Origin of the sequence: Roseobacter sp. HKCCD6576-2, from assembly GCF_013179285.1 — a bacterium.
GTDB classification, from domain to species: domain Bacteria; phylum Pseudomonadota; class Alphaproteobacteria; order Rhodobacterales; family Rhodobacteraceae; genus Rhodophyticola; species Rhodophyticola oceani.
The window spans coordinates 1-56,658 of record NZ_WVNW01000006.1; the positions used below are offsets into that span (position 1 = coordinate 1).

Annotated in this window: 58 protein-coding genes, 1 pseudogene and 1 riboswitch (1 of these 60 only partly in view); of the genes and pseudogenes, 11 read left to right on the plus strand and 48 right to left on the minus strand. The window is 62.0% G+C overall.

Annotation, left to right across the window (positions count from 1 at the left end):
- The coding region (locus tag GTF44_RS17950) for an autotransporter outer membrane beta-barrel domain-containing protein (protein WP_171562628.1) at positions 1-500 on the plus strand (500 nt) is incomplete at its 5' end.
- Positions 501-858: 358 nt separating this feature from the next.
- Positions 859-2,739 carry a DNA mismatch repair endonuclease MutL gene (gene mutL / locus GTF44_RS17955; protein ID WP_171562201.1) on the plus strand — a complete coding sequence of 627 codons (1,881 nt, stop codon included), beginning with the start codon at positions 859-861 and terminating at the stop codon, positions 2,737-2,739.
- A 141-nt stretch (positions 2,740-2,880) separates the two neighbouring features.
- On the opposite strand, the gene GTF44_RS17960 is transcribed toward mutL, so the two are convergent.
- Entirely contained in the window at positions 2,881-3,552 is a 672-nt protein-coding gene (locus GTF44_RS17960) for a GntR family transcriptional regulator (RefSeq protein ID WP_171562202.1), read from the minus strand.
- A 138-nt stretch (positions 3,553-3,690) separates the two neighbouring features.
- On the opposite strand from GTF44_RS17960, the gene dctP reads away from it, so the two are divergent.
- From dctP to GTF44_RS17985, 5 genes are all read left to right on the plus strand, one after another.
- A complete protein-coding gene (dctP, locus tag GTF44_RS17965; protein WP_171562203.1) occupies positions 3,691-4,671 on the plus strand; it encodes a TRAP transporter substrate-binding protein DctP in 981 nt (326 codons plus the stop codon).
- A 73-nt stretch (positions 4,672-4,744) separates the two neighbouring features.
- Positions 4,745-5,293 carry a TRAP transporter small permease gene (locus GTF44_RS17970; protein ID WP_171562204.1) on the plus strand — a complete coding sequence of 183 codons (549 nt, stop codon included), beginning with the start codon at positions 4,745-4,747 and terminating at the stop codon, positions 5,291-5,293.
- Positions 5,293-6,609, plus strand: a complete 1,317-nt coding sequence (locus tag GTF44_RS17975) for a TRAP transporter large permease (RefSeq protein WP_171562205.1) — start codon at positions 5,293-5,295, stop codon at positions 6,607-6,609. Before GTF44_RS17970 ends, GTF44_RS17975 begins: the two co-directional genes overlap by 1 nt.
- Complete coding sequence (locus GTF44_RS17980) at positions 6,606-7,877, plus strand: malonyl-CoA decarboxylase (protein ID WP_171562206.1); 1,272 nt, start codon at positions 6,606-6,608, stop codon at positions 7,875-7,877. Before GTF44_RS17975 ends, GTF44_RS17980 begins: the two co-directional genes overlap by 4 nt.
- Positions 7,878-7,887: 10 nt before the next feature.
- Entirely contained in the window at positions 7,888-9,411 is a 1,524-nt protein-coding gene (locus GTF44_RS17985) for a malonyl-CoA synthase (RefSeq protein ID WP_171562311.1), read from the plus strand.
- A 156-nt stretch (positions 9,412-9,567) separates the two neighbouring features.
- Here GTF44_RS17985 and GTF44_RS22570 read toward each other — a convergent pair.
- Positions 9,568-9,966, minus strand: a pseudogene (locus tag GTF44_RS22570) (transposase); the annotation flags it as partial.
- Between GTF44_RS22570 and GTF44_RS21985 the strand changes: the two are divergent.
- Positions 9,862-10,416: a hypothetical protein gene (locus tag GTF44_RS21985; protein WP_216365324.1), complete on the plus strand. Its 555-nt coding sequence runs from the start codon at positions 9,862-9,864 to the stop codon at positions 10,414-10,416. The pseudogene GTF44_RS22570 and the gene GTF44_RS21985 sit on opposite strands and share 105 nt — an antisense overlap.
- Before the next feature lie 482 nt (positions 10,417-10,898).
- Here the strand turns inward: GTF44_RS21985 and GTF44_RS17995 are convergent, their stop codons facing one another.
- The 8 genes from GTF44_RS17995 to GTF44_RS18030 all read right to left on the minus strand — a co-directional run bounded on the left by GTF44_RS17995 (position 10,899) and on the right by GTF44_RS18030 (position 20,049).
- Positions 10,899-11,534: a hypothetical protein gene (locus GTF44_RS17995; protein ID WP_171562208.1), complete on the minus strand. Its 636-nt coding sequence runs from the start codon at positions 11,532-11,534 to the stop codon at positions 10,899-10,901.
- A gap of 16 nt (positions 11,535-11,550) precedes the next feature.
- Positions 11,551-12,006 (minus strand): hypothetical protein, encoded by a 456-nt coding sequence (locus GTF44_RS18000; protein WP_171562210.1) that lies wholly within the window; start codon positions 12,004-12,006, stop codon positions 11,551-11,553.
- On the minus strand, positions 12,003-13,001 hold the full coding sequence (locus GTF44_RS18005; RefSeq protein WP_171562212.1) for a hypothetical protein: 999 nt from the start codon (positions 12,999-13,001) through the stop codon (positions 12,003-12,005). Before GTF44_RS18005 ends, GTF44_RS18000 begins: the two co-directional genes overlap by 4 nt.
- A gap of 20 nt (positions 13,002-13,021) precedes the next feature.
- A complete protein-coding gene (locus GTF44_RS18010; RefSeq protein WP_171562214.1) occupies positions 13,022-15,619 on the minus strand; it encodes a type IV secretory system conjugative DNA transfer family protein in 2,598 nt (865 codons plus the stop codon).
- Entirely contained in the window at positions 15,616-16,812 is a 1,197-nt protein-coding gene (locus tag GTF44_RS18015) for a hypothetical protein (RefSeq protein ID WP_171562637.1), read from the minus strand. The genes GTF44_RS18010 and GTF44_RS18015 overlap by 4 nt, the downstream gene beginning before the upstream one ends.
- A complete protein-coding gene (locus tag GTF44_RS18020) occupies positions 16,809-17,729 on the minus strand; it encodes a toprim domain-containing protein (protein ID WP_171562218.1) in 921 nt (306 codons plus the stop codon). Before GTF44_RS18020 ends, GTF44_RS18015 begins: the two co-directional genes overlap by 4 nt.
- 172 nt (positions 17,730-17,901) lie before the next feature.
- Positions 17,902-18,675, minus strand: coding sequence for a hypothetical protein (locus tag GTF44_RS18025; RefSeq protein ID WP_171562220.1), 774 nt, complete (start codon positions 18,673-18,675; stop codon positions 17,902-17,904).
- A gap of 9 nt (positions 18,676-18,684) precedes the next feature.
- Positions 18,685-20,049: a hypothetical protein gene (locus GTF44_RS18030; RefSeq protein WP_171562222.1), complete on the minus strand. Its 1,365-nt coding sequence runs from the start codon at positions 20,047-20,049 to the stop codon at positions 18,685-18,687.
- Positions 20,050-20,094: 45 nt separating this feature from the next.
- Between GTF44_RS18030 and GTF44_RS18035 the strand changes: the two genes are divergently transcribed.
- Both GTF44_RS18035 and GTF44_RS22575 read left to right on the plus strand, forming a co-directional pair.
- Positions 20,095-20,391: a BrnT family toxin gene (locus GTF44_RS18035; protein ID WP_171562224.1), complete on the plus strand. Its 297-nt coding sequence runs from the start codon at positions 20,095-20,097 to the stop codon at positions 20,389-20,391.
- Between the two features lie 94 nt (positions 20,392-20,485).
- Positions 20,486-20,590 carry a type II toxin-antitoxin system CcdA family antitoxin gene (locus GTF44_RS22575; RefSeq protein ID WP_367383415.1) on the plus strand — a complete coding sequence of 35 codons (105 nt, stop codon included), beginning with the start codon at positions 20,486-20,488 and terminating at the stop codon, positions 20,588-20,590.
- Positions 20,591-20,651: 61 nt separating this feature from the next.
- Here the strand turns inward: GTF44_RS22575 and GTF44_RS18045 are convergent, their stop codons facing one another.
- The 10 genes from GTF44_RS18045 to GTF44_RS18090 all read right to left on the minus strand — a co-directional run bounded on the left by GTF44_RS18045 (position 20,652) and on the right by GTF44_RS18090 (position 30,063).
- Positions 20,652-21,791 (minus strand): TrbI/VirB10 family protein, encoded by a 1,140-nt coding sequence (locus GTF44_RS18045; RefSeq protein ID WP_171562228.1) that lies wholly within the window; start codon positions 21,789-21,791, stop codon positions 20,652-20,654.
- Entirely contained in the window at positions 21,788-22,465 is a 678-nt protein-coding gene (locus GTF44_RS18050; protein WP_171562230.1) for a VirB8/TrbF family protein, read from the minus strand. The genes GTF44_RS18045 and GTF44_RS18050 overlap by 4 nt, the downstream gene beginning before the upstream one ends.
- Complete coding sequence (locus GTF44_RS18055) at positions 22,462-23,592, minus strand: type IV secretion system protein (protein WP_171562233.1); 1,131 nt, start codon at positions 23,590-23,592, stop codon at positions 22,462-22,464. Before GTF44_RS18055 ends, GTF44_RS18050 begins: the two co-directional genes overlap by 4 nt.
- Position 23,593: 1 nt before the next feature.
- Positions 23,594-24,322 (minus strand): hypothetical protein, encoded by a 729-nt coding sequence (locus tag GTF44_RS18060; protein ID WP_171562235.1) that lies wholly within the window; start codon positions 24,320-24,322, stop codon positions 23,594-23,596.
- 118 nt (positions 24,323-24,440) lie between these two features.
- Positions 24,441-26,837, minus strand: a complete 2,397-nt coding sequence (locus GTF44_RS18065; RefSeq protein WP_171562237.1) for a VirB4 family type IV secretion system protein — start codon at positions 26,835-26,837, stop codon at positions 24,441-24,443.
- The gene (locus GTF44_RS18070; RefSeq protein ID WP_171562239.1) at positions 26,837-27,310 is read right to left on the minus strand and encodes a hypothetical protein; all 474 of its coding nucleotides are present in this window, start codon (positions 27,308-27,310) and stop codon (positions 26,837-26,839) included. Before GTF44_RS18070 ends, GTF44_RS18065 begins: the two co-directional genes overlap by 1 nt.
- On the minus strand, positions 27,310-28,233 hold the full coding sequence (locus GTF44_RS18075; protein ID WP_171562241.1) for a TrbG/VirB9 family P-type conjugative transfer protein: 924 nt from the start codon (positions 28,231-28,233) through the stop codon (positions 27,310-27,312). The genes GTF44_RS18070 and GTF44_RS18075 overlap by 1 nt, the downstream gene beginning before the upstream one ends.
- A gap of 336 nt (positions 28,234-28,569) precedes the next feature.
- Positions 28,570-29,001: a TrbC/VirB2 family protein gene (locus tag GTF44_RS18080; protein ID WP_171562244.1), complete on the minus strand. Its 432-nt coding sequence runs from the start codon at positions 28,999-29,001 to the stop codon at positions 28,570-28,572.
- Positions 28,988-29,908: an ATPase, T2SS/T4P/T4SS family gene (locus GTF44_RS18085; protein WP_171562246.1), complete on the minus strand. Its 921-nt coding sequence runs from the start codon at positions 29,906-29,908 to the stop codon at positions 28,988-28,990. Before GTF44_RS18085 ends, GTF44_RS18080 begins: the two co-directional genes overlap by 14 nt.
- Positions 29,905-30,063 carry a hypothetical protein gene (locus GTF44_RS18090; protein WP_171562248.1) on the minus strand — a complete coding sequence of 53 codons (159 nt, stop codon included), beginning with the start codon at positions 30,061-30,063 and terminating at the stop codon, positions 29,905-29,907. The genes GTF44_RS18085 and GTF44_RS18090 overlap by 4 nt, the downstream gene beginning before the upstream one ends.
- A 116-nt stretch (positions 30,064-30,179) precedes the next feature.
- On the opposite strand from GTF44_RS18090, the gene GTF44_RS18095 reads away from it, so the two are divergent.
- A complete protein-coding gene (locus tag GTF44_RS18095) occupies positions 30,180-30,623 on the plus strand; it encodes a VirB3 family type IV secretion system protein (RefSeq protein ID WP_171562249.1) in 444 nt (147 codons plus the stop codon).
- A gap of 4 nt (positions 30,624-30,627) precedes the next feature.
- On the opposite strand, the gene GTF44_RS18100 is transcribed toward GTF44_RS18095, so the two are convergent.
- The 28 genes from GTF44_RS18100 to cobM form a co-directional block, all read right to left on the minus strand.
- Positions 30,628-30,837 (minus strand): hypothetical protein, encoded by a 210-nt coding sequence (locus GTF44_RS18100; RefSeq protein ID WP_171562250.1) that lies wholly within the window; start codon positions 30,835-30,837, stop codon positions 30,628-30,630.
- Entirely contained in the window at positions 30,834-31,325 is a 492-nt protein-coding gene (locus tag GTF44_RS18105; RefSeq protein ID WP_171562251.1) for a thermonuclease family protein, read from the minus strand. Before GTF44_RS18105 ends, GTF44_RS18100 begins: the two co-directional genes overlap by 4 nt.
- A complete protein-coding gene (locus tag GTF44_RS18110; protein ID WP_253261486.1) occupies positions 31,322-31,522 on the minus strand; it encodes a hypothetical protein in 201 nt (66 codons plus the stop codon). Before GTF44_RS18110 ends, GTF44_RS18105 begins: the two co-directional genes overlap by 4 nt.
- 56 nt (positions 31,523-31,578) lie before the next feature.
- Complete coding sequence (locus GTF44_RS18115; RefSeq protein WP_171562252.1) at positions 31,579-32,115, minus strand: hypothetical protein; 537 nt, start codon at positions 32,113-32,115, stop codon at positions 31,579-31,581.
- Positions 32,116-32,293: 178 nt separating this feature from the next.
- The gene (locus GTF44_RS18120) at positions 32,294-32,665 is read right to left on the minus strand and encodes a hypothetical protein (RefSeq protein ID WP_171562253.1); all 372 of its coding nucleotides are present in this window, start codon (positions 32,663-32,665) and stop codon (positions 32,294-32,296) included.
- Positions 32,659-33,807: a hypothetical protein gene (locus tag GTF44_RS18125; protein ID WP_171562254.1), complete on the minus strand. Its 1,149-nt coding sequence runs from the start codon at positions 33,805-33,807 to the stop codon at positions 32,659-32,661. Before GTF44_RS18125 ends, GTF44_RS18120 begins: the two co-directional genes overlap by 7 nt.
- A complete protein-coding gene (locus GTF44_RS18130) occupies positions 33,804-34,988 on the minus strand; it encodes a hypothetical protein (RefSeq protein ID WP_171562255.1) in 1,185 nt (394 codons plus the stop codon). The genes GTF44_RS18125 and GTF44_RS18130 overlap by 4 nt, the downstream gene beginning before the upstream one ends.
- 112 nt (positions 34,989-35,100) lie before the next feature.
- Entirely contained in the window at positions 35,101-35,739 is a 639-nt protein-coding gene (locus GTF44_RS18135) for a type 4 pilus major pilin (RefSeq protein ID WP_171562257.1), read from the minus strand.
- A gap of 47 nt (positions 35,740-35,786) precedes the next feature.
- Positions 35,787-36,926 carry a hypothetical protein gene (locus GTF44_RS18140; RefSeq protein ID WP_171562259.1) on the minus strand — a complete coding sequence of 380 codons (1,140 nt, stop codon included), beginning with the start codon at positions 36,924-36,926 and terminating at the stop codon, positions 35,787-35,789.
- Positions 36,923-38,599 carry an ATPase, T2SS/T4P/T4SS family gene (locus GTF44_RS18145; RefSeq protein ID WP_171562261.1) on the minus strand — a complete coding sequence of 559 codons (1,677 nt, stop codon included), beginning with the start codon at positions 38,597-38,599 and terminating at the stop codon, positions 36,923-36,925. The genes GTF44_RS18140 and GTF44_RS18145 overlap by 4 nt, the downstream gene beginning before the upstream one ends.
- A complete protein-coding gene (locus GTF44_RS18150; RefSeq protein WP_171562263.1) occupies positions 38,596-39,420 on the minus strand; it encodes a hypothetical protein in 825 nt (274 codons plus the stop codon). The genes GTF44_RS18145 and GTF44_RS18150 overlap by 4 nt, the downstream gene beginning before the upstream one ends.
- Positions 39,417-40,163, minus strand: coding sequence for a hypothetical protein (locus GTF44_RS18155; protein ID WP_171562264.1), 747 nt, complete (start codon positions 40,161-40,163; stop codon positions 39,417-39,419). The genes GTF44_RS18150 and GTF44_RS18155 overlap by 4 nt, the downstream gene beginning before the upstream one ends.
- On the minus strand, positions 40,160-40,861 hold the full coding sequence (locus GTF44_RS18160) for a hypothetical protein (RefSeq protein ID WP_171562266.1): 702 nt from the start codon (positions 40,859-40,861) through the stop codon (positions 40,160-40,162). Before GTF44_RS18160 ends, GTF44_RS18155 begins: the two co-directional genes overlap by 4 nt.
- 37 nt (positions 40,862-40,898) lie before the next feature.
- A complete protein-coding gene (locus tag GTF44_RS21990; RefSeq protein WP_216365168.1) occupies positions 40,899-42,914 on the minus strand; it encodes a hypothetical protein in 2,016 nt (671 codons plus the stop codon).
- Positions 42,911-44,275 (minus strand): hypothetical protein, encoded by a 1,365-nt coding sequence (locus GTF44_RS18170; protein ID WP_171562268.1) that lies wholly within the window; start codon positions 44,273-44,275, stop codon positions 42,911-42,913. Before GTF44_RS18170 ends, GTF44_RS21990 begins: the two co-directional genes overlap by 4 nt.
- Entirely contained in the window at positions 44,275-45,762 is a 1,488-nt protein-coding gene (locus GTF44_RS18175) for a secretion protein (protein ID WP_171562270.1), read from the minus strand. The genes GTF44_RS18170 and GTF44_RS18175 overlap by 1 nt, the downstream gene beginning before the upstream one ends.
- Positions 45,759-46,571, minus strand: a complete 813-nt coding sequence (locus GTF44_RS18180; RefSeq protein WP_171562272.1) for a TcpQ domain-containing protein — start codon at positions 46,569-46,571, stop codon at positions 45,759-45,761. The genes GTF44_RS18175 and GTF44_RS18180 overlap by 4 nt, the downstream gene beginning before the upstream one ends.
- 275 nt (positions 46,572-46,846) lie before the next feature.
- On the minus strand, positions 46,847-47,146 hold the full coding sequence (locus GTF44_RS18185) for an ATP-binding cassette domain-containing protein (protein WP_171562275.1): 300 nt from the start codon (positions 47,144-47,146) through the stop codon (positions 46,847-46,849).
- Positions 47,147-47,390: 244 nt separating this feature from the next.
- Positions 47,391-47,616, minus strand: a riboswitch (cobalamin riboswitch).
- 124 nt (positions 47,617-47,740) lie between these two features.
- On the minus strand, positions 47,741-48,637 hold the full coding sequence (locus tag GTF44_RS18190) for a DMT family transporter (RefSeq protein WP_171562277.1): 897 nt from the start codon (positions 48,635-48,637) through the stop codon (positions 47,741-47,743).
- Complete coding sequence (locus GTF44_RS18195; protein WP_171562278.1) at positions 48,630-49,427, minus strand: ABC transporter permease; 798 nt, start codon at positions 49,425-49,427, stop codon at positions 48,630-48,632. Before GTF44_RS18195 ends, GTF44_RS18190 begins: the two co-directional genes overlap by 8 nt.
- Positions 49,420-50,358: an ABC transporter permease subunit gene (locus GTF44_RS18200; RefSeq protein ID WP_171562279.1), complete on the minus strand. Its 939-nt coding sequence runs from the start codon at positions 50,356-50,358 to the stop codon at positions 49,420-49,422. The genes GTF44_RS18195 and GTF44_RS18200 overlap by 8 nt, the downstream gene beginning before the upstream one ends.
- The gene (locus GTF44_RS18205) at positions 50,355-51,032 is read right to left on the minus strand and encodes an ABC transporter ATP-binding protein (protein WP_253261340.1); all 678 of its coding nucleotides are present in this window, start codon (positions 51,030-51,032) and stop codon (positions 50,355-50,357) included. Before GTF44_RS18205 ends, GTF44_RS18200 begins: the two co-directional genes overlap by 4 nt.
- Before the next feature lie 41 nt (positions 51,033-51,073).
- Complete coding sequence (locus GTF44_RS18210; RefSeq protein ID WP_171562281.1) at positions 51,074-51,757, minus strand: ATP-binding cassette domain-containing protein; 684 nt, start codon at positions 51,755-51,757, stop codon at positions 51,074-51,076.
- Positions 51,754-53,277 (minus strand): ABC transporter substrate-binding protein, encoded by a 1,524-nt coding sequence (locus GTF44_RS18215; RefSeq protein WP_171562282.1) that lies wholly within the window; start codon positions 53,275-53,277, stop codon positions 51,754-51,756. Before GTF44_RS18215 ends, GTF44_RS18210 begins: the two co-directional genes overlap by 4 nt.
- A gap of 567 nt (positions 53,278-53,844) precedes the next feature.
- A complete protein-coding gene (cobF, locus tag GTF44_RS18220) occupies positions 53,845-54,579 on the minus strand; it encodes a precorrin-6A synthase (deacetylating) (RefSeq protein ID WP_171562283.1) in 735 nt (244 codons plus the stop codon).
- Positions 54,572-55,303, minus strand: coding sequence for a uroporphyrinogen-III C-methyltransferase (gene cobA, locus GTF44_RS18225; protein ID WP_171562284.1), 732 nt, complete (start codon positions 55,301-55,303; stop codon positions 54,572-54,574). Before cobA ends, cobF begins: the two co-directional genes overlap by 8 nt.
- Positions 55,300-56,622, minus strand: coding sequence for a cobyrinate a,c-diamide synthase (locus GTF44_RS18230; RefSeq protein WP_171562314.1), 1,323 nt, complete (start codon positions 56,620-56,622; stop codon positions 55,300-55,302). The genes cobA and GTF44_RS18230 overlap by 4 nt, the downstream gene beginning before the upstream one ends.
- Positions 56,615-56,658: the 3' end of a precorrin-4 C(11)-methyltransferase gene (gene cobM, locus GTF44_RS18235; protein WP_171562286.1), read on the minus strand. 751 nt of this gene lie beyond the right edge of the window; 44 of the gene's 795 nt are visible here — the last part of the coding sequence; its start codon lies off the right edge, out of view; the stop codon is at positions 56,615-56,617. The genes GTF44_RS18230 and cobM overlap by 8 nt, the downstream gene beginning before the upstream one ends.

Sequence of the window (56,658 nt, forward strand, 5' to 3'; positions counted from 1 at the left end):
ATCTGAGCTCTGACAGCCTTGGGAGCTTGACGGAGGGCAACAGCGGGACGGGCTTCGCGCTGTCGATCGAGGCCGGCCAGCAGCTTGACCTTGGCTCCCGACTGTCGGTGATCCCGCAGGCACAGCTGAGCCTGTCCTCTGTCACGTTCAGTGACTTCACGAGTGAGGCGCGGGGGGAGCAGCGTGTGTCGCTGAGCGACGCGTCCAGCCAGCAGCTGCGTCTTGGGCTTGAGTTTGCGGCGCAGGATCAGGGGGCGAGTGGCCTCTATGGGATCGTGAACCTGTACCATGATTTCGGCGCGGGTAGCACGGTGGAGGTGGCCGGCGCGTCGCTGACGAGCGAGAATGAGGCCTGGGCGCTTGGGGTTGGCCTTGGGGGCCGCTATGCGTGGACTGACCGCGTGGACCTGTTCGGCGAGGCCTCCTATGCCACCGGGCTCGGCAACGCCGGGGATGCCAGCGCCCTCAGCGCAAGCGCAGGGCTGAAAGTGGTGTTCTAGAGGGGCGGCCGCACAAATGGATACAGGAGCACTGCACGTGAGCGCGCTTCGGTGATGGCGGTGTACGCTGCAGACTAAATGGGCGGCGTTCTAGCCCGAAAAGCAGGAGGCCGCCCTGTCGCGGTCCGTGACATCAATCATGATGCCTTACAGCACAGCGATTTTCGAGGAACACGTCGCAAGTGCAAACACAGATAGGCTGCCTGCTGAAGCTCCCCCATCTCCGTCTCCAGCCGAATCACAGCACGACCAAAAGACCGACGCGCGTTGCATGTGTTCCCATATTGTTCTACAATCAAAATGCTCGCGCGGTTATCGGATCCGAGTCTGATGGCCAGCAACCAATGGGGGACCACTGATGACGCTCTCGGCAACTGTTGAACAGATCACGCGCCCGCAAATCCGTCAGCTTGATGACATTGCAATCAACAGAATTGCAGCAGGGGAGGTGGTCGAACGGCCAGCCGCCGCCGTGAAAGAATTAGTCGAGAACGCCATCGATGCCGGTGCACGGCGTATCAACATCGACATCGCGCATGGTGGCAAAACGCTCATACGAGTTACGGACGATGGCTGCGGCATGACCCCGGACGATCTGCCACTCGCTCTTGCGCGTCATGCAACGTCCAAGATCGACGGGAGCAACCTTGAAAATATTGCAACCTTCGGGTTCCGGGGGGAAGCCCTGCCATCCTTGAGCGCGGTTGGTCGGTTGATCGTGACCAGCCGAGCGGAAGGGTTCGACGCGGCTGTGCTGGCGGTGTCGGGCGGCTGCGCAGAGCCTGTGGCACCGGCAGCCCTTGGTGGTGGAACGGTGGTCGAGTTGCGCGATCTGTTTTATGCGACCCCCGCGCGGTTGAAGTTCCTCCGATCAGACCGGGCTGAAACGCAGGCCATAACCGAGATCGCAAAGAGACTTGCGATCGCGGAGCCCGGTATCAGCTTCACGCTGCAGGATTTCAGTGGTGAAGGCGACGGCAGAGTCACATTTCGAGCCGAGGCGGAGTCAGGTGACGTTCTCGAGGCGCTCAAACATCGAGTTCAGCATGTGCTTGGCAAAGAGTTCACGGAAAACGCGTTGCCCATCGATGCGACACGGGAGGGTATGCGGCTGATCGGATATGCTGCCCTGCCTACCTTTTCTCGAGGCGCGGCCGTGATGCAGCATTTCTTCGTCAATGGTCGTCCCGTGCGCGACAAGGTTCTGATCGGAGCCCTCCGCAATGCCTATTCCGACTTTCTCAGCAGGGACCGTCATCCAGCGGCGGTCCTGTTCATCGATTGCGACCCGAAAAAGGTTGATGTGAACGTACATCCAGCCAAGGCGGAAGTGCGGTTCCGCGATCCGGGCCAAGTCCGGGGCCTTGTCATTGCCGCCTTGAAGGCCGCGCTGTCGGGGGCAGGGCACAGAGCCTCCTCCACTGTGGCGAATGCAGCGCTAGGTTCCATGAGGCCTGAGCCGACAAAGCAAGCCCGCGTCTACCAGATGCAGCGTCCGTCCGCTGGCGCTTTGCGGGCCGCTCATGCCGCGCAAGCGCCGAAGTTTCCCGAGTTAAACGATGCCGTCAGCGGCCAGATCGCAGAGGAATTTGCCGCCACCGAACCGAACTGTGAGACGGGTGCGCATGATCAGCAAAACGAGAGTCCTACGACAGAAGACCGTCCTCTCGGAGCCGCCCGCTGCCAAGTGCATGAGAACTACATCATCGCGCAGACGCGCGATGGGATTGTCATCGTGGATCAGCACGCGGCACACGAACGCTTGGTCTACGAACGACTGAAGACACAGGCGGCTGAAAACGGGACTGCGAGTCAGGCGCTTTTGATCCCGGAAATCATCGAACTCGGAGATGCAGAGGCTGCCCGTGTACTCGAAGTTGCGGATGATCTGAAGGCACTCGGGCTTGTCATAGAGCAATTCGGAGGATCCTCCGTTGCGGTGCGGGAAACCCCTGCCTTGCTCGGAGAGGTCAATGCGGAGGCGCTTGTGCGTGACGTAGCTGACGAGTTGATTGCAGATGGGAGCAGCGACCTCGTAAAAACTCGGATCGATGCAATTCTCAGCCGTGTGGCCTGCCACGGATCAATTCGATCCGGGCGCCGTATGCTTGCAGATGAAATGAATGCGTTGCTCCGCCAGATGGAGGCCACACCGCACTCAGGTCAATGCAATCACGGCCGACCGACCTATGTTGAGTTGAAACTGTCGGACATCGAAAAGCTATTTGGAAGAGCCTAATGGGGTCGATTCAGACGGTGTGCCGAACCGAGCGGTGAGACATGTGAGAGCGGGTCTCCCAGGTCTTGGGTTCCGGCAAGTCTGCGTTTGCCGATGATCTGACCGAGCTGTTTTGTATTTCAGTAGATGATGATAATGCCATTAAAGACCAGACGCGGCTTCCGTTACAGGCTTGAGGGATGCCATAAGGTGATGAAACTTTTCGCCTTGTACGGCAACGTGAGACCGAATTGCCGATGCGGCAGCATCCCCATCACCAGCCTCTAGAGCGGCAACGATCTCTTTGTGTTCGCCCATGGACTGACGCAACCGCCCGCGCAACCGCAACTGCATGCGTCGAAACGGCTGTAGCCGCTTGTGCAAGCCAAGGCACTCCCGTTCAAGGAAGCCGTTGCCCGACTGCCTGTAGAGGATTGCGTGAAAACGCTCGTTCTCCCCGTAATACCCATCCGCATCCCGCGCCTCGACAGCCGCGTTGCATCGATCGTTGGTTACATGCAGTTCGGCCAGTGCTGCATCGGTGATGCGCGTGGCTGCGAGGCGCGCGCAAATGGCCTCAAGCTCTGCCATAACCTCGAACATTTCCAGAAGCTCGACCGGGCCCGGCTGCCTCACAAAGACACCCCTACGCGGCACTGCCTCGACCAACCCCGAAAGCGCAAGCCGTTGCAACGCCTCTCGGATCGGTGTGCGAGAAACTTCGAACCGGTCGGCCAGTTGCACCTCGTCGAGGCGATCCCCGTCGGCTAATGTGCCATCGAAAATCATCTGTTCCAGCACTTCGGCGATTTTGTCAGCGCGGCGTACATCCATAGTTTGTATTTAGATATGTACATTTCAGAACGCAAGATCCTCTATCTTGTATACAGGACGGTTGCTCCACAAAACAAAACATGCGATAGGCTGTCAACCTCGATTGGGGAGTCGGGGATTCGTTTTGGGAGGAAACCAATGAACAAAACCTTGATTTCAAAGGCCGCCGCCCTCGCCCTGCTGGCCGGTAGTGCCTCTGCGCAGGAACTGCGCCTGTCGCATCAGTGGTCTACGCAGGACATCCGCCACCAGGTCGCTCAGATCGTTGCGGACCGGGTGGCTGAGGCCGATGTCGGGCTCGAGATCACCATCTACCCCTCTCGCTCGCTCTTCGCCCCGCGCGAGCAGTACAACCCGCTCAGCCGTGGCCAGCTCGATATGACCGTGCTCCCGCTCAGCTACGCTGGCGGACAGCGTCCCGCCTACAACCTTACCCTCATGCCCGGTCTCGTGCGCAACCACGACCATGCCGCGCGTCTCGTCGACAGCCCCTTCATGGACCGCATGGAGGAAATCATGGCCGAGGATGACGTGATGGTCCTCGTCCACGGCTATCTGGCCGGCGGTTTCGCCGGTGTCGATGGCTGCATCACCGGACCAGCTGAAATCGACGGCCTTCAGACCCGCGCCGCAGGCCGCGCGTTCGAGCAGATGCTGGCTGGTGCCGGCGCCTCGATCACCTCAATGGCGTCGTCCGAGATCTACAACGCGATGCAAACGGGTGTTCTGGATGCCGCCAACACGTCCTCCTCGTCCTTCGTGTCGTTCCGCATCTACGAGCAGGTGGACTGCTACACCCCCGCTGCCGACACGGCGCTTTGGTTCATGTATCAGCCGCTCCTGATGAACAAGCCGACCTTCGACGACCTGACCGAGGAACAGCAGGAGGCCCTGATGGCCGCCGCCGCCGAGGCCGAGACGTTCTACCTGGAACAAGCCAAGGCCGAGGATACAGCATCCGTCGAAGTCTTCGAGGCCGCGGGCGTTGAGATCGCGGAAATGACTGCAGAGGATTTTGAGGCCTGGCGCGCGCTAGCACATGAAACCTCCTACGCCGCCTTCGTCGCGGACTATCCCGAGGGCCAGGAACTGCTGGATTTGGCGCTGGCCGTCGAGTAATCCTTCCCTTCCGGGCCGCCCCATTGCGGCGGCCCGGACCACAGGACTTTCACTAAGGCACGAGGAGGCTGGTATGGCTGGCCAGAGTTCGGGCGCTGTCGCGCGCTCCGGGGACAACCCGTTTCTTAAAGGCGTGGCATTTCTGTCGCTCTTGTCGGGCTGGACCGCTGCCGCGCTGATCGTGATCTCTGTGATCATCACCTGCCAGATGATCTTTGTGCGTTTTGTACTGAACCAGTCGACGATCTGGCAGACCGAAGCGGTCGTCTACATGATCATCGCAGCAACCATGTTAGGATTGCCATATGTGCAGTACTTGCGCGGCCATGTGAACGTGGATCTGATCCCGCTCGCGCTGCCGATGCGCCTGCGCAAGGTGTTGTTCTTCGTGACCATGACGACGGCCAGCGCAATCATTTGCATCATGGCTTTTTATTCCTTTGAGTATTGGCACATCGCGTGGGAGCGGAACTGGCGGTCCGACACGGTCTGGGGCGTGCGGCTCTGGATTCCGTATCTAGCGCTTCCCATCGGCTTCGCGCTCTTCATCCTGCAGCTTATCGCCGACATGGTCGCCGTCGCCATCGGCGTCGATATGCCCTTCGGCTTGGAGGACGGATAATGGATCCTCTTGTCCTCGGCACGCTGGTCGCCTTCTTCACCATCCTTGTCTTGTTTTCGGGCGTATCCGTCGCCACGGGGTTGCTGATCGTCTCGGCCGGTTTTCTGACTGTCTTCGACGGGTTACGGTCCCTAGAGTTGATGCCGGAGATCATGTTGGGCAAGCTCAACAATTTTGCACTTCTGTCGATCCCGATGTTCATTATCATGGGGGCTGCGATAGCCTCTACGCGCGCCGGGGCCGATCTCTACGAAGCGCTGGAGCGCTGGCTCACCCGCGTTCCAGGCGGCCTGGTGATTTCCAATCTTGGGGCCTGCGCGCTGTTTTCGGCGATGTCAGGCTCCAGCCCCGCGACCTGCGCGGCCATCGGCAAGATGGGGATACCCGAGATGCGCAATCGCGGCTATCCCGACGAGGTGGCATCGGGCTCCATCGCGGCGGGCGGCACGCTCGGCATTTTGATCCCGCCCTCCGTTACCATGATCGTCTACGGGATCGCGACCGAAACCTCAATTGGGCGGCTCTTCCTCGCCGGCGTGTTCCCCGGACTGATGCTGGTGGGTCTCTTCATGATCTGGTCGCTGTACTCGACTGCGCGGTCGGGCAATATGCAGGTGCTCAGCAAGGTCGCCTATACTTGGAAGCAGAAATTCGAGATCCTGCCGCGCGTCGCGCCCTTCATCCTGATCATCCTGGGCGTGCTCTATGCCATGTATGGCGGCGTCGCGACGCCGTCGGAGACCGCGGCCGTGGGCGCGCTGATGTGCCTGATCATCGCGATGATCATCTACAAACTGTGGAATCCCAAGGAACTCTGGGTCGTGCTGCGCGACAGCACCAGGGAATCGGTGATGATCCTGTTCATCATCGGTGCCGCGGGTGTGTTCAGCTTCATGCTCAGTTCGCTCTTCATTACGCAGGCCATCGCCGAGTGGATCGGCACGCTCGACGTGAACCCATGGGTGCTGATGTTCGCGGTGAACATCTTTCTGCTGATCGCCGGCTTCTTCCTGCCGCCCGTGGCCGTGATCCTGATGGCCGCCCCGATCCTTTTGCCGATCATCACGACGGCGGGGTTCGACCCGATATGGTTCGCGGTGATCCTGACGATCAATATGGAGATCGGGTTGATTTCGCCACCGGTGGGTCTGAACCTATATGTGATCAATGGCATTGCACCCGAGATCAAGCTGAAGACGATCCTTAAGGGCTCCTTGCCTTACGTAGCCTGCATGGTGATCGCGATCATCATCCTATGCTTCTTTCCGGGCATTGCCACTTGGTTACCTGACGCCGTGATGGGACCGCAGATATGACAATTCTCAATGACCTCCTATCCACCGTATTCGAGCGCCGCCCACGCTGGGGCCGGGTGACGCGGGACGACCGTCCCTTCGAGGCACTGACCGCCGACCTGATTGGAGCTACGGGCGAGATATCGGGCATGAATGTGGCCCGTGTGATCCTGGAGCGCTTCGCCGCCTCGGACGACCAGGAGAAGCTCAGCTTCTTCCGACATCTCGCGACCGGGATGGCGATTGAGCCCGCTCAGGTGCGCGCCGCGCTCGATGCCTACGAAGCCGGGCAATCCAAGGCCAGCTACCGCGCCTTCACGACCGCCGCCGAGCCGCCCCGGCAGGAACTCATCCGCCGCCTCAACCAGGTACCGGGCGCCACAAAGGAACTGGTTGCCATGCGCGCCGACCTGCTCCGGTTGAGCCGTGGCGAAGCGTCATTGGAGGCGCTGGACCTCGATTTCCGTCACCTTTTCTCAAGCTGGTTCAACCGCGGTTTCCTCGTGCTGCGCCCGATCAACTGGGAAAGCCCAGCCCATATCCTCGAGAAGATCATCGCTTACGAGGCCGTCCACGCTATCGACAGCTGGGAGGACTTGCGCCGCCGGGTGGAGCCTGTGGATCGGCGCTGCTTTACCTTCTTTCATCCCGCAATGCCCGACGAGCCGCTGATCTTTGTCGAGGTTGCCCTTACAACGGGGATCGCCGGGTCCGTGCAGGCCGTCCTGTCGGGCGAGCGCGATATGCTCGCCGCCCAGGACGCCGATACGGCCGTGTTCTATTCGATCTCGAACTGCCAGGCAGGGCTGGCCAGCATCTCTTTCGGTAATTCTTTGATCAAGCAGGTCGCGGCCGATCTCTCGACGGAGCTGGCGGGGTTGAAGACCTTCGTGACTTTGTCACCCATCCCGGGACTTACTGCCTGGATGGAAGCCCATGCCCCTGACGCCGACCGTGAAGACGATGATTGCTTGCGCGCATTTGCGGCGCGTTATCTCACAACGGCCAAGCGGCCCGATGGCCTGCCGCTCGATCCCGTAGCGCGCTTCCACCTCGGCAACGGCGCCGAGGTGCACCGTGTGCATGCCAAGGCCGACGTCTCCGAAAAGGGGTTACGGCAGTCGGGCGGCGCGATGGTCAACTACCTCTACGATCTCGGCAGTGTGGCGCAGAACCACGAGCGCTTCGCCACCTCCTACGAAATCGCAGCCTCGTCCGAAATCAGAGCGCTGGCAGCAGTCGCAGAAAAAGCCGTCGAAAAAGAGGCCGACCGGCGGGCTAACGTGTAGGAGCAACTCAATGACAAACCCCTTGTATGACCGCCTTTTTGGCGCACATGCAGGCAACGGCGCGACCTTCCTCAAGCTCGCGGACGGCGCGGAGTTATCCTACCAGGCGTTCCTCGAAACCGCGGCGCGGTTTGCCCACGCGCTCGTCGCAATAGGCCTCGGCCCGGGTGATCGTCTGGCCGTACAGGTCCACAAGTCACCGGAGGCGCTTGCGCTCTACGCTGCCTGCGTTCAAGCCGGAGTGATCTTCCTTCCGCTCAACACTGCCTACACTGTCGATGAACTGTCCTATTTCATCGAGAACAGCGGCGCGCACGTGGTTGTTTGTGACAAGACCGCCCGCGCAGCACTTGCCCCCATTGCAGACCGGCTGTCTGCCCGGATAGAAACGCTGAACGCCGATAGCTCCGGTAGCCTGCCATCGGTAGCAAAAGGTATGCAAGGCGCATTCCCCACGGTGTCGCGAGACACGGATGATCTGACGGCCTTGCTGTATACGTCCGGCACGACGGGGCGGTCCAAGGGCGCTATGCTGACCCAGGGAAATCTGCTGTCGAACGCGGAGACGCTGATGGAGTTCTGGCGTTTCACTTCCGACGATGTGCTTCTGCACGCGTTGCCGATCTTTCACACACACGGACTCTTCGTGGCCACAAACGTCACGCTTGCCGCGGCCGGCTCCATGATTTTCCTGCCGAAGTTCGACACCGACACAATGATTGCGAGCATGCCCGAGGCGACGACTATGATGGGCGTTCCAACATTCTACACTCGGCTTCTGTCGGATCCTCGGCTGACCCGCGATCTTGTCGGACACATGCGCCTGTTCATCTCGGGCAGCGCACCACTCCTGATTGAAACCCATGAGGAATTCGAAGCTACAACAGGGCACAGGATACTAGAACGCTATGGAATGACCGAGACCAACATGAACACCTCAAACCCCTACGAGGGAGAGCGGCGTGCTGGCACTGTAGGTTTCCCCCTGCCCGGCGTCGAACTGAAGATCAGCGATCCGACGACCGAGGCAGCGCTGCCGCAAGGTGAGATCGGCCAGATCGAGGTGCGCGGGCCCAACGTGTTCAAGGGATACTGGCAGATGCCCGAAAAGACCGCGGCCGAACTCCGCGAGAACAGGTTCTTTATCACCGGGGATCTGGGCCGGATCGATGCCGATGGCTACGTGCATATCGTCGGGCGCAACAAGGACCTGATCATCTCGGGTGGCTACAACATTTACCCCAAGGAAATCGAGTTGATCCTTGATGATCAACCTGGCGTCCTGGAGAGCGCGGTCATCGGTGTACCGCATGCTGACTTTGGAGAAATGGTGCTGGGCCTGATCGTGCCCGCGCAGGAGGAACGCCTGAATCTCGATGCCATCACCGAAGCCACGGCCAAGACGCTCGCTCGCTTCAAGCAGCCCAGAAAGCTGATTCAGATTGATGAACTGCCGCGAAACACGATGGGTAAGGTGCAAAAGAACATCTTGCGAGAGCAGTATTCGGAACTCTTCGAGCCGTCGCAACCCTAGCAACTTTGTCTCTTCGCTGAGTTGAAGTTGCCAGGGTTTGCCGGATTTGATGATCGCGCTTGCGATTGTGATCAACCTTCGTGCGATAGCGACAGTGACGAGCTTGTGCGGCTTGCCACGTTCTTTCAGACGTTTGGCTACAGGCTTCAGAGCTGGATTGTGGCGGGCGGCTGTAAGAGCAGCCTGAAACAGCACCTGCCGGAGTGACTGCCGCCCGCCCGCGATAGCTCTTTTGCCGCGCATGGTACCACTGTCATGTGGCATCGGTGCGAGGCCGGTCATGGCGGCGGCCTCGCCAGCCGTCATGCGGCCGAGTTCGGGCATTTCCGCAATCAGGAGCACCGCAGAAACGGGTCCGGTTCCTGGAACGGATAAGAGCAGCTTCGCTCTTTCTGCGGACCTGTCGTCCTGAGCGATAGCGACCTTTATCTGACTTTCGATATCGCGGACTTGGCTGTCCAGCAGGGCTTTAAGATCATTGTCCATACCTTCGACATCAGCCGCAACGCCTTGCTTCCTACGTGCTGCGACCTGGGTGGCAAGCCGTTTGGGCATATCGACGATCTGCGCGCGACGCGTTGTCAAAGTTCTGAGAATGCGTCGTTTTTCGTTCGGCAGCCGCCGTCCTGCCTCTGGTCGGAACTGCAGGAATTGGGCAATGAGTTCCGTCCCTCTCGTGACACCGCTTCGCGATGCACTGCCGGGCAACGATCAATCATGTCCGTCTTCGCGCGCGAACCTTTCGACTTTGCAAAGGCTTTGATCTGGGTTGGAGGAAGCTGTCTGGCATCGATGTCCGCAGCCACGAGCATTGTCCACAAAGCCCACACCTGCCCCGGTTGCCTCGAAGCCGATCTCAACCGGGGCAGGTTGCTTCCGAATAATCGAGATCAACTCCTCACGCCCCTCCGCCGAATTTACCAACCGGAATCTGGTTCCTTCGGGCAGACAAAACCCGTCAAGCCAATCTCGCGACACATCTATGCCGACTATGGGTTTTGCTGATATCATGTCACTCTCTCTTTCTTATACTTCGCGGCCCCACAAACGGGCCGCCATCAACTGTCCGAGACGGTGAAGAGAGGTGGGATCAGCCTGCTAGAAAGCGTGGTCAGACCACAAGGTGTTCAGCGCTGTATCCCACCCCGTCGCCGGACCTGGCCGGGACCGGCGACGGGGAAGACTATAGCAGAGAAGAGACACATAAGGGGTTCAGTCCCGGCATCTGGTGGCCTACTGATCCACATCTTCGTGATCAGGCCCTATTGTCACACTGCCAGACCTTGGCGCGACTGCAACTCATTTGCAAGATTTTTAGCATTCTCTGGTGAATACTCAATTGTTGGCGCGCGACGCGCTCTAGGGGGGCTCAAGCTGCGTCATGCCCGCGGCTATTCATTTCTGTTTAACTTGCTGGCATAGCTCCGTGATCGAATCCATCGAGTGTTCCCCCGCTCTGTTTTTATTGCGTGTTCATATCATGGATGTCAGCTTTCAGGTAACGAAGATGGAGCCCTGCTGGCCGATCTTGTCGCGCGCAAAACGTCAGACAACAGCGTGCGATTGCGGTCTTCGTTGACATCTTGCTCCAGGAACGTGTCGAGCTCAGCCGCAACCCGCCGCACCAATGGATCAAACGTATACCGATCAAGCACCCAGGCGCCCAAAAGGATCAGTCGGCGGGTGCGCAGTTTTCGACGCTGTTCTGTTTCCCTGGGGCCGGGCGCGGAGGGGTGAAGGTCTACCATATCATTCTGTTGTGCACCTTCGAAGAACGGTGCCAAGAGCGCGATATTGGCCGTAGCGATGCCTTTGTCTGGATGACACCATAGAAAGGCTCGAACCTCTTCCTGAATGGACGCGTGTAACTCGGGTTTGTGACGGCATTGGGCGACGATGAATGCCCCCAAAATAGCCTTCCGACGCGCATCGTCAGCACGGAGGTTTCGGGCGAGACGGCCCCGGCGTGCTCCGAGAGTGGACAAGGTTGAATATGCCCGGTTTGGGTTTGCGTCTATTGCGATCCGAACCATCTCGTGGATCTCGGATGTCTTGAACCGCAATCGGAAGAAGCCTTCTTTCTCTGCAGCGCGGATCAAGCGGCGTTCTTCGCGTGTCTTCACCCGCTCGATCTCAGCCTCAGTATCCGCGAGCTTGTTCCTCGGGTCCTTTTGGGGCCGTTTCCTGCGCGTCTCTGAGGTCATCTCGTGTTCCCTTGATTTGAATAAGCGGCCGCCACCAGCCGGTAATTTCACCCGGTAGGATGGGTCCCAGGATCCGGCTATCGAGGGCGCGGTGGGTATCGCCTGCGACCAGAACAATGCCGTCCGCTGCGCGGCTCTGTACCCGCTTCAGGATGCCAATGCCGTCCGGGTGATCGCGGGAGCAGAACCACTCGTAGTAGGGGGCGTTGCGATGGCGATCCCCGAGACAGAATGTGACGTAGCTGGCTGTTTCAGGCGCTGACGCAACGTAGAGCCCGCGCGGCACCGATGTTGTGGCATTGCCGATCAGGAGACCAATTCCGGCCGCAACCCAGACCAGACCCAATACGGTCGCGATGGCACAGGAGGGCAGGACTGCGGCGCGGGTCATGTGTGCTCCAGCGTCACGTGATCGGGACAGGGACAACTGATGGCCGGACCAAGCGGGATCCCAATCGGGCTGACCGGTTGCCGAAAGAGGCGGTGGTGCCCGCGCAAGGTGTCGATCCAGACAGCGGCGGGCCAATAGGACAGCGGGATGTATCGCCCGAGGCCTCCCGGATCGGCAGCACGGTTATCTATCGGGATCTCAGGCCAGGCGTCGAAGAACCCGGCGACGCAGGGGATCTCAGCCGTCGACTTCAGTCCCTGCAACCAGTCTTCGCTGCCGACACGTATCACGTTCGCAGCAAGAAAGAGCCAGGCACCACTTACGCCCGTACGATGTTCGAAGACCAGACGCTTGGGATGATCCGCAGGATAGGGGCCAAGATCCTTCGGGAGCCACAGGGCCGAGGGCTCTTCGCCGGAATGGAACTGCGGACGGTCCTCTGAAGCAGGAATGCCGTTTTGCAGAGGATCGTAACGGTCGCCGCCGGGCGGCAGATCCGCAGCCATAGGCATGATGCGTTTGATCAGGTCAGCATGGGTCTGGCGTTCCGGGGTCATCCAGTCGGGGGCGAGAGGGGCCGTGCCCCGCAGGCGTGTCGAGATGCGCCTCATCCCCCAGGCGATGGAGCTCTCCCGGCGCCGGGCCCGCTTTGCAGCAAAGACCTGATAGCGATCTGCAGGATGGCTGAGATACCAATCCAGCCTGTCCAAGAGTTTCAGGAGGGGGGATCGGTAGGACAGATCCTGGGGGTGGGGCAGGAGCTTCCAGGTCCAGGGGGCGAGGTTCACCGGGATGCCGGCGTGGGCAGGCGGTCGGCGCTTGATCAGTCGGTTGAGCACCGATCCGCGTCGCGTCCCGGCGGGTGGATCTGAAAACACCAGAGTATCGGCGGGCAGGCCCGGCCGGATCCATGTGGATCTCTCCGCCGCTTCCTGTTGACGGGGGACAAGAGATCCTGGCTGGTCGATCCTACGATCTTCGCTTGGGCTGTCCATCTTGCATTCCTTGGATCGGCTCATAGAGGCAGGTGTGGTTCAGGATCGGTCGGATCATCCGCGCTGCCATCTGTGTCCTGAGATCCGGGTTTCGGACCAAAAAGCATCGCCAATCGCTCATCGATCTCCTCCGGTTGGCGTCCCATGAGCGCTGCGATCGCGGCCGTGCTTTCAGCATTCTCGACATGCACTCTGAGCTCCTGGTCATCCGCGTCTGACCAACTCGCAACGGAGATCTCGGGCTTGTTTTGGGCCGCATCGAACAGATCGGCTTGTTGGATCTCTTTGGTCGACTGCGGCACTCTGTTCTTCGCCTGAACGTCAGGGGGTTCGTTCGGTCTTTTTCCGGTCTTCTCGCGGTCGCGCTCTTCAGGACCACCGGCCCCGGTCGCTCGCGCAACTTTGGTAGCCGCTTCCGTTTCGCGATCTTCACGGTTGGATCGTGTGCTGACAAAGCGGAGTGTTTTGTTGCCGCTGGCTTTTGAGGCCTGGGCGCCATCCGGGTCTCCCTGCCGCGGATCTCCGCCCGGAGCTCCGGTGTCTTGGCCCCTGCCTTTGGTGTTCGGTCGGTCGGTTCTGCGACGGCCGGCCTCTTGTGGTTCCACTTGCTCTATGGAGATCTTCTTCAGCACTTTGCTCCGGCGTTTCACGGCTGCCAATTCGTCTGCCACGGCCTCCGGTGTTTGCACCCGATCGGCCATATCGCGACGGGTGAAATACACCGCCTTGCTGGCCAGGATGGGCGCCGACCGACGTGTCATGATCACCTGTCCATGAGCCGGCAACTGTCCGATCTCTGCGGCGGTCATGAGGGGCACCTCGCGCAACTGTTCGCGTTCGGATTCCGATGTGCTGCCGCGCATGGGGGACCACAGATCGCGTGAACTGGACGCATCGGCCGTCACGATACGCAACGTGTGGCGGCCGAGCATTTCGGAGAGATCGGACGCGTTGCGCCGGCTGCCCAAGGCGCTGATGATCCGGGCTTCACAACTGTCGAGCCAGGCATCGGCCCCGGCCGGTCCGCCCCAGGCTTTTTCGAGCTGGCCGAGGCTCTGGTAGATCAGCATCAGGTGCATGCCGATCGAGCGGCCCGCATCCCGGATGTGCAGGAGTTCGGTCATGCCTTCCAGCACCCGGGCTTCATCGATCAGAAACAGGCGACGTGCCCGTGGTCGATCCGGTTGCTCAAGGAGTTCCGCGACCACCATCATGCCGCCGAGCAACAGGCGCGGGAAAGACGAGAAGTCCATTGCCGCGCTCGCCGGAAGGTTGATGTAGATATCCGTGTCTGGATCGAGGGCTGAAAGGTGTTCTACGGGTGACTTGGTTGAGTGGCCGAATTGGGCCACATCGGGAAATCGAAAGAGCGCCAGCTTGTTGGACATACCCTTGATGACGCCGGGCCAGGTCCGCTCTTCCAATGCAGCCATCCCAAGAAGCTCATCACGGACGAATGCCATATCGTGCTTCGAGGCGTATTCGATTGCTTCGGAGATGACTGTGTCTCTGCTGCGGTTGATAAACCGGGAAATCTCCATCGCTACATTTGGGCTTCTTTCCTCCACAAAATGTGCCGTCAGTGCCGCGAAGAGGTTCACAGCCATCTCGTGGAAATACTCGCTATTGTCTGAGCGCCATTGCCCAAGCGGCATGAGTGTCTTGGCCATGCGCAGATAGACGGAGGGGGCCAGTGGTGCGAGCGGGGCGATCATCTTGAAGGGATCGAACCCGCTATCGGCATCGATCAGGACCGATTTGTATCCCATTCGCGCGCGCTCATGGCGCGTGCGGGCATAGAGATCGCCCTTGGGATCAAACACGACCAGCGGCCCTGCATAATTGAGGATGTTCGGAATGACGAGACCGGCAGTCTTGTAGCCACCTGACGCCGCAAACACGATCACATGGCCATTGCCCACGGCGGGATCGAGGGTGATCAGGTGGCCCTTGCCTTGTCGCCCCCAGGATCGCGCGACATTGGGATCGAAATTGGGGGAGTCCCGCAGGGGATCGGTGTGCTCGCCGATCACAATACCTCCGGGGTGATGGAAGCGTTTGCGCACATCGCGCTGACTGGCCCATTCCGCCTTGGTCAATCCTGGCCGATCGCGGGTGCCGCGGGTATCGGCGCCGATCATGCCCCGGCCTGCGCGTTCAAACCATTTGAACACAGCCATCGTGAAGCGGGCCGCCACGAAGCAAGCGGCCAGTACCATGATCAGAAAGCCCGTCGCCGCATTGAAGGTGAAATCACTGGTGTAGTGGTAATCGAAGACGAGCGATCGGATCCAATCCACCGCATCATCGAACACCCAGAGGGCCTGCCAGCCATCCTCCGTCCGCCACGGCCGAACCGCGTAGAGGACAAGACCCGGCACCCAGAGGATCCACATATGTGGTCCCCGTTCGTCCATCGTATAGGCTGCCACATGGGCCGCTGCGGCCGGCAGAAGGCAGACGGCGATGAGCCAGGGATCGAAGTGATCACGGTTGATGACCTGACCAAGCCAGAGCTGGCGCAGGGCCAGAAACCCGATGGCGGTGATGAGGGCCACGGCGCTGAACCAAGCGAGAAACCTAGCGAAGGCACGAAGGCTGGATCGCGTGTCGATCATGGGGCACCCTCCGCGGTGGACGTGTCCTTCAGGAGAAAGCCTCGTGTGGTTTCAGCATGGACGACCTCTGCTCCGATCAGACCCACCATGGCGCCCGCCGACTTGTGCCGGAGATGCCAAACGGGGAGGGGATGAAAGGCCGTGTCGTTTGACAGCACGACAAAAGGCGCATCATGTGAGGAGCGATCCAACAGATGGGGCAGCCATATCCAAGGTAGAAAGGCCTCCAAACAGATCATGATCCGCCCATCAAACGGGTCATCGCTGGTGTCTGGTGGCGAGACGGCTGGTTCCATCCGGCTCCAGGTTCCCGTGACCGTCGGAATGCCCATCACGGCACGATAGATCGGACGAGGACTCCCAAACTCGTTGCAGACTTTCGGGTCAAAGCGCCAGACGGCGCCGCGACGCGTATCGCGATAGGGTTCGGAGACGCCAAGGAAGAGTGTCAGGTCCTTGTCGCGCGCCGCTCTGCACCAGAAGGCGGTGGCGCTGCGGTCTTCGGCGTCGAAAACGGATTCCCCAAGCACCGCCGTCGCGCCTTGCGGGAGCGCGTCGCGGATCAGGATCCAACCCACGCGTTCGGTCACGGTGATGGGTTCCGCAACCGTGCTCCAGCCCGCGCCCCCGGTCTGCACGGATTGATCCGTGTTGGCAAGGTGGACGAGTGCATAGATTCCGATCAAGGCCATCAAACTGGCGGCAGTGTTCGGCACGTGCGCGCAGTACCGCGCCAGCTCCAGAAGCGCGAAGAGGGCCAATACGCCCACCAGCCCGAACAGGCCTGCACCGGGCAGGCTGTCCGCGAGCGGGAGCAGGGGGGAGGCCGGGAAAAACGGGATCAAGGTCAGCGCGATCACGAAGCCGGTGATCCCGACGCGCCCGGCCATGATTCCACCCAGGATCAACAGAAGACCGGCTCCAAGCATGACAGGAACGGCCATCCAGCCGATCCCGATCAAGCCCCAGGCGCAGACCAGCACTGGTCCAAAGAGATAGCCTGCGGCTGCCCCTTGCCGCGCGTTTCGCGTACCAAGGATGATCGCAGCAACAAGGGACGCGCCGGGGATCCAGAGCGGTACATCCGGATAAAAGATCACGGGCACCCATGTCACGAGCGCGAAGAGGAAGAGCACCGGCGCGTGTATCCGCATGGCCCAACCGGGCGCGGTATCAGAAGTACCTGCCGTCATGCCGCCAGCCCCGATCTGGACACCAACCATGCGGCGGCCACAGCGTCCTGCACCGCCATCAGGCCCGCCCGGCGGTGGGTATCGTTGAAGTCCTTCTTGCTGCCCGATGGCTCAGGCGGCATCGCGATCCAGAGTTCGCAGCCGCGCCTGGCATGGTGGACCACGGAGCGCCAGAAGGCCCGGCCGGCCTTACTGTCCGGCGCATCCTGGTCCGGGGCCAGGACGATGGGCCGATCTGTGGGGAGAGGGGCCCGACTGAAGAAGGACGCGCCAAAGAGGGCCCAGGTTTCGACCCCGGTTGCGAGCCATAAGGACAGTGCCGTTTCTGGCCCTTCAGCTGCGATCAGACGATTGCTGTCTACACGGGCCGGAAAGCGGGCCGGATATCCGGCAAGAGAGCCAAAGGACGGCTTTGCGACTTCGCACCGGGCGCGCGTTCCATCGGAATTGATCAGGATGCGCTGGCCGCCCTGAATGCGCCCGGCGTCGTCTGTTCCCCAGACCACAAGTGCGGCGTGCTCGGGATGCCTGACATACAGCCTTGGCACGGGGGGTGCAAAAGACAGGCCCTCAGCGGGCCATGCCGTGATGCCACGGGAGGTGAGGTAGGTTTCTGCCGGTGTCGTATCGATCGGGCGCGACGCGCTGCGGAGCGCGGCCACAAGCATCTTGCGATAGGCTTGCCTCCGGGCTTCCTGGTCCGCCTCCCGCTTGGAGCTCGCATCGTAGGCGCCACTATGGGGAACGGGCGTATCCGCAACCGATGCAACGCGGGCGGCCGCCTCCACGACCTTTGGGAAGTCCTGGCGCGCAGAGTGCAGGCCACAGAATAGAATGGCCACGAGATCGAAGAGATCACCACCTTGATCCGCCGAATGGTCGAACCACAGACCCCGCTCCTTGCCCTTCATGGTCATCGCAATGGCTGCGTCCTCCTTGGCCCGCCAGACTGTCCCGCTGCGGCGTTCCGGGGGGCCGAAAGCTTTCTCGAACAGATCCTCAGCGCGCTTTGCGAGTTCGGGCCGAACCGTGTCGGCCGAAATCGACCGAGACCGCCGGGGGGGATACGGCCTCCCGCGCTTTCTGAGGTTAATCGACGGCATAAGGATCAAAGCCCCATTCATGAACGGAGGGTGTGAGGCTGTTGGCTTGCGCCGCCCCGCGCATCGCCGCTCGGACATCCTGGCGGTTAAGACGGATGGCGCCGAAGGCCAGCACTTCGGAATCCGGCACAGGCGCCTGCGCGACCGCGGCGCGGACCGGTGGAAGCACGACAGGCCCTCCGGCAATCACCGCCAGCACAGCTTCAGGAGATGTGAGTGCGCGGTTGCCTGCAGTCCCGCGATAGACCGATCGACCACGATTGGGCCCGGTCAGAAGGGGCAGGGCGGCCCAGATGCCCGCCAGACAGTTTCCGAACCGGACGTGTTGCGCCGGGGGGCCGGGATCACCGCATTCGGCAATCAGGAGCCGCGCCAGACGATCCTGCATGGCCGGGTCAAAGCGCGCGGAGACATCGAGATTGTGTCGCTCGATCAGGCCGGTCAGGGTGCCATAGATGATCTGGTACCCGCCAGCGGCGGTGGAGATCGCGCCTGCGCGGCGCACGTGTTGCTGCCAGGCCACCACCTCGGCCAATGTCATTTGCGTCAATGGGTGCGGTGGCGGGATCGGAATGCGCCGCTCGTAGTCATCATAGCCGCGTGGAGCTTCATGCGCCCGAATGAAGGTCAGGAGATCCGTCGTGACGCCAGGCGTGGCCTGTGCGCCACCAAGGCCAAGACAAAGTGCAAGGGCTGTCACGCTTGCAAAAATGTGGATCCCGTTCATGCGCACCCGAAATGTCTGACCCGTTGATCGCATCTTGACCTCTTATTCTTGTGTGACGATCTGCATGGCGGTGCGCGGCAACATCCAGAGCAGGACAACCATCACCACATCGAGCAAGACCATCCCCATGGCCGCGGCCGGCGGAAACAGCTCGGCCCGCATCATCCAGGCGAGATCGATAAAGACGCCAATGACGAGCAGGACAGCCATGATGGCGAAGCCAGACGCCACCAGGGACCGGAGGTATCGACCGGAAATGCCGGTGGTCTCACGGAGCCCCCCAAACGCGATGCTGAGCAAGCCGGCGGCTCCGATCAGGAGCAGCCGAAAGCTCCAGTAGACGATGGCGGCAATCTGCAGGGCCAGCATGAGTTGAATGAACAGCGCGGTGACCTGAACCTGTGCCTGGATCAGGAACGGATAGGAGGCGAGGCCTTCAAAGAGCGAGTAGACCAGCGCCATGCGGGCGGCCGCAAAATCCGACAGGGCGAACGATCCTCCGTCCGACTGCACAAGGGACCGCGCCACGCCGTCGATCATGTCGACAAGGGCCAGAGGCTCCATGAGAACGATCATGCACAGCAGCACCACACCGAAGCGGAACACGAGACTCGAAAACCCACCCGGCAGGGAGCGTGATCCAATGGCCCACTGGCCGCCGCGCAAAACAAGATCGACCAGGAACAGCGTGAGCAGCATGCCGGAGGCGGCCGCGGCGACAGGTATAAACAGGGTCATGGCGGTTTCGACCATCTGATCGAGCAACCGATCCCATTCAAATCCGATGCGGACCCCGCGCCGGATCGTGTCGGCCTCCTGTTGAACGTCAGCAACAGCGATGTCGCAGGAGAGGACACCCATATAGGTGTCGGCGCTGACGAGCGAATGATTGCCCGCGAACCCCTCATAGACCGATGCGCCTGCACCGGGCCCGCTGACACGCGGCAGGGCGGCCCAGACCCGCGCGATGCGATTGGCGGTCTCAGGGGACGCATCGCCGTCGCGATAGCCGGTCTCGCGAAGCAGATGCCGTCCGAGACGATCCTGGGTGGCCGCATCGAAGGTGTCCGATCGCGAGACGATGCCCTGATCGACTAGACCTTGAAGCGTGCCCCGAATGATCTGGTACTGGCCAGCCGCCGATGACACGGAGCCTGCGCGCACGGTGCTGCGTTGCCAGTCCAACACCTCACCTACTGACATCGTTGTGATGGGCCGTGGGGGGTGCGTGCGGACCCCATAATAGACCGTGTCGTAGCCGCCCGGCGCTTCCAGAGAGCCGATGAGCTGCAGCAGGGTGTCTTCATTGCAAGCCCGCGCCGAGAGGGCGGCAAAAACCGACAGGAGGAACGCCAAGCTGATCGATTTCAAAACGGTGGAGAGGCTAATGCAGGGCCAGCGGTTCAATTTTACGTGTGTATATTTATTGATCCGGTTCTTAAGAGCGTCTATATGGAATCTGTGAGGATTGAGTTCGACGAGGCGAAGCGGGTTGCCACCCTGAACGAGCGTGGCTTGGATTTCCTCGACGTCGCGCATCTGGACTGGACGACCGCACTGACTGCCCAGGACGCTCGGAAGACCTATGGCGAGCTTCGGTTCGTCACGATCGGCCTGATAAATGCGCGTCTGTGTGTCGTTGCGTGGACGCAACGTGAGAGTGCGCTCAGGGTGATCAGCCTGCGCAAAGCCAACAAGAGAGAGATTGCGAGATATGACACATTCTGGACCCCCAAAGCCTCTGATTGATGCGGATGGAGAAGTCACCGAGTTGGGAGAGGCCTTTTTTTTAAGGGCCCGGCCTGGACGTCCGGCATTGCCGGTTGGGGAGAAGCGCGAACGCGTGAACCTGATGCTGGACCCGGAACTGCGCGCCGCGGCCAAGGCGCGGGGTCTCAATCTCAGCGAACGTGTCAATGCCCTTCTGAGAAAAGACTTGGGGCTGTAGGCTCTAAAGGGCGCAGGCTGCCGAAACCGGCGCGCAACCTGATGTTCTGAGACCGCTCCTATCACCGCGCACGCCTCGGCTGTGCGGGCAGTTGCATGTCGCGTTCCACGGCGACGTTGAGCAATGTACCGGCATTAACGCGAAACCGCGTCCCGCGCGCCAGGAGGTCGCCAAGATGCTGATCGGTCACGCGGGAGGTGGCGCTGCCGGTGGCAGCGCGGGCCAGATAGGCCAGATCCCCATCGGGTTGCGGATCCGATCCGGTGATGATCTCGGTCGCGTTGCCGGCGAGATCGAAGAGCACCGAGGCGCCAAGCGCAGTCCAGAACCCGCTTGAGCGCCGCCCCTGAACCCCACTCATCGCATCGTCACCAATGGCGCCAAACCCCGTCACATCGAGGGGCGTCCCGTCAGCCAATCTGAGATCCGTCCAGGTTATGAAGAGACGTTGCTGGCCGGCAGCTGCATTGCTGCCGTAGGTCCCGACCAGTGTTGCCCCGCGCGGGATCAACAGATGCCCGCCGGTGAGGCTGTCATAGACATCGCGATTGACCGTGGCGCGCACGAGGCCGGGCAGGCCCGAGTCTATCGGTGACATCAGCACCGCCGGGATCACCGCCCCCCGGGCCAGGAGATGTGTCGGCGGACCGCTTTGCGGTTGTTGAGTGGGTGCGGGTGCCTGTGTCGCATCGGAACCGGTCACGCTGTCCCCCGGTGGGGCGGCGAGTTGTGGGATGGTGCCGGTTGTCTCGGCCGCAGATCCTCCTTCGGGTGCTGCCGGAGCCGGGGCGGGATCTGAGCGTGCGACCAGCGCCGCGGGTTCCTCGACAGCCGGTGTGAGGGGCGAGTCTGCCGCCAACCTGGCGCGCTCCCCCAATCTCGCTTGCTCCGTCGTGGCTTGCTCCCGCACAAGTTGCAACCTGCGCTCCGTCTCCGGGTCGATCGGCGGGGTGTTCGGGGTGGCCGAGGCGGCCGGGACCGGCGCGGGCGCGGGTAGAGGGGCGTTGTCGATGCCAAGCGCATCGACGCGCCGCGTCAGATCCCCCGGTTCCAGATCGACCGGCGCAACCTGTCGGTCTCCCAGAAGCGGTGTGAGCGTGACACCGCCGAGGAGACCCAGAACCAGGGCGGCGGCCACAAGGAAGAGGGTGGGGCCCAAGCTCCGGCCGGTCAGCGGCCCGTTTGTGTTCGGGGCACTCATGACAGTCTCACGAGATCGAAGTCTTCGATGATCATGCCAAGCGGGTTTTCCAGCAGAAGACGATCATCACGAACCGTGCGTTGTCCAAGCACGAAGGTGGCCTGATAGCGCTGTATCGGTTCACTTTGTCCTGACGAACGATCGCGCCGTGTCTCGGTCCATTCGACCAGCCAGCTGCGCCCCCCGACCAGGACCACCGAGGCCACGACGATGTCGACGGAATAGGTCTCCGCCGTCCGAAACGGTGAGGTTGCCGGATCCCGCGCCCATTCGATGATCTTGCGGTCAGCGGCCGAGTTCTGTTCCAGGAAGTACTGGATGCTGCGCAGCCGGCCTTCCATCACTGATCTGTCGGTGGAGACAGAGCGCCAATCCCGCACGAAGGAGGACAAGGTGTATCGGATCACCGGGTCTGGCCAGTCACGGATCTGGCGAGGCGACAAGACCGGTTGTGGGCGCCCGAGGGTATCGACGGCCACGATATAGGGCACGTATTCGGAGCGGACCGCCGCCCAGATGCCGAACGCGATCGTGACGCTTGCCAGGGCAAGACTGCCAAACGCGATGCGGCGCCAGTTGTCGCGTTCCTGCGCCAGCGATCCGTGCTGGCGTTCCCAGGCCCGTCGCGCCCGCTCCTCGGGGCGCACGGGGACGGTATCAACCTGATCACTCATTCCTGGTTCCCCCTTGGACCGGATCGCATGCGCTCCATGACCGCGCTCCCGATCTGTCCGCGATTCGCGATGGTTCCCCAATCAAGAGAGGTTTGACCGGCACCTCGGGCCATCGAGCTGGCCATGCTCATCGCGCCGGAACCCTTGGCCGCGAGCGCGCCGGCTGCCCCGCCGACCAGAGCGCCGCCCGTGGCCGCAACACCTGTCGTGGCGGTGGTTGTTGCCGTGCTTCCGACCTTGGCGCCAATGGCCTCGGACGCGCTGGAGCCACCGGCCGCTCCGGCGATCAGGCGCTCAAGCGTGGAGGGCAAGGTCAGGACCAGGATGACACTGACGATCTGCAGGAGAAGAACCGCCATGACGCTCTCGGGCCCCGTGCCATCGGCCCGCGCCAGGGTCAGGGTGATCTCCTGCGTGGCATTGATGATGATCAGGAGACCCATCAGGCGGAAGCCTTTGCCGACCAGCATCAGGACATAGGAGGTGGCGATCTGCCGGGTCTCTGACAGTCCGGCAAAGCCGAGCGTGATGATGCCCGCAAGGCCAACAAGGTAGAGTTCCGCATAGATCACCACGACCATGGCGACCTGTATGGCGAGCACGATGATCGCGACGACGGCCGCGATCAAATAGAAATAGGTCGACGGTTGCCGGAACCGCATCTCGCCGAGCCATGAGGTTGCCCGCGAAAACCCGTCGCGGACCAGATCGGAGGGTGTGATCACGGAGCTTCCATCGACGCTGCCAGCAATGTCCACGGCCGTCGCGGCGAGCCAGTCAACGATTTCCGGAACGATGGTTGCGAAAAGCCAGACGAGGGAGACGATGCCGATCGTATAGACCATCGGCTGTGCAAACTCATCGAGGCCCTGGCCCTGGATTGCCCATTTGCCACCGCGCCAGACAAACTCGATCAGCAAAAACCCCAACAGGATCTGTTGCGCGCGCTGGCCAAGTGTGTCGCCAATGCGGTCAAGGGTGTTGGCCATGTTCTCGATGGCATTGTCGAGGGCGCCGCCCGCACCGGAAGGTTGTGCGAATGCGGGATCGGCAAGGGCCACAAGCAGACCCACCGCGGTGGCGGTAATCCCGAACCGGATCAACAGGGGGTGTGCAAGAGCCCGCATCTCAGTTTCCGATCCCGAAGATCTCGTTGAGGGAGCGGCCGCCGCCCGCGTCGCGGAGAGACTCGAGGGTCTCATGCACCTCCCGCTCCTGCAGGCGCTCCGCGGCCTCCTGCCGGTCGAGATCCCCAAGAACGCGGCTCCAGGCAATTGCGGTCTGTTCCGCTTGCGTGGCTGTCAGGGTGCGCAGATCGTTCAGTTGGCGTGCCATGGACGCTGCCATGAGATTGGCGCCCTGCAGAACCTGCATTTGTCCGACCTCGCTGCCGAAGCGCGATTGCACCGCATCGATCAGGTTGGCTTCATTCTCCACGGCGTCGAGGGAGAATTGGGATTGCCGCAGGTTGGTTTCCAGGGCGGCATTCCAGCGGTTGTTCCAGTCCGTATAGCTCGTGGCGATATCGATCCGATCAAGCCCGCGGCGTTCGAAATGCGGATCGGTGATCAGATCCGAGCGCAGGAACTCATCGAGCTGGACCCCCGATTGCACGAGACCGCCAACCTCATCCCCGATCTCGCGCAGCCGCAGGATGGGGCTGAGCACGTCTCCGAGCATCTGCTCGGGCAGTTGCTCAATGTTCCGGCGCATGAGCCGATACGAGTCGATCTGCGTGTGGAGTTGCTGCGCCTCGGTGGCGAGGCTTTCGACTTCGGTGGCGAGGCTCCGGCTTTCGAGCCTGGCGATCGAGGCAAGTTCCAGGTAGTTCAGTATTTGCGTCCATTCGGTCGCCACACCCGTTCCACCTGCGCCAGCATGGGCTGCGCCTCCGGATCCCATGAGATCGGGAGCCAGAAAGCAGGTCGAAAGCGCCAGCGCGAAAAGCACCCGACCGTGAGGGTGTTGCGCTTCTTTACTCGGCCGCGCTCGCCCTGCGCAGATCGATATTGCCGTCCGTGTCATGGTAGAGATCCTCCGTCCAGAACTCAGGGTGGGTGGCCGCCCTCGCCAGCGCCGAGGCGCTGTGCTCCGATCCGGTTCGGCCAAGGATGGATAGGGCGGCAGGCCCCATCGGCAGACTGATGATGCGTCGGCCATGGGGTTGCATGAGGTAGAGGTCGCACTTGGGCTGAATGCGCGCCACGATGTCGATCTGCGCAGGCTCAAGGCCGAGATCACTGTATTGCGTTCGCGTGGCCCGTGTTTCGGCTTCCGGGTTCGGCAGGAAGATACGTGTCGGGCAACTCTCCAGGAGATCGGCCGTGATCTCGGCCCGGGCCGCATCAGCAACGGATTGGGTCGCCATGACCACGGCGATGTTGTTCTTGCGCCCTTCCTTCAGCCAGGACCGCAGGCGACGGACAAAAAGATCATGGCCGAAGAAGGACCAAGCTTCGTCCAGCACGATGAGCGTCGGTCGACCGTCAAACCGCGCTTCCGTCTCGGCAAACACATAGTCGAGTGACAGGATCCGGACGGCCTCGCTGGCTTCCAGCATCGTATGGGTCTCGAACACGGTGAACCGGGACTGGCCAAGCGTGGCGGCGATATTTGCCCCGTCTTCATCGAAGAGGCCGGCCAAAGGCCCCTCGATCCAGGCCATGAGCACCTGCCGCAGGGCTTTGTCCTGCACAAATTCCCAGATCCGTTGCAGCGAGGCCGCCGGAGCGCCCGCATCACTGGCCGCCCGGGTCAGGCCCGAGAGGGCGGCCCTCAGTTCCGCCGCCTGATCCGGGGAGGGTTTGCCATCAAGGCCCATCTCCACCAGAGCGGTGAGCCAATCGAGACCCCATTGCTCGCCGAGGCGCGGCAAATGGGCGAGGGGTGCGATCCCGGTGCGCCCGGCGATACCTGGCTCGAGAAAGGCGCCCCCCATGGCCTTGCAGGCATGGGCGATCGAGCGCTGGCGGTCGAAATAGATGACCTGGGCATCCGGGTAGCGCAGCCATCCCGAGACGATCTGACCAAGCAGGACCGATTTACCGGCCCCGGTCGGTCCGAAGATCAGCGTATGACCGACATCCCCATGATGGAGATTGAGGTGAAACCGCTCTCCGGTGCGCGCCCGCGCAGGCAACAAGGCCCATGTCTCTGGCGGCAGGCGAGGGGAGGGGCAGACGGGGCTACCTTGCCAGATGCCGCGCACCGGCATCAGATCCGCCATGGCTTGCGCGCGCATCAGCACCCGCCGTTCGTTGATGTCGATATGTCCGGGCAAGGCCGACAACAGGGCCGGCAAGGCGTTCCCGGTCTCATAGCGGAGCCGGTAGGCGGCATCATCGGCCGCCGCTTCCAGGATAGAAATGGCGTCGTTCAGGCCCCCGTCACCTTCGGCACGGGTTGCATGCAGGATGAATTGAGATGAATACCAACCATGGCCTTCCTCTCCCCGTGACAGCCGCGCCAGCACGCCTTCGAGGCTGCCGGCCATCTGATCGCCATAGCGATCGCGGCGGCCATGGCTCTGGCCGCCGATATTCGCCATGAAATCGGCCGCAGCCTGCGTCCAGAACCGTTGCTGCCTGCGCACCTCGGCGCGGGCCGTGCGATTAGACAGGGCCTGGTAGCGCGTGACCCATGTGAAGGGCAGTGGAAGGCTCTGGAACCGCTCCATGGGCAGGAGATCGTAGCGATTTGGCAGGCCCTCCAGCGACAGGATGGCCACGGAGCGGCCGTCGATCTGCAGACCCCCGGCGCGAGACGGTTGCCGAACATCGGCCCCAAGGAGACGATCGAGGCCCACCGGCAGATCATCGGGTCCGAACCTCGGCGCGGGGCTGCCCGGCGCAAGCAGGCCCGAGAGCGCTTCGCAAAACGGACAGGGGGCACTCACATGGGCCGGGCGAAGCCGGTCAAAGACCAAGGCAGATTTAAACCGGCTTTCCAGGCGGGTGCATTCCTGATCGAGGCGGGCGAGATCCTTTGACAGATCCCCATCATCGGAGGGCTGCAGGGAGAGGAAGACAAAGAGCCGATCCTCCCAGGTATCACCGCCATCGGCCAAGAGGAAATGCGCCTCCAGCGCCAGCAAATCGAGCGCGGCCTGGCCGGTTTCGCGCGGGATGTCGTCCGGATCCGGGCGCCAGGGGCGACGGTTGTAAACCACCCACAGCGCTTCCCCGTCTGTCATCCCGCTCAGGGCAAAGCCAAGGTGGCGCAGACGTCCGGCCACAGCGTTCGGTTCCATGCTCTCCGTGTCGATGCCACTGACCTGCCATCCGGCCAGCAGGCTACGATCCTTGCAAAGCATGACACCCGGCGCGACCAGGACCTCCCAATTGAGGATGTCTATGAAGCGACGCACCGGCATCAAGGACGGCTCGCATAGGTGTCAGGAGCGAGATCCTGCACGCTGACCGCTGATGCCGCGATAACGCCGGTACGGACCGGACTGTAGGATCGGCTGATCCGCAGGCTTTCGCCGATGCTGGCCACGGCCGAGACCGTATCGGCATCGATCCGGTCAATGCGGATGTCGAAGGAGGCGCCGCCAAGGCCCATCTCATCGATCCGGAATCCAGCCTGACGGAGATAGTCCAGCGCATGGCGTTCGCACTCATTGGCCCGGGACGGAGCGAGAAGGACGGTCTGGCGCAGCGACACCCGGTTGTGGATCTCGCGGGCCATGTCAAAACCGATGGCGCAGTTCTGCGCGTCCGTCAGGCGCGCATCCCCAAACACGAAGCGGTTTTCCCCGAAGTTCGACGCGGACATGAAGAGCGTGTTCCCAGGGGTGCATCCCATGACCAGAAACAGGGTTGAGAGGAGGGCCGCCTTGCGCATCAGTCGCGGCCTCCCCGGATGCGGATGCGGGTGCGCCCGGCCTGCAACCAGATGTCACGAATGACCCGATCGGCCACCAGGCGTGTGCCACCCCGCGTCACACGCGTGTTCAGGGCGGCATTGCTTTCGCCCGGACCTCCCACGATGGCGGGCAGTTCGCCGCGGTAGTCGGGATGCAGATCGATATAGGTTCGCTCCCCATCGGAGAAGACGCGCACCGGGCGGAAGGGGGCCCGCCCATCGATCCGGAAGCTGAAGTTCAGCTGGTCTGCTTCCAACGCCCCTGTGCTTGTCTCAACGCCCCGTGCGGCCAGGCGGGCCTGCCGGGCGTCTTCGGCCGCCCGGGCCGCGGCAGCCGCGGCTTGGGCCTCTTCGCGTTCCTCGGCCGCACGGGCGGCAATCGCCTCCGCGATTTGTTGTGCTTCCGTGTCCGGATAGTGGAAAGACAGGATCGGCGTGTGGATCGACGGATCATTGACGAGCGTGATGGTGTAGAGGCGGCGATCGGTTGGGATCACGATATTGGTGCTGCTGGCGTCGTCGGCTGGCTTGATCTCCAGAACGATGGTTTCCGGACCGCTGCCCTGGACTTTCGCGGCCACTTGCCAGCGGACCGCATCTCCCCAGGAGGGCGTATCGGTCAGCTCTTCGCCGGGTTCGAGTTCGATGTAGCAGACCGTCAGAGGAGAGCAGAACGCGGTGGGGATCGACTCGCCAAAAGTGGTGACGACCCGGCCAGCCTGTCCGAGTGTAACCGGTCCGGTGCGGTCTCCCCATGCGGCGGAGGCTTCCCGTGTGCGCCCGGCCTGATCCAATGGGGCAGGGGTGGGCGTGCCGCCCTGCACAAGCTCTGCGAGCCATTCAGTGTAGCCGAGGGTGGTCAGACCTGTGGCCACGGCCAGCCGCCACAGCTCCGCCAGCATGTCCTGAGGGTCGCTGGATACAGGAGTAGTTGCGGGCGGCGCAGGAGGTGCGAGCGGTTCCGGTGGTGCCAGAACGTCCGGGGCGGGTATAACTGTCTCTACAGAGGAGCCCGGCGCGGGGGGCTCTGCCTGCATGGCGGGTGGCGTGATCTGAGGCTCCTCGCTTGCACCGGGTATGGCGTTGAGCAAGTCAGTACCGATCCCGGGCACATCAGATGGCTGCGCCGCGGCGTCCAAGCCCATTGCGACCGCAATCCCGATACAGAGGGCAGCAGGGATCCGGCGGACAGGACCGGCAGAGCAGGCGAGTTGTGAAGACCACCGACGTCGCATCATTCAGTGCGCCTCGCGGTCTGAGGTGGGTCGCGCAATCCCGGTGATCGGGTCCTGCGCCATAACGACTGTTTGGCTGCGGTCTGTCACAACGTCCGGGGGGAGGGTGACGCCCCTGTTGCCGCCAAAGAGGTTCCCGAGCACCGTGTCCGCCAGGATCACGATGCCGCCCGCCACAACGATGATCGGCAGGCGGCGCGCAAAGCCGTTGAACTCGCCGCCAAGAGCAAGGATTCCGACCGAGACCACCAGCGCGACGATCACAACCATGTAGGCGAACGGTCCGGTGATGAAGTCCACGAAGTTGGTCAGAGGGCTGTCGAAGCCGAAGATGTCGTCCCCCGCCAACGCGGGTTGTGACGTCATCAAAACCACCAGAAGCCCGGTGAAGAGGGGGGATGTGGGAACGCAGCGCGTGCCGTCACGACTTGACATAAGCAATCTCCATTTTTGGGGGATGTCCGGGTTGACGTTGCGCCATGTGGATCGAGGTCAGCTCGGGATGTGCATGGCCACGCTTGAGAAAGACGATCATGTCGGTGGCCTGTAGCAGGATCGGCACGGGGTCCGTGGTCAGCACTTCGCTGGCCAGCAATTGCAGCCGCGGCATTACCTCTGGTGCAGAATTGGCATGCAGCGTCACGAAGCCGCCGGGATGGCCCGTGTTCCATGCCTTGACGAGGGTCATGAGTACCTTGCCTTCGCGCACCTCGCCCACGACGATACGATCAGGCGCCTGCCGTAGAGCAGAGACCAGCAGGCGGTCCATGCTGATCGTGTCGCTGGTCATTAGTGCCACCGTGTTGGCCAGTGGCGACCGGATCTCCGCTGTGTCTTCGATGGTGATAAGCCGGGTCTGGGGTTGCGTTGACGCCAGATGACGCAGGCACCCATTGAGCAGCGTGGTCTTGCCCGATCCGGTTGCCCCCGCGATCAGTATGTTCGCCTTGTCGGCGATCGCGGCCTCAATCATGTCGCGCGGTTCGCGATCCGGAATGCACTCCTCAAGCGTGAACACCTGGTCGGAGTGCCGGCGGATCGAAAAGCAGGGCCCATCCACAACAGGGGGCAAAAGCGCTTCCACGCGATGCGGCGTGCCTGGTATGCGGCCCGAAAAGATCGGCACATCCGTGGTGACTCCGGTCCCGGTCATGGTGGCGCACCAGCGGATGAAATGCTCAGCGCGGTGCCGATCCAGCTGACCCCAACGCGCGGGATCTGCACCGAAGCGTTCCACATAGACCGTGCCGCAGGGATTGGCGCTGATCTCCACGACAGCCGATTCGGACAGAACGTCGGAGAGCGAACCGAGGATCTGGGGCAGGGAGGTTGCGCCATTCATGGCGCTGCCTCCGCTGATCCGGTCTGGCCCTGCGGAGCATCGGTCGCGACCACCGTGAACCAGTGATTTACATCATCCAGAGACACGATGACAGCAAGGACAATTGCGGCCGCGATGGCGAGCAAGGCATAGTCTGACCAGTTCAGGTCGGACATCACAGGCCTCCCTTCAGAGAAACCTTGCAATGCGGGCCCGATTGGCGGGACATTGCTGGAACGGGACCGCGGCATGCGATCCGGAGAGCCGTCAGCACACGAGGAGCAGACCCGAGATGACCGACGATTCTGGCCAGACCATCCCTTACGGCGTCCTCGACGAGGCCCTGATGCGGCCGCCGCTGGTCCTCGGCTGTGAGCGTGTGCCCTTTGTCATCACCATTGGCATCAGCGCCTTTGCGACGGTTGTCGTGTTCGGTCTGACGCTGAGCGGGCTTTTCGCCGGCATCCTTCTGGCTCTGGCTGGGATCAGCCTGTTGCGGCGCCTGACCAATTTCGATCCGCTCTTCTTTGCCACCCGCATCGAGGCGGCAAAGTATCCCCGCCATATGCCTGATGTTCTGCCGGACACCGCCTTGCCGCTGCACCTGCCCTTCGTCGGATATGAAGACCCGCCAAGCAGAAGCGAGGTGTCCCTGGCCCGGACGAGCGTTGCGGTCGCGCTCCTGATCATTCTGACCTTGATCCTCACCGCGCTGGTGCCCATGATCACGCTCTGACAGATCACCTGTGCGCATTGGTCTGCCCCCGCTTGTCCTCGATTCGCTGGAGCTCCTGCGGTGAAAGAGGCTTGCCCCGCTTCTCCAGGCCACCGAACAGGATGCTGACATCGCCGTTGTCGTGAGCACGCGCGCGCAGGCCTCCAATCAGCCGCCCGGCGAACGGGCTGACAATCGCGGCCGTCCTGGGCGCGGATTTGGGATCCGAGATCACCTGACGCCCCTCCGCCAGTCCCAAGGCGCAACAAACCGGCCCTGCCATAGCCCACGGCGGGCGTTCCGGGCCGCCACTTCCTGGGGCACAAAGTCTGTCGAGAACCGCCGATAGGCGAGGGCATGACCTTCCGACACAAGCCACGCGTTGAGATTGACCCCACCCGCGTGACACACGGCCAGGTATCGCCCGTAAAGGTCCCGCCCGCGGGTTTCGCAGCTGATCGATTGGGTTCCGATCCGGGCCTTGAGTTGCTCCCCGGCGATGCGGCCACAGGGATAGGCGCGGCCGGTGGCATCATCGCAATACTGACGGGCTTCGGCTGCATCGATGCCATAGAGGCTGATCTCCACAGAGCCGAGGACCAGGCGGTCGCCGTCCTTGACGTTCGCTTGACCGCGGAGGACCTGATCACCCGCTGCTGGCAAGGCGAGGCAGGTCATCACCGTCAGAGCCAGGCTGCCAGTTATGTTTCGCAACGGGGTCAAACCTGATCCCCATCGGTGGGCTTTGGCGGGAAGGCCAGCAACTCGGTCGCCCCAACCGGGAAGTCCAGCTTGATGGTGAAGAAGATCTCGCCGCTCTCGCGCTGCGTGTTTTCGAACATGACCCCAACGCGACGATAGCGTGTGGTGCCATCCTTGCCGGTGATGGGAACCGAGATCGGGTAGTGGGTGGCCATCATGGTGATCCTTTCGTTGCAGGTGGTGGTGTTTCATATAACCATTTGAAAAAATGTAATTAAAAATGTCCGAGAATATAGATTATGTTAAATTTGGACATCATGGCGAAGCGGCTTTCAGGCCAAAGACCAACGCCGACACGGCCTATGAACACCGGGATCGCGGCCGCCATTGCGGGCACCGCAGCCGGATACGTCGAGCGAAAGGCCCGTTTGCCGCGCGCCACGCTGTAGGACACGCTGATCAAGGCCCCGAAGAACACGAACAGGGCCAACAGGAGCGGCGTGAAGAGCGGTCCGCCGATCACACCAAGCAGCGCAAAGAGACCGATGTCGCCCAAGCTGATGCCGGATGGACGGACCAGCCGTACCACCATCGCGGTTACGCCCACCAACGCTCCCACGGCGAGCGAGATAACGGCGCCATGAGGGTCCTCGACACCCCATATGACAAAGAACGCGAGCGCGTTGATCCACAGCATCAGGGCTGGGTCGATCTCGAACCGGGTTGCGTCATCCCAGGCAATGCAGATCATGAGCATCCCGGTGACGAGTGCTGCGCATATCATGACGATGTCGGTAAACCCGCCTACCATGCCGGTTCCTTTCTTAAACCCAATCTTGCGATTGAATGGGCGGGCCGCAGCTTGAAGGACTGGAGATTTAGTCCGACGGCCCGCCCCTCACAACGCCGCCTCATCCACGAAAGCGACGTCGGAGACCGGGATGAGAATGGCCGGGATCCGGACAAGCATCGTTGACGTTCTGCGACGCTCATTCGATAGCCCTCCCGGATCCTGGCCGACCTGCCCCATTTGATGGGGGGCTTTGTTCGGTGCCGCTTGGGTTCGGCTGGAACAGGGCCGGCAGCTGCCCGCAGATGGGGGCGAGCAATGTTGTCGTGCAGGTTGCGATATGGCGGCGCTGTCGCAACGCGCTTTCGGGATCGACGCGGGCGGCCCGAAGAAACTCGCCCTGCCAGATAGTCAGCTCGCGCAAGGTTTCGAGATCCCGCTCCAGGCGGTCGATCTCGATGGCGAGCGCGCTTCGCACATCCGCATCTCGCGGGTTGGTCTGAGCCTGCGCGGCCGCCCCAAGACACAGGGTGAGCACCAGCACTTGATATGCGATCAGACGGATCACCATTGTCCCCCCGCCCTCCCGCCTGCGTCGGCACCGCTGTTGTGGTTCTGCACGAAGAGATCGATCACGACGAGGCGGTTCCTGAAGCGGCCGTGAGAGGCCGTGAACTCATCTGCCTCAAGCACACGGAACGAGCCCTGATTGGCGTCCATCTCGCGGGCCCGCAGCGTGCCTGACACCATCACATCCCCGTCGAACTCCAGGTCTCCGGCGCTGACACTGCCCACCGCATTAAATGCGCCAGCAACATCGACATCCCCACCGACGCTCAAGGTGCCACTAATGTCCGTGGCACCACGGGCCACCAGCGTCTCGATCTCCGCTCGTCCGCTGACGGACATGTCGCCAAGAACGGTCAGTCCGCCCTGGATGGTCGGATTGCCGGTCAGTCTCCCGACGCTGACTTCATCGACCATCAGGATCCCTGCTCCGGTGAGTTCATGGCCCCCGAGATCAAGGTTTGTGGCCATGCGGTTGGCATCCGGACAGCCCGGCACCGGGATGCGGTGCAGATAGGCGGAACAGGCGACGCCGGTATAGACATGGGCTAGCGCCACCAGATCACCGCAGAGCAACCCGCTATCGGCCGCAAAGGCGTTTTCCACATCGACCAGCACGTCCGGGCCAATGATTGTCAGCGCCCCATTGATCTCCGCCACGACACCCACGCCGGACACTCCGTCCTCCTCGGCCACAAGGGTGCGGGGGATGGTACTGGCAGTTCCGGTTGCGGTCTGACAGGCGTCATAGTCCGGCTCGAATGCACGGGCGGCCACCATGATCTGACCAGCCCCGGTGTCGATCAGCGTGAGATCCATCTCACGGTGGCGAAACGGCGTTGTGTCCAGTTGTGTTGGAGACCAGAGGCCCGCCGCTTCCAGGGTGCTGAACAGCACATCTCTGGTCTCCCCTGTAACGGGTTGGCGGTTGGTGATATCGCCTTCCAGCCAGAGTCGGCCGGCCCGGGCGAGATCAGATACCGCGCGAGCTTCGGCCGCCATGACCTTGCGCTCCACCCAGGTGGAGGACAGTTGCGATCCGATCAGAACCATGAAGGACAGCACTGCCACGGCCAGCAAGGTGTCGAAGAGACCCAGACCACGCCTCGCCCGACGGGGTATGCGCTTCAGCACGAGGTTGCTCATTGGGGCCTCCCCAGATCATACGTCCTCCCGAGAGTCAGAACTTCGGGCCGGAGGTTGTTGACCCTGGGGATGTCTTGAACGAAGCCGTTTCGAGCCACGAGGCAGCCCGCGTGCACGCTGTTCGGGGCGCAGGAGACGTCCAGCGCCTGGAAAGCCGCGGTGTCAAAGACCGTGAGCAAGCTCCAGCTCGGCACATTTGTGGCAGCTGTCAGATCGAGATCCCCGCCCGCGCAGCCGCCCAAGGCATCGGGCCGACAGGCCAGCAGCGAGGGGCGTACACCGGGGGCGGGCGTCACGGACAGCCTTGCCGTCACCGAGACATTTGCCGCAGCGGTCAGTCCTGCCCCGGTTCCTTTCGTGAGCAGAGACCCCTGCATCGCCATGCCGCCCGGTCCGACTTCGAGACCGCTGCGCAGCGTTAATTCGTGGTCCACCGACAGAAGAGCCGTCTCTAATCCGTCCGCGTTGGGAAAGGTCAGCGAGCCGTCCAGATGCAGCGCATCCGCGGGCGTGCCATTGCGATCACCTGGCCGCAGAGAGGGCAGTTCGGCTGTCTCTGCCGCGACGCGGGATGTGTTCTGAATATCGTATCCGCCGAGATCCAAATCTGTGGCCATGGGCAGAGCCAGCCCATTCGGATGCGGGCTGCGTTGCACGACCGTCGGATTGATCCGTGAGAACACCCAGGCGGGGACCACCAGATCCCGGTTCGGATCGATGTTGAGATCCGCGACGCTCTGCACCGTGTCCATGAGCGTTTCGTTGAGCGGGGACAAGGCGGCCATACGGCTGGCGACCTCATCGCGCAGAACCTGGTCCACCTCCGTCTCGGGGCGCAGCACAACGATCCCGAACACGTCCCCATCTGAACCGTCGCCATTGACGGCCGCGATCAGGGGCGTGACGGACCAGGCGCTTGGGAGCCGGTGCCAGGTGGTCACGGCACCATGGCCCTGCAAGTCTGCGATTTCGTCGGACGCCAATCTGCGCGCCGTGGCACCGTTCGGGGTGTCAAACCCGTCTGTGCGGCTAACCGCGTGCACCCAATGATGTAATCCGTAGCCGGAGACCGATGCGGTCTGCACAATGAGATTTGCCTGGGCCGCGCGTATCTTGCGCGCCTCATCGATCTGCCAACCCAGGAGCGCGACAGACGCGACCACGGCAATCATAAGCACCATGGCCAGGCTCGCAAGGCCGCGACGGTGGCGCCGTGGCCAGGACCGGCCCGCAGGGGTGGGCAATGTGTCTGCCGTAGGTAATCTGGCGTTCATCATGACGTGGCTCATGGCATCAGCTGCGATAGACAATCCCGACCCGATCATCGGTGCCGCCGTCACAGCCGGCCTGGATCTCGGCGGGTGTATCGAAGGCCTGGATGGCCGCATCCGTGGTCATCGCGGTGAAGGTATCGGTTGGATCCCCGAGCACTTGGATACCCACCACCGTGTTGTTGTTCAGGAAGCTCTGCGCGATCGACTCGCAAGCCGCTTCCGGCAGGTCTGCCACCACGATCCAAAACCGGTTGCCGGAGGCGACACCCGTGCCGGGGGTTGCGCCCCCGCCCGCGGCGATCAGGCCCCCCCAGGGTGTCACGATCACATCCGTGCCGCCTTGCGACTGGATCGCGTTGCTCGGCATGCCTGTCACGACCACGCCACTCATATCGGCATCGAACTGCGGCAGCGTCGCGTAGATCTGCCGAATCCGGTTCTCGGCCACACCGATCAGAAGCCGCGCCTGCTGCGCCCGGACGTTGTTGTTCACGACCACGGCCGTGGCGACAATGCCGCTGATCACCACCGCGGCGATCGCGACGGTCAACAGCACATTGACGAGACCGCGACGCCGTCGCCGCGGCCAGGGGCGTCCGCCGCCCGCCGGGATCCGTGTCCCGGCCCGCGGGTGGGTATTGAAAGCGGCGTCTGTCATTCTTGTATCTCCAATGTCAGGTGAGAGTGTCGTCCGCATGGTCATGCTCAGAACCCTCCCCGGTTGATCTGATCGACAATCGGCAGGGCGATCGACATGAGCGCGAGCATCGCGGCCGAGATCAGGACAAGCAGCGTGACGTTCAGAACGGCCATGGCCGACCGGACGGTTTCCTCTGCCCGGTCCAGCCAGCGATCCAGCACATCGCCGATGCGGTCGATGCCGCCGGGCTTGTTCCAGAGCGTGCGCAGCACTGCAACAAGCTCCAGCGTCGGAAAGCCCTGCCCCGCCATCAGGGAGGCTTCGCCCAGGTTGTTGCCGGCGGCCGTGTAGCACCGCGCCAGCGCGCGAATGCGGGACCTGGCATAGGGTGGCGCGGCCTCGGCCATGCGGTTGATAAGCTGCGTGGTGATCGGCTGACCGGCACGGCCATATTCAACGAGGGCAAAGAGGAACCCTGACCCCGCCTGCAGGCGGGCCAGCGAAAACGGCGGCACCCGATCCGCCGTGCTGCGACCCAGGCCGGTCCAGAAGTAGACAAGGCCCGACAGGCAGGTGGCAAGGACCCCGATCCAGATCGCCAGTGCGAGCGGATTGGCAGCAAAGGCGATGGTTGATCGCACGATCCAGCCCTGGAAGGGCGGCAGTGCATCAAAGCTGATCACATTGGCCAACGAGGGGAGAAGAGAGAGCCCGAAGAAGAGCAGAAGACCAATGAACCCGAAGGCCAGGAGCAGCGGCAGGGCCACCGCGCCCCAGATGGCCTTGCGCATGCGCATCTGGCTTCGCAGAAGGTGGGCAGCGGCCCCGAGGAGCGGCGCTGGATCCTGCATACCCAGACCGTCAAAGAGGATGCGTTCCGTCGGGCCGCAATAGGGGACCAAGCGATCCGAGAGCTGACCGGCGCCGAGCCCCGTGCGAATGTCGCGCAAGGCGGCTGCAACGAGTTTGCGGCCCTGCAACTCATAGCCTTGTGCCACCGCATCGATCATGCGGCCAAGATCCTCTCCCGAACCGGCAAGGACATCTGCGAGGAGTTGCCAGACCTCGGCGCGTTGGCGTGCCCCGAAGGCCGTCCGGCGCAGCATCAGTTGGATCGGGGACTGCGTAATTGGGGTCTGCACACCCGACCCGCGCGAGAGGCCTCCCATGAGCCGCAGCTTCAGACTAGTCAGAGCGTCCATCATGCGGCGGCCTCCCTCGAACCGGATGAGGCGCCAGCCTCGCTATCGCTTTGCCTGTCATCCGCCGTCTCGGCCGCAAGGGACCGATTGGTGATATCCTCGAAATCGACCTCGCCCCGGGCCACCAGTTTCTGCAGGCGCTGTTCCACCGTGATGCCGCCCAGGCCGCCCTCCGAGACCGGGCGAAGCCAATGCTCCTTCGCGCCGCGCGCATCACGCGCCTCCACAAAGCCGCGATAGGTGTCATCGAGCTTGATGAACTCGGCCGTGGCGCGCTTCCGGCTCAGGCCCGCCCAGGCTGTGCGCGCGGTTTCGCCATCACGGCCGGCCAGACAGGTTGGGCATCCTGCCCGGTTGCGCAGCTTCGGGGTGGCCGTGGGATCCCCGGTCCAGTCCGCGATGATGCGTCTCTCCGCCCCCATGGCCGGACGGGCGCAATCCTGACACAGGATCGGCACCAGCGTCTGGCGCAGGATCAGGTTGATCACACCGGGCTCGGCAAGCTCCTTCGGATCCACGCCAAGCGAGATCAGCCGGAAGAGCACGGCATTGGCCGAAAAGCTGTGGATCGTGGTGAAGACCTTGTGGCCTGAAATCACGAATTGCATGATCTCCCGGCAGTCATCGGCCGTGCGGATCTCCGAGACCATGCCGAAATCCGGCGCCGAGCGCACGAAGGTCTTCAACACCCTGGTGAAGGATTGCTTGCGCTCCTCACCGACCGAGCCACCTTCGACCGGCATTTGCACGATCCCGTCACCCTCGATCGGGTATTCGATCGGATCTTCAATTGTCATGATCGACACGCGACCGTCCCGCTCCTGGTAGAGCCGTTCGAGCTGGCGCACGAGTGTCGTGGATTTGCCGTCGCCGGTGGATCCGCCGATGATCACGAGGCCATTGTCCGACACCCGTTCTTCGGCCAATGCGTCCAGCACATCATCATCAAGGCCCAGATCCTCGATACGCCCGGCCTGGCGGTCCCCGGTGGTGTAGATGAACCGGCCCACGAGGAAGTCGTGACCGTCGCCATGGGGGGCTTTCTGGAACCGCATGGCCGCCACCGACTGGGGCAGATCGATGCGGCGCTCCTGCCCGATCGAGAAGGGTTGGTGTTGACCGGCCTGCTGCGCGGAAGCGCCATCCCCATAGTCCCGCCGATCATAGAGAAACGCGATGGCTTCCATCGCCTCGCTCAGCTGCCATTGTTCGCCATGGGTGTATTCCGCAGCGCCAAGCTTGAGGCGCAGCACCGCGTGGTCACTGCGAATGATCAGTTTGAAATCGGAGGCCTTCTGCGCCGCGGCCTCGCGGATGGTCTGCAGGATCCGCCGCGCGCCCGGTGTTGGGGGCGCTCCGTCGCTATGCGCGGCCAGCCCGTTCATATGCGAGATCTCGGCCACCGTTGCCGCCCGCCGATCTTTTACAGGCGGCAGATCGAAGCGCTTGCGCAGGTCCTCAAGCTCTTCAGTGATCGCGATGTTCGCCCGGTCGCGCACGAAGAGATACGAGCCGGTCTCGGTGATGGCGCAGACCCGGCGAAAGGCCTCACTGCCGACGATCAGGGCCCCTTGCGTGTTGACCGGCGGGCGCGGTTTCGGCGGGCTCAGGCGCTCAAGGAGACTGCGCCACGCGCGCTGACCGCGCTGTTGCAGGGCATCGGTGGGACCCTTCATGGTGTGCCCTCCCCTGCCCCATCCGGCATCGTGAAGGACCATTGACTTTGCCCGGGCGCGGAGGGATCCCCCGCCTCGACCCATGGCAGGTCGGCCCCGGATCCGCCGCCCTGTGGCCGCACCTGTACGACCTCTGCAGCAACCCGCACCACCTCGAACCCGTTTGGAAGGCGGTCACCGGCCGAGACGATTAGGGGCGGGCTGCTGTCCCGCACCCATTCGAAGATCGCGTCTACCGCAGTTGTACCACCCTCCTCGGAGATCACGGTCTCCTGTTCCACGCGGATCCGATCCGAACGCTGCAGTCCGGCGCGCCATCCGCCATCGCCCGCGCGGGCCGTGAACAGCACATGCCACCGCATCTCGGGCGGGCTGTCCACGATCTCCGCCGTGCCGATGTCCTCGATCAGGGGGTTTGCTTCGATCAGTTGATCGACGGTCTCGGAAAGCGGGGTGGTCACAAGCTCGGGTGGCATCGGATCGGGAAGCGCGGCAGGTGGGTCGGGAAAGACCGGCGGCGGCGGAGCAACCGGCGAGAGATATGACGCAACGGCCTCTTCCAGTTGACCATAGGCCAGCAGGAACTCGGAGATGGCTTCTGCGCGGGCCGTGCAGTAGCGCAGCACCTCTTCTTCCACGGCGGCTGCTTCCAGCGCATCGATCTCGAACCAGGCGGCGCGCAAAAGCTCGGCCGGGCAGGTGCCAAGTGTCTCGGCGATCGACCGGGCATCACTGGCGCCAAGGGCACGGGACTGCGACAGCGCCGGCCCGGTAGCGGTGACAGTAACTGCGACAATGAGGAAGACAGAGGCGGGTCTCATGGTGCCTCCCCCGGCTCAGAAGGGGCGTTATAGAGACTGCTGACCAGCTCGACATACACACGGCCATCGGCATGCTCGATTAGGATGGTTTCGCCTTGTGATATCCAGCGCGCGGCACCCGTCACACCCGTTGGCAAACGCACCTGGCCCGTCACGTCGAATTGGCTTCCGACGGGCAAACCACCAACGGGACGGGACAAAGGAAGGCTCAGAAGCAGGTCATAGGCAATGGCCAGATGATGCCGCTGCGGCAGGGCTTCAAGTGTGGATCCCACCGGCAACGCCTCGACAGGCCCGTGATCCTTGCGAAGCTCAATCCGGGCATCGCTTCCGGTGCCGACCCGCCAAACCGTGCCCCTGGGTATGACGCGGGCACCGGCACTCTCTTCGAGTGTCTCGGCCTCAAGCGCCCAGAGCAGGGACAGGGGCGCATAATAGACATAAGGGCCGAACACATCGCCAAACGCATGACCTTCCGGAAGATCAACCTGAAACGGTTGGCCACTGATCGCCTGCAGCTCCGCTTCCACTCGGTCCACCCATGCGGTATCTGCAAAGGCGGGCCGCACCCAGAAACCGGGCAGTACCAAGGTCAAGGCAAGGCAATGGCGCACCGGGCGTATCCACGCGCGAAGCGTCTGGATCGCGTCTTCGCGACCTGACGATACCCGTTTCAGAACCTCGGGAAGGCTGACGGCGAGGCCGCCGCCCTCCCCCGCCGTTATGGCTGTTCGGTCCCTCATTCGTAAGCTGCCATGGCGTTTGGCGTCACCAGATCCGGGCGTTGAATGCGGCGCCCGGGGTTCTGAGTAACCAAGGCGTGATAGGTGGTGGCGGTCTGCGCGCTGTTGACGCCAACACCCAAGGAGGCCGCGGACGGGAAATCCGGGCACAGGGTCCAGGTCACCGCCGGAAGGCGCTGCTGAAGGTGGCCAATATTCCAATCCCACCAGCCAGCCCGATCTCCCGTATACCAGATGATCCGACCAGATTGCGCGTCATAGAGCGGGCTGAGACCGGGCAAGTCAGTGTCAGCGGCGTGAATGTTTGGGTTGAAGCTTGGGATAAGCTCCCCGGTTCTCTGGCGCCGCAATTCGGCGCGCCATTCGTGATGTGCTGTAAACCGACCTTCGTCATCCAGGCTGCACCAGACATACTGACCGTCCGCCCCGATGAAGATGATCTTGAGCCCCTCTTCACCCGGCAGGTGATGGTCCAACCGTGAGATCATGACGGTGTCGCCAAAGAGGGCTCGGAAGTGCTTGGCTTGCACGTTGCCCGGCGGCAGCAGGTAATTGAGCTGCCTGTCTTCGGCCAAAGCGGCCTCAACTTGCGCCCACCCTTCGGCAAGGGTGGTGGGAACAGGGTCTTGGGCGACGGCCGGCGCGGTTGTTGTCATGAGGCCAATGCTGGCCAGGGTCTTCAGAATAGAACTCTGCATTATGTGGATCCTCCTCAGAGCGGGTTGGAGCGGTTGATCACCACCAGCCGCCGCCACCGCGACCTCCACGACCACCTCTGTTGCCACGCCCACCTCTATCGCCACGGTCGCTTCTGTCGCGTCCGCCTCGATTCGCGCGTTCTCGGCTTGGCAGGTCGCGATCACTGCTGACGATATCGCCACGGTTCCGCGTTTCGTTGTTCAACTCGACATCGGCACGGCCGTCCCCATCGGTGTCAACGCCAAAACCACCGCCCCGACCGCCGTTGTCGCCTCCGCCGCCTCGCCGGCAGTTGTCAGATACGACCCGCCAGGCGCTCTCGCTGATGCGGCGATACTTCGGCTCGTCAGCAATCGTCTCATCAATCCAGTTGCGGCGACCCCACGTGATGTCGCGTTCCAGAATTCGGCACCCTGAATTACGTTCGGTCTCGGTCCAGGGCTCTTCGACCCAACACAGGTTGGCCTCGAACCCAAAGGTTGGGATGACGGTGCGCTCATCCCTGCGCGTAGGCAGGACAGGGTTCGCGTAGTGCCGGTGCCAAACGGTCCAGGAGCGCCCTTCCCGGATCAGGCCGTTCTGTCCAGCCGGGCACCTCACGGCACGTGTTTCCTCGTGCGGGGTGGGAAGCAGGATGTAGCACTGATCCTCGATCCATTCGACGGTGTAATCGGATATCTTCCAATGGTCCGGGAAGTCGTACCGCACCCGATGCCCGGTCCGCGTGCCCTCCGGGAATTTGGAGCTATGGGTGACCATACAGCTGTCCACCGGGAAAGTGGTTTCCGTGACAATCCCCCCGATCCCGTCTGGCGCCTCACCGGGTTCGCAAAACAAGGAGGGCGGGTTGGGCTGCGGCGTCTGTTGTTGTCCGGCAAGGGTCCAGGTGCCATCCCCGTTGATCGGCAGAAGCACCACCTCGATCTGTTCTTCCGGGGCGGCGGTCAGCGGCGCGCGGTGCTCCCGGAACCGGAACGAATAGTGCGTCCGCCCGTAGACCTGCTCTCCGGTCCACTCCATTGTATAAGGCTCTTCGCATTCCGCGATCTCGAGTACATCACGTTCCTCCGGCGGTCGGCAGGTGTTCTCGATCACGACCCACCCGTCATTCTTGGCCACACCCTCGTGTGTCAGCGGGACCGGATTGCCTGCCGTATCAACAAAGACACCCCGCCAGGGATGCCGCGCCTCCCGCGTATAGCCGACCTCTTCAAGGTTGGTGCAGGCCAGGACGCGAACCTTGCGGCTTGGTCGAACGCTGGCCCGGGTCTCCATAGTGAGGTGAGGCTCAGGGATCGCATCCGCCCAGGGCGATCCGGACAGATTCCCCATACAGTCCATCGGCGCTAATTCGTGACCATCAGTTCGGCGCAGAAGAGGGGCATCCGTGGTCCCTGCTGTCACCACAGGCGCCCGTTCGGCGCCCGTTTCGCCATCTCGATCATCGAGCCAGGCCGCCACCGCGCGCTGCACCATCTCGGGGGTCCAGCGTTCGCCAAGGGTGGCATTGTCCATCCAGGTCAGCACTTGCCAGCTCCCCCCGGCAAATGCGTCCCGGACACCGCAGACCGCAACGGAAATCCCCCACTCTTCCGGCACCACCCCGGTGTCCGCCAGAACCCCGTTTCGCCAGGTATCGACTGCCCGGTTGAACCACGTGCCGCGTTGATAAGTCTCCGCCAGCTCCGCGATGAATTGCAGATCGGCCTGGTTCGGGCGCCACTCGGCCACCGGCAGCCCGGCGTCCATATGGGCCAGAAAGCTGTTCAGAAGCGGTGGCGGCAGCTCGTGGAGGGCCCGGGCCACACGGTCGCGCACGGTTTCCAGGAGTGCGGCATGGTTGAGCGCCGTCGTGCGGTCGGCTTCACAGAGCGCCTCGCGCTCCCCGCGCCAATCCAGAATGATTCGGCCATCCGGTGCCCGGCGCGGCACGTCGCAGTCGATCCCGAGATCTCCACCCGCAACGGGGTTGATTTCCTGCGCGTAAGAGAAGACGGGCACGACCGTCAGGGCCGTGGTCAAGAGAAGCCTGCTGAGACGATGGCCGATCATGGCCGGGCTCCTTTGGGGTCAAACAGAGTGGTGGGGACGAGCCGGGTAAAATCGGTCCGCAGATCGAGGGTGACCATGCCAGTATCGCTCTGCAGCCGGATCGGGCTTAGCTCCGGCACCGTTTCGAGGCGGGCGAAGATCCGGTCCGCACGGGCGGGTGCTCTCACCGAGACGCCATCGGGAATGGGTCGAACCGAACCGGGCTGATCCGCCCAGAGGGCTTCCACTTGCGCGGCCAGGCGTCGATTGCTTTCAACGGGGTTTTCCGGCTCGACGACCTGCGCGAGGGGGACGGACCGCAGCTGCCACAACAGGATGTCGCCCCCGAGGCGGCGTTCGCCATGGGTCCAGTCCGACAGAACCTGCTCGGCCGCGCGATTGGCCAGGACGGTATTGATCTGACCGGACGGAGCATAGCGCTTCCACACCACCATCTGCAAATCGCGCCCGCCCTCGGGGCGCGTGGCGTTCAGATCGGATCGCGGCACGGTTCCGTCCGTCACAAATCCGTCCAGGGCACAGCCCTCCGTTTCGATGCGCCACCCGACGATACGGGGCCACCAGCCTTGCAAAGTGTCGGTGCAGCGCGTGGCGAAGCTTCCCGCGGCCGGTGCGACACGCACCATAGGGGTTTCCACCACGGATTCCGGCCGCTGTGTCCCTACGATCAGAACCGGCAGCAACGTTGCGGCCAAAACCAGGCTGCCAACAAGCAGACCCCCGAAGGCCAACCCGCGCCCGCCAACGCTCGGTTGCGGCGCAAAGACCGGATCGAGTGGATCCGGATCCGGCAGCGTGACGCGTTCGATCGGGATCGCGTTGTCGTCGCCAAGCGCCAGCTCGTCGATGATCGACCTAATCCGCGCTCTCAGTTTCGAGGTGAGATCCGCCCTGCCCTGCGCCATGGCCAGTCCGGCCAAAGGCATGGTGGAAGCAATACCCTTCACCGCATGGCAGAGATCATCCACCTCGGCGAAGACGTCCTCTGGACCGAACAGCGGCCGATGCGTCAGGCCATTGGGTCCGGGCATCAGTTCGGCCATGGCCAGCCAGTAGCCCGGGCCGTCCGCGCCCGACACATCCGCCAGGAGCATCCAGACGCCATCAAGCGCGTCGATGGCCGGCGCCTTTGCGAGTTCATTGGCCATGGCTATAAGCAGCGACCGGGCACCTTCCGCCTCCATGTCGGTTGGGAGTTGTGCGCGGTGGCGGGCATGGCGCAGTTCCATACCCGGTTGCCCGATGACCGGCAGCGAGAATTGCGGTTCCCGTTCCCAATTGAGCCCGACCAGAAGCCGCGATCCGTCGGGCAGCGTCACGTCCCGCAGAGCAGGCACGAAGGTGGGAGGGAACTCGGTCATCACCCACGCCCTCCCGATGGAATGAGCGTTGGGCGCACCAGCACCACCATGCGGATCTTCTGCTGCGCTGCATTACGTGCACCGCCGATCCCCATGCGGCGCAGCGGACCAAATCCGCTATCGCCCACCGACGCGACATTCTGCTCGTATCCCGACAAGACGAGGGTTTCGCCGGGCGCGAGGACCGTCTGGTTGCGCATGCTGCGATTATCGACTGTCGGGGTCTGGATGCCGCTGCGGGCTTCAACATCCTCATCGAATCCCCGGAAGGCGCGTTGGGTCATCGTGAGCGCCAGTTGAATGCGGCGCGGGCCCACCAGCCGCGGCAGGGCCGCTATGCTGATACCGGTCTCCAGCTCGCCAATCTCGAAGCTCTGCGTGGTCTCATTGGTGTCGTCATCGGTTTCCGTGGTGACGCTGCGCACGAAGCTGCGCTCCTCCGTCAGGCTGATCGGAGACATAACCCCCGACTGCCCGACCGAATTAGCAAGACGGTAGTCGACGACGGATCGGTCCCTTGCGAGAGCGCGGAAGTCCAGATTGGACGCCCCGCGCGACAGCACGAGCCCACCGGATGCCTCGCCCGCAGCGGCCGCGGCCAGCGTGGTCGTCACGCTGCCGACATTCCCCGAGAGATCGACACCCACGCCAAACTCATCTGCACGATCGGTGTCGACAAAGTAGACCGCGACTTCCAGACCGATCCGCATCGCCGCAGTGGCTGCCACGTCCTCGACCACCTGCCCCACGACTGCTTGAACTGAGGGTGGTCCGAACACTTCGACCCGCCCCGCTTCCGGGGACAGTGTGACCCGTGCGGGCGACGGCGCGAGGGGTGCCAGCCGCCGCTCCAGATCCGCCCAGGGATCGAGGCTGCGGGTGGTGGACACGCTCACGCCACTATTGCCGCTGGAGGGCGTGTCGCTGATTTCTGTACGCCCAAGCGGCAGGGCAATCCGCCAGGTCCGCCGCACCATGCGATCAATGGTGATGATCTCGCCATCATAGGACCAACCGACATCCATGCGAGCGGCCAGCCGATCGAGGAAGCTCGACAAGGCGCCTTCATGCCGGGCGTTCATGCGTGTGCCGATCGGCACACGCACAATGTTGCCGTCTTCCAGTACATAGCGTGTGCGGATATTGACGGGAATATCCGTTGCGGCCGTGATCGTCGTGGCAATGGTCTGGATATCGGTCTGTCCGGGCAAAGCTACGACAAACCCGCGTGCACTTTCCACCCGCGCTGGCAAAGGATGACCCGACACCGAGCCACGATCGACCTCGACCGCCGATCCGTAGAAAGGCCGGTCCTCCTGCAGCACCTCGCCGCGCAACACGGCCTGCATGCGCTTGCGTTCGGCCGCCGTCAGCTGTCGGCCCTCCTCCAAGCCCTCCACGGCATCGCCGCGGATCCCGATGTTGCAGGCCGAGAGGCCGATCACCATGGCCAGAAGAACGGAACCGGACATTGCGAGACGTCTCATAGGGGCCCTCCGAGACGCAGCACTTTATTGGGGTGGGTGCGGACCCGCGGCGGTACTCCGCCATGGCCAAGCCCGCGGATTAGCTCGGCGACGGCTTCTTCGAACTCGCCTTGGATCTGAACCGGAACCTGCAGGCGCCATGAGTCGTGTGTGTCGATCAGGACCGTCCAACCCGCCGCCTGGCCCCACCGCAACAGGATGTCGTCCAGAAACTCGCCTTGGCCGGCCGTCCAGATCGGTGCAGGAGGCGCTGGCGGAGCGGCTGGTCCAGACCCCAGGCGTGGCACGATGGCGGGGGCAGGATGTTCACCCTGCCTTTCCACCACCGGCCCGCTCACAGGCGCCACCTGATCCGAAGCGGTGGGAGAGAACACTCCGGATCGGCCCCCGAAGAGGGTTGCCCAGAGACCGTTGCGGGGGCGTACCGCTTGGGGGTCTTGGGGTGTAGTGACCCCCTGCCCCACCCCGGACGAGGGATGGCAGGGGAGCATGATGGACCGTCCGATCGCCAATCCCACGGGATCAAGGTCAGGATTGGCGGCCACAATCTCTTGCCAGCGCGATGCAGCGCCCAGATGGCGGGCTGCAATCTGGGCCAGGGTCTCACCGTCAGCGATCACATGACGGCAGGTTTGGTCAGCCGTTGTATTGGGGGCGCTCTGCGGCGGGGGTGTTGGGGTTTCAAGCACCTGCGGCGTTTGTTCGGGTGCTTCAGTGTTCCGCACCAAGGGCGGCGCATAGAGACGCCAGTCCGGACATTGGATCAGCTCACCGACATTCGCACTGTGCTGCCCGGCAAGGGCCGACACCGGAGCCACCAGGAGGGAGATAACGAAAGCAATGGCCGACCTGAGGCTGGATGTCATACTGTCAGGATGAAGCAGCCGATGAAACGATAGACCCGTACGGCCCGCAAGGAGCAGGCTGAATTCATTGCAGATATCAGAGGTTTTTTTATCAAGCACTTAGGGTCAACCAGTTCGAATTCCACCCAATGCTAGAACCAGGGGCCATCTTGGGGAAATTCCAAAATCCTATGCTTGGATAGACACCCGCTATGACTAGGGCTGCGCGTATCTGACTGTCATTGTGTCCACGCGCCCATAGCCACAAGATCGCGGACCCGTAAAGGGAAGTGGGGGTCGAACTCAGTCATCTGCGCGAGGTAGCGAATCTCCGACGGAAGGCCGTTTGGCCAAATCAGTTTGCCCGCCAGCGGCTCCATTAGGCCCAGGAACATCTTTGCGAAGGTGCTTTTGCCTAATCCGTTCGCACCCAAAACGGCAAGTGTCGCACCCCGCTCGACATCCATCGACAAGCCCCGGAAAAGCGTCAAGCCCGGATAGCCAAGCGATAGATTGCGGATCTCAAAAACACTGGACATTCAGAGCACAGCCAGGATGCAAACCCGCAAAGCAGTAGACGCGCCGAGGGCACATCCAACCAGGGACGTGATGCTCATGTTGGTGAGGCAGAAGCCTTGTTGTGCTTGGCTTATCGCAAGCCCGTCTTGATCGTTCGCATCGCACATAGGTGCCTCCGCTTCAGCAGGGCATTGAGATACGGCGATGTCAGTGCGCAGTTGCAGCGTCGAACATGTTTGTTTCCCTCCAGGACACCCCGACTGGGTCAGTTAATCTCGAGATGACAGGTCTCCTGACTCGCGGATCGTCTCTTTCCCGAACCTTCCGTGGCACCTCCAACCAAGTTGCCCAGTGGTTTTCTCGGGGTCGCTCACCGCTTACAGTTGCGGGGGCAGTCACGGAATTGGTGCCTATCGGCTATACCCCACCGTGTTCCCATTTCATCTCGCCGACTCAGCGGCCTTTGAGAACCATCAGGACGGCCTGATGCTTTCTAAGTGAAGTGGTCAATGGCCCAAAAGACCGCCAGCTAAGACAACACGGTTTCAGAGAAAGTCGGGTTTGTCTGGCGTCACAGCAGGATTATGAGGGCACTTGCTCCACGGCAGCGGCCCTCAGGCGGACGCCTTTTCTTTCCCTCTGCTTTCAGCAGCGGCGATCAACGCGCCGCCTAAGACCAGAGGGGCGGCCCAAATGAATGCAGTTGAAAGTGGCAGCCGGAAAATGAACAAGTCGGCAATGAGTGGCCAAAGAAGTGCGACATATTCGAACGGGGCCAATCGTGAAGCTTCTGCAAACCGGAACGCCAAAGTCATTGCGATATGGGCAAATCCCCCAAACAGCCCAGCCGCGATGAGGAGCAACATAGTCTCGGCTTCCGGCACGGCCCACCCCCAAGGCACGGTAAGCAGAGCGCCGATCATAGATGCGAGAACAAAATACAGGGCAATCGCACCAGGGTTTTCTGTCTTGTTCAGGTTGCGTACCATGATCAAGGCGAGCGCCGTGAAGGCAGCGGATAACAAGCCTATTGCAAAGCCAATCAATCGCGCGCGGTCCGACACACCGCCTTGCAGCTCTGGCCAAACGAGAACCACAACTCCAAGGAAGCCAAAGGCAAGCCCGCCAACCCGCCAAATCGTCAGACGTTCAGACAAGATGACGACCGCTGCCACGGTCATCAGCACTGGCGCAAGCTGTGCCACCAGTATCGCTTCCGCCAAGTTTAGTCGCGCCACCGCCGCGAAGGACGTGAAGAGCGCCAGAGCGCCAAAAGCCGAACGGATAAAGTGAGCGCCCGGCCGCTTCGTCGCCAGTCCGCTTGGAAACTCTCCCCTGATCCATAAGAACAGCACCAACGGGATAAGAGCGAAAAAGGAACGAAAGAAGACGATTTCGCCCAATGGGACGTCTTCACTCACCGCCTTGACACAGACGAACATGCCTGCCCCCAAAAGGCCCGACAGAATGCGTAAGCCGATCCCGAAGGATGGAAGATCACTGCTACTCATGATTCTCCGCCTGATCCGCCAAGGCATCCCGCAAGGCGTCGCCAACGAGATTGATCGCCAAGACACAGGTCACCACAGCCAAGCCTGGCCAAATCATTTGCAACGGTGTCGACCTCATATGCACGCGCGCATCGAGCAACATCGTGCCCCATTCCGGTGTCGGCGGCTGAACCCCAAACCCGAGAAAGCCAAGGGCAGAGATGCCGAGGATAGCGCGGGCAAACATACCAGTCCAAACCACTGTCAAAGAGGGCAAAAGTGCGGGCAAATAGTGCCAACGCGCAATCGACAGAGACGATAGACCGGCCAGTTGCGCCTGAACCACATAGCCTCGGTTTTGAACGGTCAATCCAATCCCCCGGGCAACGCGCGCGTAGCGCATCCATCCCGTAACGCTCAGCGCGAAGATCAGGCTCCATATCCCGGCTCCCATCAACCCTGCAATGACAACTGCAGCGACCAAATCCGGGAAGGCCAGGAACGTATCTGTTGTGCGCATGACAAGCCAATCAGCGATCTTGCCACCCAATGCTGCGGCAAGCCCGATGATCGTACCGACAACAAGTCCAATCACAGAAACGATAAACGCCAATCCCAGAGACCACTGGGCCCCATGCAGGAGTCGCGACAGGGTGTCTCGACCAATAGCATCTGTCCCGAGCGGGAACTCAGCGCTTGGGGCTGAAAGCCGTGCCGGAATGTTGATTGCGGTCGGGTCGTAAGGGGCAAAGAGCGGCCCAATACCAGCAATGGATAGGAGAACAAGACCAAGGATTATCAAACTACGCATCGCGTCCACCTATCCTCGGGTCGATCAGCCTGTAGATCACATCAATCAGGAGGTTGACGGTCACAAAAAGAACCGCGGTCAGTACAACAACTGCCTGAACCTGTGGGAAATCCCGCGTTTCGATCGCGTTGACCAGAAACGTGCCAAGACCGGGACGACCAAAAATCACTTCGACCATCACGACCCCTTCCAGAAGGAAGGCCAATTCCAATCCGAAGACCGTGATCACTGGTACAGCGGCATGAGGAGCGACGTGATCTCGTCCGATCGCGCGGGCTGAAACGCCACGGCGCTTGAGCGCTGGCAAAAATGGCTGACCACGCGCTTCGAGAATGCCGGATCGGATGATCCGCGTCAGCGACGCCGCCACACCCAGACCCAACGTCATTGCTGGAAGGATTGCATGGGCAGGTGTGCGGGCCCCCATCGCCGGCAGCCAAGCCAAATGGACGGCAAACAAAAGGATCAACAAAAGCCCAAGCCAATAGGCTGGGATCGCCGCCCCCAGCGAGGCAACAGCCACCGCTATACGGTCAATCCACCCACCCGGGTTATTTGCTGCGACCACGGCCAGCGGAATCGATACCACGAGCCCAATGGCAAGCCCGGCAATCGCCAGCGGGAAGGAATGTGCGATCGCTGCTACGAGATCTGGCCCAACCGCCCGCCCGTTCACCACGGAATACCCCAAGTCGAAACGAAGCAGTGGCCCGAGCCAGTCCCAGAATGCGGTCCAGAACCCTCGGGTCAAACCGGCCTCTTCCCGCACTTGGTTGATCACCTCCTCTGTCAGAAGGGCATCAAACCGCGCCATAGCAATGACTTGGGCGGGGTCACCCGGAGCATTCCAGAGGAGACCGAATGTGATGATGGCTGTTCCAGCCAGAACGAAGACGGCTCGCAGGAGCAAGCCCAGAATTCCGGCAATCACGTCGAAACCTCCAAAGCACCGAGTGAAATGGCCGCGTCACGCAACTTCCGGCCGTAATCCGATCCCGGCGCCCGCGCAAAACCGTCAGGTGTCGCCACCTCTTCAATTCGACCAGCCCTCAGAACCGCGATTTCGTCAGAGTGGGCAACGGCATAGCCCAGATCATGCGTGACGATCAAAGCCGCGAAACCCTCTTCACGCTGCAAATCAGCGATAAGCCGAGCGGTGTGCTTTTGCGTGATCGCATCAAGGGCAGAGAGCGGTTCGTCAAACAACACCAGCGGTGACGCCGCAATCAAAGCCCGAAGGATACCAACTCTTTGCGCTTGGCCGGTGGACACCTGCCTCGGACGTCGGTCAAGGATGTCAGGGGCAAGCTCAAGACCATCGCAGAGCCGGTTGATACGCGCTTGTACCGCATCGTACGTCTTCACCGCTAGCGGCTCTAGAACAGAGTGACGCAAAGTGAGCGTCGGATTGAAGGCTGACCTTGGCTCCTGCATTACCAATGCAGGGTGGCAAGCGCGAACCGGCGCATTCGCCCAGGTAACGTCACCCGATTGGGGCTTTAGAAAGCCTAGGATCGTCGCGATAAGCGTCGATTTTCCAGCGCCGCTTTCGCCGACCACAGCCAGTGTCTTCCCCGGCGCTAGCGACAGAGAAACGTCCTCCAAGGTGACCTTAGCTCCCCGCCTGACCGAAACTCTGTCAACCCTCAGCATGGCAGTTCCATCCAATTTCGATGAGCCGCTAGAGCCTTGGCTGGCGCGGTTGCTGGATTGTGCAGAAGGTCATCGGTGGCAGCCCGTTCCACAAGTTGACCGTCATGCATGACCATCAACTTGGACACCCGTCGTGCTGCAAGCCCAAGGTCATGGGTGATCAGCACCATTGCAGTCTGTCGTCCCTGTAGATGGCGCTCGAGCAGATCCATGCTTGACGCAGCGACAATGGGATCAAGTGCCGAAGTCGGCTCATCAAGAACAACAAGCTCCGGCTTTCCGATCAATGCCATGGCAATGACAAAACGCTGCTGCATACCCCGGCTCCAGCCCCAGGGACGCTTCTGCAGATCTCCACCCTCGATCTTCAATGCCGAAAAGATCGAGCCTTTGTCGGCGGCGCCAAGCTCCAACCCTTGTGCCTTCTCCGCCTCACGCCAGTGGAAAGCCATGCTCCGAAGCGGATCCAAGGCTTCATCGGGATTTTGCGGCACAAACGCAACCGCATGACCGCGCTGCCGCAGATCATCCACCAAAGCATGGCCAAGCGTCGACTTCCCAGAGCCAGAAGACCCAACCAAACCAATTCGGTCGCCTGGCTCTATGTCGATTGATGTCGGATGAAGAATGGTCCGGCCTGAGCGCACCGCACTCAGGTCAGAAACTGTGAGGGTCATTCTGTCAACGTCGTCTCATGGGTGACCCAATATGTCTCAGTCGGGTGAACGGCATAACCTTCCAACCCAGGCACCGAAACACTGACCTGACTCACGTGGAAGACAGGGATTAGCACGGCTTCTGCAGCAATGATCTCCTGAACACGGTCGAAGATGCCCTCGCGCTCCGCTTGGTCAAAGGTGGTGCGCCCCGCGGCAAGCAACTGATCAAGCTCTGTGTTGGCGTAGCCGCCAGGGTTTGAGGCGCCTTCTGAAGACAGCAGAGTTTCCAAAACGGCGCCCGGGTCGCCTTGCGGCGTGGTAATCCAGGCCTGCAGGAAGAGATCTGCTTCACCCTCAGCAATTAAGTCGCCACTGGCACCCCATTCGCCGACACGCACATTTGCGGCAACACCAATTGCTTGCAGAAAGGCTTGGGTCAGTTCGGCCGTGGGCGGCAATGCGGCCCGGGAAGAATAGGTCACGATGTCAATTTCAAGTGGCGCGCCATCGAGCATCCAGACACCGCCTTCTTTGACGGCTCCAGCTGCAGCCAGAAGCTCTTCTGCACGCACGGGGTCATAGGTAGGCTCGACATCGGTCGCCCACCCCATTCCGGCGGGGAAAACCGTCCCGGCAGGCTCGCCGCCGACACCAGACAAAACAGCGTCGACCACCCCTTGGCGATCAATTGCCAACGATACAGCTTGGCGGATGAGCGGGTTCGCCATCGGACCAGAACGCGCATTGATCGTGTAGAAGTAGAGCCGTGCCGTCGGGGCCGCAAAACCTTGCGCCCCGGTTTCCACGATCCGGGCGTAGTCAGCTTCGGGATAATTGATCACCAAGTCGATCTCTCCCGCCTCAAAGGCCAATGCTGACGCACTCGGGTCGGGAACGACCACAACCCGGATTTCCGCGAGACCTGGTATCCCCAGTCGGTAGTTGGAATTTGCCTCAACGCGATAAAGCTGCTCAGGGATTGCTTCGCGGAAGATATAGGGGCCAGTTCCATTGATTGGGAAAGCGGCGGAAACCGGACCAACGATCGCGATACCAGGTTCGGACAACGACCACGGAAAAGCCGCGTTTGGGGTATTGGTTTCGAATACAACGACACGTTCCCCCTCAACCTCCATACTGGCCAGATCAAGAAGGTTTGCAATCCGTGCATTATGGCCCGGGTGCCCCTCTTCTGAAATCGGCGCAATCGCGCTTACGACAGCCTCCGCTGTCACAGGTGTGCCATCATGGAACACGAGCCCATCGCGGAGCGTCAGACGCCAGATTGTGGGGGAGGATTGCGCGATGCTCTCGGCAAGCCGGGGGTAGAGGTTCAACTCATAGTCGATCCCCATCAGCGTCTCGGTTACACCGGTCTGGTTCGACATCCAGCCATTGTAGCTTGCGCGGGGATCCGGCACTTCGGCGGTTGGGCCAAAACCAACGGAGATGCTTAGGCTGCCTTCTTGCGCAGCGAGCGGCATGGGGGAGCCAAAGGCCAAGAGCGCGGCACAAGTCAGCCGGGACAAAAGGGACATTGGAATTACCTTTAGGTTAAAGATCGTTTCTGGTGTGTGTTGATGCCTATCGCGACCTACTCGTCACGCGTCGGTGCTGATCAGTGGTTTTGCGTGCCCATCGTCAAAGGAAAAAAGACCTGCCGGTGGGTGACAATCCTCATTCAATTGAAAGGCCTCGAAGCGCGTTTCTGATCGCGCAACATACTGAATTATAGGCTCTCCGCAACATGAATGTTACATGATAACGTTCAAAAGTATGCGCAGGCCGTTGCCGCACTCTGTCACGACCTCTCGATCCTTGGACGAAGGATAGACAACATCGCTCAGCATTTGAGACGACTGTCTCGTCAATGGAGTTGACGCAAGTTGGACCGGTTCATACCGAAGAGATCACTTCTTGTTCCAAGACTTTGACAGATGTCAGCGCTCCGGCAGAGATTGGTCTCTATGACCCGATTGAACTCTTTACCTTCGGCGCAGAGTTCAAGACCGAGAGCAGCCCTTCAGCAGTGCTCGGCAGACTGTCGACCATTGGCACCGACCGTCTCGCGGCGAGACCGCTGGGCGCATCCCATCAAAGACAGACTAGACCTTGCGCAACAGGTAGGTATCCATAATCCAGCCATGCTGAGCCCGCGCTCGTGCGCGGGCCGCGACGATCCGTGGGCCAGCCTCTGCCAATGGACCCGACTCAAGCACCTGTTCCTTCATACCAAGGAACCCGCCCCACCAGATTTGCAGGTCCTCCGGCGGTAGATCTTGGAAACTACAAGCGCCATCTAGCATAACAACAATTGTCTCAGCACCCTCTGGCCAGCCGTGGTCGCGAAGGCGGCGACCGGTGGTGACCGTCACAGCACCGTTCACCGTGTTGAAAGGAATGGCGTGGGCCGCCGTTAGAGCCTGCAGAGACGTGACGCCAGGGACCACACGGAGTGAGGGTTTGGGCGCCAAGCGCGCGGCGATGCGCAGTGTAGAGTCGTAAAGGCTCGGATCCCCCCAAACAAGGAGCGCGACAGGGCCCTTAGGATCGGCGTCTACAATGCTCTCAGACCAGATGCGGGCAATGTCGTCGTGCCAGCGGTCGACACTCTCGGCATAAGGCAGCGTCTCGTCTCGAACCGGCATGTCGAACTCAACAACGTGGGCCGTGCTGCCACTTTCAGCTAGGATGGCGTGGCGGAGCTCAGCGAGATCCGCCTTGTCGGGCCCTTTGCGGGGAACCAGAACCAAGGACGCGTCGCGAAGCGCCGCTTGAGCTTCTCGCGTGACGTGATCCGGGTTGCCGGTCCCGATGCCAATGAGCCAGAGCTCAATCATCGGAATCGCCGTCGGCAAGTGGACCATAGAAGATTAGGGCTGGTTTGTCGCCAATCCTTTGCGCCAGCGTCTCGGCCAATTGGGACACGGTGCTCCGCATGGAGCCTGCCTCCGGTGTGCCCACAGCTTCGGACAGCATCGCAGGTGTGTCGCCGGGCAGCCCATTTGCGATCAACGCTTGGGCCAAAGCCGGGAATGTGCGTTTTCCCATAAAGATAACGGTACAGGCGGTCGGATCGGCGAGAGCATTAAGGTCAAGGTCTTCTGGCAACTTCCCAGAGGAATCATGGCCTGTCACAAACTGCACCCGTCGCGCGGTCAAACGCCGTGTTAGGGGCATGCCTGCCGCAGCAGCGGCCGCAAACGGAGAGGCAACGCCGGGTACGATTTCGAAGGGAATGCTGGCCTCGCGCAAGGCAACCAGCTCCTCCTCCAACCGGCCAAAAAGCCCGCCATCGCCGGATTTCAGGCGGACAATCTGGCCGCCGGTATTCGCATAGTCGACCAGAAGGCGGCTTACGTGATGCTGCCGGGGGGATGGGCGCCCGGCCCGTTTGCCGACCCCAACCAAGTCCGCGCCCGGTTTGGCATGAGACAGGATCGGTCCAGCGGACAAATCGTCGTAAAGGATCGCATCGGCCCGCTTCAACCGATTGACGGCCTTCACGGTCAAAAGCTCCGGATCACCCGGACCAGAGCCAACGAAACTGACGAACCCCGTCACGCGTCCTCTCCAGCGATGAGGTGGAAAAAAGTGCCCGACACGGGACCACGCTTTGATCCGCTTTCGGGGACGGGGTTACCATCCGCATCCGCAACCTTTGCGAGCGGCGCATCCGGTTGTTCGAGAATGGTGGAGTAGTGAAACTCATGCCCGCGCAGCGCGGTGCCCACAGGCAGGCCTGGCATGGGTTGTTCCAACACTGCCCGACGATAGCCAAGATGAAACTTTCGCTTCTCGTAGGAGGTCACGAGCCCGAGAAGGCCAGCCATCCTGTGATGTGTCCCCTCTTTGTCGATGAGAGCCTCACCCAGCGCCATGTAGCCCCCGCATTCCCCATGCACCGGCTTGGTCTCGGCGTGTTTGCGGAGCCCGTCGAGAAACTGCGTGGCGGACGCGAGCTTACCTGCGTGAAGTTCAGGATAACCTCCAGGAAGCCAAACCAGATCGGCATTAGGGTCGGGTGTTTCATCGGCCAGAGGAGAGAAAGGAACGATCTCGGCGCCTCCGGCACGCCAGCCCTCCAACAGGTGCGGGTAGGTAAAGGAAAACGCCGCATCCTGTGCCAGAGCGATGCGTTGTGCGGGTGGCTTTGGGAGATGACCGGCTTGTCCAACTGGCCGGCCTTGAGCAGCAGCGCGGAGGGCGCTCAGATCGACATGCTCCCGCAGAAAGGCCGCATATCCAGCAATGGCGACTTCAAGGTCAGGATGTTCCACTGCTTGAACCAGGCCCAAATGCCGCTCCGGCAAGCTGAGATCGCCGCGTCGCGGCAACGCCCCAAGAACTGACAAACCCGCGCGCTCCATCCCGAGTTTCGTGAGCCGTTCATGGCGCGGGCTGGCGACGCGGTTCAGAATCACGCCTGCGATAGGAAGCTCCGGGTCATATTGCGCGAAGCCAAGGGCGGTTGCTGCAGCCGACTGTGCTTGCCCGCTCACATCCAAAACCAGCACCACAGGCCAACCCATTATCTTCGCAGTTTCGGCGCTGGAGCCAAAGCCAGTGCGCCCGCGCGTGGCGACCCCGTCAAACAGACCCATGGATCCCTCTGCCACACAGATATCAGCATCTGTGGCCTTTGCCGCGATGGCGGCGCGCAAATGGTTGTCCATGGCCCAGGTGTCGAGATTGAAAGAGGCCCGCCCGGTGGCCGCCCGGTGAAACGCGGGATCGATATAGTCTGGCCCGGACTTGAAGGGTTGTACGGCCAGCCCATCGTAGGACAGCGCTCGGAGAAGGCCGAGCATGACAGTTGTCTTGCCCGTGCCTGACGCAGGTGCTGACACCAGCAGACCAGGCGGAGACGCAGTCTCAATCATCATCTTCGCTCCATTCTGCCCAAGGGCTATCCGCCG

Coding starts and splice junctions, on each gene's coding strand:
- GTF44_RS18120 (WP_171562253.1), bottom strand. CDS start 32,665: ATGGTGATCCGTCTGATCGCATATCAAGTGCTGGTGCTCACCCTGTGT.
- GTF44_RS18125 (WP_171562254.1), bottom strand. CDS start 33,807: ATGAGCAACCTCGTGCTGAAGCGCATACCCCGTCGGGCGAGGCGTGGT.
- GTF44_RS18170 (WP_171562268.1), bottom strand. CDS start 44,275: ATGACCGAGTTCCCTCCCACCTTCGTGCCTGCTCTGCGGGACGTGACG.
- GTF44_RS18185 (WP_171562275.1), bottom strand. CDS start 47,146: ATGTCCAGTGTTTTTGAGATCCGCAATCTATCGCTTGGCTATCCGGGC.
- GTF44_RS18080 (WP_171562244.1), bottom strand. CDS start 29,001: ATGTCAAGTCGTGACGGCACGCGCTGCGTTCCCACATCCCCCCTCTTC.
- GTF44_RS18055 (WP_171562233.1), bottom strand. CDS start 23,592: ATGCGGGCTCTTGCACACCCCCTGTTGATCCGGTTCGGGATTACCGCC.
- GTF44_RS18195 (WP_171562278.1), bottom strand. CDS start 49,427: ATGCGTAGTTTGATAATCCTTGGTCTTGTTCTCCTATCCATTGCTGGT.
- GTF44_RS17985 (WP_171562311.1), top strand. CDS start 7,888: ATGACAAACCCCTTGTATGACCGCCTTTTTGGCGCACATGCAGGCAAC.
- GTF44_RS18115 (WP_171562252.1), bottom strand. CDS start 32,115: ATGGTAGGCGGGTTTACCGACATCGTCATGATATGCGCAGCACTCGTC.
- GTF44_RS21990 (WP_216365168.1), bottom strand. CDS start 42,914: ATGATCGGCCATCGTCTCAGCAGGCTTCTCTTGACCACGGCCCTGACG.
- GTF44_RS18145 (WP_171562261.1), bottom strand. CDS start 38,599: ATGAAGGGTCCCACCGATGCCCTGCAACAGCGCGGTCAGCGCGCGTGG.
- GTF44_RS18065 (WP_171562237.1), bottom strand. CDS start 26,837: ATGCCGGTGCGTCGCTTCATAGACATCCTCAATTGGGAGGTCCTGGTC.
- GTF44_RS18000 (WP_171562210.1), bottom strand. CDS start 12,006: ATGACCCGCGCCGCAGTCCTGCCCTCCTGTGCCATCGCGACCGTATTG.
- GTF44_RS18190 (WP_171562277.1), bottom strand. CDS start 48,637: ATGAGTAGCAGTGATCTTCCATCCTTCGGGATCGGCTTACGCATTCTG.
- GTF44_RS18095 (WP_171562249.1), top strand. CDS start 30,180: ATGACCGACGATTCTGGCCAGACCATCCCTTACGGCGTCCTCGACGAG.
- dctP (WP_171562203.1), top strand. CDS start 3,691: ATGAACAAAACCTTGATTTCAAAGGCCGCCGCCCTCGCCCTGCTGGCC.
- GTF44_RS18160 (WP_171562266.1), bottom strand. CDS start 40,861: ATGCAGAGTTCTATTCTGAAGACCCTGGCCAGCATTGGCCTCATGACA.
- GTF44_RS17975 (WP_171562205.1), top strand. CDS start 5,293: ATGGATCCTCTTGTCCTCGGCACGCTGGTCGCCTTCTTCACCATCCTT.
- GTF44_RS18230 (WP_171562314.1), bottom strand. CDS start 56,622: ATGATTGAGACTGCGTCTCCGCCTGGTCTGCTGGTGTCAGCACCTGCG.
- GTF44_RS18050 (WP_171562230.1), bottom strand. CDS start 22,465: ATGAGTGATCAGGTTGATACCGTCCCCGTGCGCCCCGAGGAGCGGGCG.
- GTF44_RS18215 (WP_171562282.1), bottom strand. CDS start 53,277: ATGTCCCTTTTGTCCCGGCTGACTTGTGCCGCGCTCTTGGCCTTTGGC.
- GTF44_RS18035 (WP_171562224.1), top strand. CDS start 20,095: ATGGAATCTGTGAGGATTGAGTTCGACGAGGCGAAGCGGGTTGCCACC.
- cobF (WP_171562283.1), bottom strand. CDS start 54,579: ATGATTGAGCTCTGGCTCATTGGCATCGGGACCGGCAACCCGGATCAC.
- GTF44_RS18025 (WP_171562220.1), bottom strand. CDS start 18,675: ATGCGATCAACGGGTCAGACATTTCGGGTGCGCATGAACGGGATCCAC.
- GTF44_RS17980 (WP_171562206.1), top strand. CDS start 6,606: ATGACAATTCTCAATGACCTCCTATCCACCGTATTCGAGCGCCGCCCA.
- GTF44_RS18090 (WP_171562248.1), bottom strand. CDS start 30,063: ATGTCCGACCTGAACTGGTCAGACTATGCCTTGCTCGCCATCGCGGCC.
- GTF44_RS18110 (WP_253261486.1), bottom strand. CDS start 31,522: ATGATGGCCACCCACTACCCGATCTCGGTTCCCATCACCGGCAAGGAT.
- GTF44_RS18140 (WP_171562259.1), bottom strand. CDS start 36,926: ATGATGGACGCTCTGACTAGTCTGAAGCTGCGGCTCATGGGAGGCCTC.
- GTF44_RS18155 (WP_171562264.1), bottom strand. CDS start 40,163: ATGAGGGACCGAACAGCCATAACGGCGGGGGAGGGCGGCGGCCTCGCC.
- GTF44_RS18085 (WP_171562246.1), bottom strand. CDS start 29,908: ATGAATGGCGCAACCTCCCTGCCCCAGATCCTCGGTTCGCTCTCCGAC.
- GTF44_RS18010 (WP_171562214.1), bottom strand. CDS start 15,619: ATGATCGACACGCGATCCAGCCTTCGTGCCTTCGCTAGGTTTCTCGCT.
- GTF44_RS18015 (WP_171562637.1), bottom strand. CDS start 16,812: ATGACGGCAGGTACTTCTGATACCGCGCCCGGTTGGGCCATGCGGATA.
- GTF44_RS18045 (WP_171562228.1), bottom strand. CDS start 21,791: ATGAGTGCCCCGAACACAAACGGGCCGCTGACCGGCCGGAGCTTGGGC.
- GTF44_RS18175 (WP_171562270.1), bottom strand. CDS start 45,762: ATGAGACGTCTCGCAATGTCCGGTTCCGTTCTTCTGGCCATGGTGATC.
- GTF44_RS18135 (WP_171562257.1), bottom strand. CDS start 35,739: ATGACAGACGCCGCTTTCAATACCCACCCGCGGGCCGGGACACGGATC.
- GTF44_RS18005 (WP_171562212.1), bottom strand. CDS start 13,001: ATGGACAGCCCAAGCGAAGATCGTAGGATCGACCAGCCAGGATCTCTT.
- GTF44_RS17960 (WP_171562202.1), bottom strand. CDS start 3,552: ATGGATGTACGCCGCGCTGACAAAATCGCCGAAGTGCTGGAACAGATG.
- GTF44_RS18020 (WP_171562218.1), bottom strand. CDS start 17,729: ATGACCATGAAGGGCAAGGAGCGGGGTCTGTGGTTCGACCATTCGGCG.
- mutL (WP_171562201.1), top strand. CDS start 859: ATGACGCTCTCGGCAACTGTTGAACAGATCACGCGCCCGCAAATCCGT.
- GTF44_RS18075 (WP_171562241.1), bottom strand. CDS start 28,233: ATGCTGGCGGAGCTGTGGCGGCTGGCCGTGGCCACAGGTCTGACCACC.
- GTF44_RS18210 (WP_171562281.1), bottom strand. CDS start 51,757: ATGACCCTCACAGTTTCTGACCTGAGTGCGGTGCGCTCAGGCCGGACC.
- GTF44_RS18070 (WP_171562239.1), bottom strand. CDS start 27,310: ATGCGCAAGGCGGCCCTCCTCTCAACCCTGTTTCTGGTCATGGGATGC.
- GTF44_RS17970 (WP_171562204.1), top strand. CDS start 4,745: ATGGCTGGCCAGAGTTCGGGCGCTGTCGCGCGCTCCGGGGACAACCCG.
- GTF44_RS18130 (WP_171562255.1), bottom strand. CDS start 34,988: ATGGTGCTTATGATTGCCGTGGTCGCGTCTGTCGCGCTCCTGGGTTGG.
- GTF44_RS18150 (WP_171562263.1), bottom strand. CDS start 39,420: ATGAGACCCGCCTCTGTCTTCCTCATTGTCGCAGTTACTGTCACCGCT.